General features: G+C 57.7%; 46 protein-coding genes and 2 pseudogenes (1 of these 48 cut by a window edge). 22 read left to right on the top strand and 26 right to left on the bottom strand.

From position 1 onward, the window contains the following. Both FJV47_RS05920 and FJV47_RS05915 read left to right on the top strand, forming a co-directional pair. Positions 1 to 760 (top strand): annotated as a pseudogene (locus tag FJV47_RS05920) (IS3 family transposase); the annotation flags it as partial. Next, entirely contained in the window at positions 757 to 1,398 is a 642-nt protein-coding gene (locus FJV47_RS05915; RefSeq protein ID WP_159610997.1) for an Abi family protein, read from the top strand. The pseudogene FJV47_RS05920 and the gene FJV47_RS05915, both read left to right, overlap by 4 nt. Positions 1,399 to 1,550: 152 nt before the next feature. On the opposite strand, the gene FJV47_RS05910 is transcribed toward FJV47_RS05915, so the two are convergent. The 3 genes from FJV47_RS05910 to FJV47_RS05900 all read right to left on the bottom strand — a co-directional run bounded on the left by FJV47_RS05910 (position 1,551) and on the right by FJV47_RS05900 (position 4,310). Further along, positions 1,551 to 2,477 (bottom strand): bifunctional 5,10-methylenetetrahydrofolate dehydrogenase/5,10-methenyltetrahydrofolate cyclohydrolase, encoded by a 927-nt coding sequence (locus tag FJV47_RS05910; RefSeq protein WP_159610925.1) that lies wholly within the window; start codon positions 2,475 to 2,477, stop codon positions 1,551 to 1,553. Then, positions 2,474 to 3,097 carry a cyclodeaminase/cyclohydrolase family protein gene (locus FJV47_RS05905; RefSeq protein WP_159610923.1) on the bottom strand — a complete coding sequence of 208 codons (624 nt, stop codon included), beginning with the start codon at positions 3,095 to 3,097 and terminating at the stop codon, positions 2,474 to 2,476. Before FJV47_RS05905 ends, FJV47_RS05910 begins: the two co-directional genes overlap by 4 nt. Before the next feature lie 307 nt (positions 3,098 to 3,404). Beyond that, a complete protein-coding gene (locus tag FJV47_RS05900) occupies positions 3,405 to 4,310 on the bottom strand; it encodes a LysR family transcriptional regulator (protein ID WP_200831952.1) in 906 nt (301 codons plus the stop codon). A 128-nt stretch (positions 4,311 to 4,438) separates the two neighbouring features. On the opposite strand from FJV47_RS05900, the gene FJV47_RS05895 reads away from it, so the two are divergent. Together FJV47_RS05895 and FJV47_RS05890 are read left to right on the top strand one after the other, a co-directional pair. After that, on the top strand, positions 4,439 to 4,870 hold the full coding sequence (locus tag FJV47_RS05895) for a MarR family winged helix-turn-helix transcriptional regulator (protein WP_159610919.1): 432 nt from the start codon (positions 4,439 to 4,441) through the stop codon (positions 4,868 to 4,870). Continuing rightward, positions 4,870 to 6,282, top strand: coding sequence for an MFS transporter (locus FJV47_RS05890; RefSeq protein WP_159610917.1), 1,413 nt, complete (start codon positions 4,870 to 4,872; stop codon positions 6,280 to 6,282). Before FJV47_RS05895 ends, FJV47_RS05890 begins: the two co-directional genes overlap by 1 nt. A 70-nt stretch (positions 6,283 to 6,352) precedes the next feature. Here FJV47_RS05890 and FJV47_RS05885 read toward each other — a convergent pair whose 3' ends face one another. From FJV47_RS05885 to gcl, 5 genes are all read right to left on the bottom strand, one after another. Next, positions 6,353 to 6,649 carry an antibiotic biosynthesis monooxygenase gene (locus tag FJV47_RS05885; RefSeq protein ID WP_159610915.1) on the bottom strand — a complete coding sequence of 99 codons (297 nt, stop codon included), beginning with the start codon at positions 6,647 to 6,649 and terminating at the stop codon, positions 6,353 to 6,355. Between the two features lie 37 nt (positions 6,650 to 6,686). After that, positions 6,687 to 7,220 carry an ASCH domain-containing protein gene (locus FJV47_RS05880; protein WP_159610913.1) on the bottom strand — a complete coding sequence of 178 codons (534 nt, stop codon included), beginning with the start codon at positions 7,218 to 7,220 and terminating at the stop codon, positions 6,687 to 6,689. Positions 7,221 to 7,297: 77 nt separating this feature from the next. Then, a complete protein-coding gene (locus FJV47_RS05875; protein ID WP_159610911.1) occupies positions 7,298 to 7,615 on the bottom strand; it encodes a hypothetical protein in 318 nt (105 codons plus the stop codon). A gap of 205 nt (positions 7,616 to 7,820) precedes the next feature. Next, positions 7,821 to 9,206: an allantoinase AllB gene (gene allB, locus FJV47_RS05870; protein WP_159610909.1), complete on the bottom strand. Its 1,386-nt coding sequence runs from the start codon at positions 9,204 to 9,206 to the stop codon at positions 7,821 to 7,823. A gap of 143 nt (positions 9,207 to 9,349) precedes the next feature. After that, positions 9,350 to 11,143 carry a glyoxylate carboligase gene (gene gcl / locus FJV47_RS05865; protein ID WP_159610907.1) on the bottom strand — a complete coding sequence of 598 codons (1,794 nt, stop codon included), beginning with the start codon at positions 11,141 to 11,143 and terminating at the stop codon, positions 9,350 to 9,352. On the opposite strand from gcl, the gene FJV47_RS05860 reads away from it, so the two are divergent. After that, positions 11,115 to 11,378, top strand: a complete 264-nt coding sequence (locus FJV47_RS05860; protein WP_159610906.1) for a hypothetical protein — start codon at positions 11,115 to 11,117, stop codon at positions 11,376 to 11,378. The genes gcl and FJV47_RS05860 overlap by 29 nt on opposite strands. A 14-nt stretch (positions 11,379 to 11,392) precedes the next feature. Here the strand turns inward: FJV47_RS05860 and FJV47_RS05855 are convergent, their stop codons facing one another. Next, complete coding sequence (locus tag FJV47_RS05855) at positions 11,393 to 12,292, bottom strand: 2-hydroxy-3-oxopropionate reductase (RefSeq protein WP_159610904.1); 900 nt, start codon at positions 12,290 to 12,292, stop codon at positions 11,393 to 11,395. A 30-nt stretch (positions 12,293 to 12,322) separates the two neighbouring features. Beyond that, positions 12,323 to 13,120, bottom strand: a complete 798-nt coding sequence (locus FJV47_RS05850; protein WP_159610902.1) for a hydroxypyruvate isomerase family protein — start codon at positions 13,118 to 13,120, stop codon at positions 12,323 to 12,325. 380 nt (positions 13,121 to 13,500) lie between these two features. Here FJV47_RS05850 and FJV47_RS16685 point away from each other — a divergent pair, with 380 nt between their 5' ends. From FJV47_RS16685 to FJV47_RS05840, 3 genes are all read left to right on the top strand, one after another. Further along, a complete protein-coding gene (locus FJV47_RS16685; protein ID WP_255474744.1) occupies positions 13,501 to 13,626 on the top strand; it encodes a hypothetical protein in 126 nt (41 codons plus the stop codon). 170 nt (positions 13,627 to 13,796) lie between these two features. After that, entirely contained in the window at positions 13,797 to 15,326 is a 1,530-nt protein-coding gene (locus FJV47_RS05845) for an NCS1 family nucleobase:cation symporter-1 (protein WP_159610900.1), read from the top strand. A gap of 7 nt (positions 15,327 to 15,333) precedes the next feature. Beyond that, positions 15,334 to 16,071, top strand: a complete 738-nt coding sequence (locus FJV47_RS05840; RefSeq protein WP_159610898.1) for an aspartate/glutamate racemase family protein — start codon at positions 15,334 to 15,336, stop codon at positions 16,069 to 16,071. Positions 16,072 to 16,213: 142 nt separating this feature from the next. On the opposite strand, the gene FJV47_RS05835 is transcribed toward FJV47_RS05840, so the two are convergent. Then, on the bottom strand, positions 16,214 to 16,936 hold the full coding sequence (locus FJV47_RS05835; protein ID WP_159610995.1) for a YoaK family protein: 723 nt from the start codon (positions 16,934 to 16,936) through the stop codon (positions 16,214 to 16,216). Positions 16,937 to 17,249: 313 nt separating this feature from the next. Beyond that, positions 17,250 to 17,936, bottom strand: a complete 687-nt coding sequence (locus tag FJV47_RS05830; protein WP_159610896.1) for an SDR family oxidoreductase — start codon at positions 17,934 to 17,936, stop codon at positions 17,250 to 17,252. Positions 17,937 to 18,119: 183 nt separating this feature from the next. On the opposite strand from FJV47_RS05830, the gene FJV47_RS05825 reads away from it, so the two are divergent. Next, the gene (locus tag FJV47_RS05825) at positions 18,120 to 18,329 is read left to right on the top strand and encodes a hypothetical protein (protein WP_159610894.1); all 210 of its coding nucleotides are present in this window, start codon (positions 18,120 to 18,122) and stop codon (positions 18,327 to 18,329) included. Here FJV47_RS05825 and FJV47_RS05820 read toward each other — a convergent pair. After that, entirely contained in the window at positions 18,326 to 18,919 is a 594-nt protein-coding gene (locus FJV47_RS05820; protein WP_159610892.1) for a GNAT family N-acetyltransferase, read from the bottom strand. The genes FJV47_RS05825 and FJV47_RS05820 overlap by 4 nt on opposite strands. Before the next feature lie 267 nt (positions 18,920 to 19,186). On the opposite strand from FJV47_RS05820, the gene FJV47_RS05815 reads away from it, so the two are divergent. The 5 genes from FJV47_RS05815 (at position 19,187) to FJV47_RS05795 (ending at position 23,832) form a co-directional block, all read left to right on the top strand. Beyond that, on the top strand, positions 19,187 to 20,173 hold the full coding sequence (locus FJV47_RS05815) for a siderophore ABC transporter substrate-binding protein (RefSeq protein WP_159610890.1): 987 nt from the start codon (positions 19,187 to 19,189) through the stop codon (positions 20,171 to 20,173). Between the two features lie 92 nt (positions 20,174 to 20,265). Further along, a complete protein-coding gene (locus tag FJV47_RS05810; RefSeq protein WP_159610888.1) occupies positions 20,266 to 21,246 on the top strand; it encodes an ABC transporter permease in 981 nt (326 codons plus the stop codon). 4 nt (positions 21,247 to 21,250) lie between these two features. After that, on the top strand, positions 21,251 to 22,285 hold the full coding sequence (locus FJV47_RS05805) for an iron chelate uptake ABC transporter family permease subunit (protein ID WP_159610886.1): 1,035 nt from the start codon (positions 21,251 to 21,253) through the stop codon (positions 22,283 to 22,285). Further along, positions 22,282 to 23,037 (top strand): ABC transporter ATP-binding protein, encoded by a 756-nt coding sequence (locus FJV47_RS05800; protein WP_159610884.1) that lies wholly within the window; start codon positions 22,282 to 22,284, stop codon positions 23,035 to 23,037. The genes FJV47_RS05805 and FJV47_RS05800 overlap by 4 nt, the downstream gene beginning before the upstream one ends. 45 nt (positions 23,038 to 23,082) lie before the next feature. Then, positions 23,083 to 23,832, top strand: a complete 750-nt coding sequence (locus FJV47_RS05795; RefSeq protein ID WP_200831951.1) for an ABC transporter permease — start codon at positions 23,083 to 23,085, stop codon at positions 23,830 to 23,832. 4 nt (positions 23,833 to 23,836) lie between these two features. On the opposite strand, the gene FJV47_RS05790 is transcribed toward FJV47_RS05795, so the two are convergent. Genes FJV47_RS05790 through FJV47_RS05750 form a run of 9 tightly spaced genes read right to left on the bottom strand, consistent with a single transcriptional unit; the run spans position 23,837 to position 32,650 of the window. Then, on the bottom strand, positions 23,837 to 24,517 hold the full coding sequence (locus tag FJV47_RS05790) for an SDR family NAD(P)-dependent oxidoreductase (protein WP_200831950.1): 681 nt from the start codon (positions 24,515 to 24,517) through the stop codon (positions 23,837 to 23,839). Further along, on the bottom strand, positions 24,510 to 25,742 hold the full coding sequence (locus FJV47_RS05785) for an exo-alpha-sialidase (RefSeq protein ID WP_159610882.1): 1,233 nt from the start codon (positions 25,740 to 25,742) through the stop codon (positions 24,510 to 24,512). Before FJV47_RS05785 ends, FJV47_RS05790 begins: the two co-directional genes overlap by 8 nt. A 28-nt stretch (positions 25,743 to 25,770) precedes the next feature. Beyond that, positions 25,771 to 26,541: an HpcH/HpaI aldolase/citrate lyase family protein gene (locus FJV47_RS05780; RefSeq protein WP_159610880.1), complete on the bottom strand. Its 771-nt coding sequence runs from the start codon at positions 26,539 to 26,541 to the stop codon at positions 25,771 to 25,773. 21 nt (positions 26,542 to 26,562) lie between these two features. Continuing rightward, a complete protein-coding gene (locus FJV47_RS05775) occupies positions 26,563 to 27,519 on the bottom strand; it encodes an aldo/keto reductase (protein ID WP_159610878.1) in 957 nt (318 codons plus the stop codon). 32 nt (positions 27,520 to 27,551) lie between these two features. Next, positions 27,552 to 28,376: an ATP-binding cassette domain-containing protein gene (locus tag FJV47_RS05770; RefSeq protein ID WP_159610876.1), complete on the bottom strand. Its 825-nt coding sequence runs from the start codon at positions 28,374 to 28,376 to the stop codon at positions 27,552 to 27,554. Next, positions 28,373 to 29,212 carry an ABC transporter ATP-binding protein gene (locus FJV47_RS05765; protein ID WP_159610874.1) on the bottom strand — a complete coding sequence of 280 codons (840 nt, stop codon included), beginning with the start codon at positions 29,210 to 29,212 and terminating at the stop codon, positions 28,373 to 28,375. Before FJV47_RS05765 ends, FJV47_RS05770 begins: the two co-directional genes overlap by 4 nt. Beyond that, a complete protein-coding gene (locus FJV47_RS05760) occupies positions 29,212 to 30,138 on the bottom strand; it encodes an ABC transporter permease (RefSeq protein WP_159610872.1) in 927 nt (308 codons plus the stop codon). The genes FJV47_RS05765 and FJV47_RS05760 overlap by 1 nt, the downstream gene beginning before the upstream one ends. After that, on the bottom strand, positions 30,135 to 31,070 hold the full coding sequence (locus tag FJV47_RS05755; protein ID WP_159610870.1) for an ABC transporter permease: 936 nt from the start codon (positions 31,068 to 31,070) through the stop codon (positions 30,135 to 30,137). Before FJV47_RS05755 ends, FJV47_RS05760 begins: the two co-directional genes overlap by 4 nt. A gap of 2 nt (positions 31,071 to 31,072) precedes the next feature. Next, a complete protein-coding gene (locus tag FJV47_RS05750; RefSeq protein ID WP_159610868.1) occupies positions 31,073 to 32,650 on the bottom strand; it encodes an ABC transporter substrate-binding protein in 1,578 nt (525 codons plus the stop codon). A 201-nt stretch (positions 32,651 to 32,851) separates the two neighbouring features. Between FJV47_RS05750 and FJV47_RS16565 the strand changes: the two genes are divergently transcribed. The 5 genes from FJV47_RS16565 (at position 32,852) to FJV47_RS05725 (ending at position 38,953) form a co-directional block, all read left to right on the top strand. Next, complete coding sequence (locus FJV47_RS16565) at positions 32,852 to 34,093, top strand: four-carbon acid sugar kinase family protein (RefSeq protein ID WP_159610866.1); 1,242 nt, start codon at positions 32,852 to 32,854, stop codon at positions 34,091 to 34,093. Then, positions 34,090 to 35,106 (top strand): 4-hydroxythreonine-4-phosphate dehydrogenase PdxA, encoded by a 1,017-nt coding sequence (gene pdxA / locus FJV47_RS16560; protein ID WP_159610864.1) that lies wholly within the window; start codon positions 34,090 to 34,092, stop codon positions 35,104 to 35,106. Before FJV47_RS16565 ends, pdxA begins: the two co-directional genes overlap by 4 nt. Before the next feature lie 68 nt (positions 35,107 to 35,174). Further along, positions 35,175 to 35,942 carry a DeoR/GlpR family DNA-binding transcription regulator gene (locus tag FJV47_RS05735; RefSeq protein ID WP_159610862.1) on the top strand — a complete coding sequence of 256 codons (768 nt, stop codon included), beginning with the start codon at positions 35,175 to 35,177 and terminating at the stop codon, positions 35,940 to 35,942. 423 nt (positions 35,943 to 36,365) lie between these two features. Next, complete coding sequence (locus FJV47_RS05730; RefSeq protein WP_159610989.1) at positions 36,366 to 37,490, top strand: PrpF domain-containing protein; 1,125 nt, start codon at positions 36,366 to 36,368, stop codon at positions 37,488 to 37,490. Between the two features lie 206 nt (positions 37,491 to 37,696). Beyond that, positions 37,697 to 38,953 (top strand): SLC13 family permease, encoded by a 1,257-nt coding sequence (locus FJV47_RS05725; RefSeq protein ID WP_235026366.1) that lies wholly within the window; start codon positions 37,697 to 37,699, stop codon positions 38,951 to 38,953. A gap of 160 nt (positions 38,954 to 39,113) precedes the next feature. On the opposite strand, the gene FJV47_RS05720 is transcribed toward FJV47_RS05725, so the two are convergent. Beyond that, positions 39,114 to 40,109, bottom strand: coding sequence for an iron chelate uptake ABC transporter family permease subunit (locus tag FJV47_RS05720; protein WP_235026358.1), 996 nt, complete (start codon positions 40,107 to 40,109; stop codon positions 39,114 to 39,116). Continuing rightward, the gene (locus FJV47_RS05715) at positions 40,106 to 41,188 is read right to left on the bottom strand and encodes an iron ABC transporter permease (protein ID WP_235026357.1); all 1,083 of its coding nucleotides are present in this window, start codon (positions 41,186 to 41,188) and stop codon (positions 40,106 to 40,108) included. Before FJV47_RS05715 ends, FJV47_RS05720 begins: the two co-directional genes overlap by 4 nt. Positions 41,189 to 41,273: 85 nt before the next feature. On the opposite strand from FJV47_RS05715, the gene FJV47_RS05710 reads away from it, so the two are divergent. Then, positions 41,274 to 42,305: an ABC transporter substrate-binding protein gene (locus tag FJV47_RS05710; RefSeq protein ID WP_370514945.1), complete on the top strand. Its 1,032-nt coding sequence runs from the start codon at positions 41,274 to 41,276 to the stop codon at positions 42,303 to 42,305. Between the two features lie 377 nt (positions 42,306 to 42,682). On the opposite strand, the gene FJV47_RS05705 is transcribed toward FJV47_RS05710, so the two are convergent. Both FJV47_RS05705 and FJV47_RS05700 read right to left on the bottom strand, forming a co-directional pair. Then, positions 42,683 to 42,931: a carbonic anhydrase gene (locus tag FJV47_RS05705; RefSeq protein ID WP_061955886.1), complete on the bottom strand. Its 249-nt coding sequence runs from the start codon at positions 42,929 to 42,931 to the stop codon at positions 42,683 to 42,685. 94 nt (positions 42,932 to 43,025) lie between these two features. Beyond that, a pseudogene (locus FJV47_RS05700) lies at positions 43,026 to 43,352 on the bottom strand (NADP-dependent isocitrate dehydrogenase); the annotation flags it as partial. A gap of 647 nt (positions 43,353 to 43,999) precedes the next feature. Here FJV47_RS05700 and FJV47_RS05695 point away from each other — a divergent pair. Both FJV47_RS05695 and FJV47_RS05690 read left to right on the top strand, forming a co-directional pair. Then, positions 44,000 to 46,279, top strand: coding sequence for a bifunctional SulP family inorganic anion transporter/carbonic anhydrase (locus FJV47_RS05695; protein ID WP_159610858.1), 2,280 nt, complete (start codon positions 44,000 to 44,002; stop codon positions 46,277 to 46,279). An 843-nt stretch (positions 46,280 to 47,122) separates the two neighbouring features. After that, positions 47,123 to 47,609: the 5' portion of a TetR/AcrR family transcriptional regulator gene (locus FJV47_RS05690; protein WP_159610856.1), read on the top strand. It continues 158 nt past the right edge of the window; only the first 487 of its 645 coding nucleotides appear in the window; its start codon is at positions 47,123 to 47,125; its stop codon lies beyond the right edge, outside the window.

The following is a 47,609-nucleotide window of genomic DNA, read 5'->3' as shown; positions in this document are numbered from 1 at the left end:
AAAAATCACCGATGAGCTTTGACGAAGCGCAGCTACGAGCCGACTTGAGGGCCATCGCGTCTAAGCATCCAACGTGGGGATGGCGCAAAGCCCGCTGGCACTTGCTGGCCACCGAACGGGGGAAAGACACTGTCTTGAACAGCAAGCGCATCAGACGATTATGGCGAGAAGAAGGCCTGGTCTGTAAGCCGAAGCGTCGCAAGAAACGCCGCACCGGCCCTGGAGCCGGCGAGCAAAAGCGGTTGACCGCAACGTATCCGATGCATGTACTGAGCTTTGATTTCCAGTCGGATGTCACCTTTTGTGGCCGTCATATCCGGTTCTTGAATGTCATTGATGAGTACACGCGGACCGCATTGGCGATTATTCCGCGGCGGTCTTTCAAGGCTGCTGATGTGGTTGCTGTTTTAGAGGACATCATTGCTGAAACTGGGATTCAGCCAACGTTTGTGCGGTGTGATAACGGTCCTGAGTTCACTGCTGGCGCGCTGGTGGATTGGTGCAACGCTGTGGGGGCGTCCACTGCGTTTATCGATCCGGGTTCGCCGAGGCAGAACGGTTTTATTGAGTCGTTCAATGCGCAGTTCCGACGTGAACAGCTTTCCGGGGAAATTATGGACACTATGGTGGAAGCGAAGTATTTGGCTGATGAATGGAAGGACATTTACAATCATGAGCGCCCCATGGGTCTTTGGATGGGTTGACGCCGTCCCGGTTTTGGGATGAATGGGTTAGAGAGAATCAGTTAGCTATCGCATAGCTGCTGGACTGTTTAAAGGGACCCAACCATCCTGCCGTCGAGAAATCGCTCGCAGTCGCGACAGACATATTCTGCGTTATGGAAATGCAAACGACAATGGACCACCGTTTGAGGATCTCCCCGTAAGATCCGCCGCTGAATCGTGGTCTTTCGGAACCATATCGAAAGTAATCGAGCGAGGCGGCAGAGGAGCTCTTGCCAGCTCAGTGGCCGCCAGTATCGGCGTTTCTAAAGCCGGATTCCCGTATCGGATCAGATCTTTGGTTTACCTGCGCAATCGCTGCGCTCACCACAGTCGCCTCTGGCATCATTCGGTGATCGATGCTGGCCCTACACCAAACAATGTGCGCTCAAAAGCCAAGAGACTCTATGGTCAATTCCAACCACGGTCAATACTCGATTCAATATCTTCATTGGACGACATGCCTGCAAGGGCTCACCTAGCTTCCGCCAGGTTTCCAGCATTATTCGAACAGTACCAAAACAATACCGATTTTTGGATAGGACTATCGCATCCTCAAAGCCCGCAAGATCATTACGTCGGTTCGCGATTTTGGTTCCGTCCTCCCCCGGGCATCCTCACAAACTTCCAGTTTCTCTTCTACGTATTGAGCAGCAAAAAGCCGCCGCATCTTTGACCTCCAGAATCAAAGATGAGGCGGCTTCAGGGCAGCATCCGAACAACAGATCCCACTTCACTGCGCTGTCGGACAACCCCATGTCGATTCATCGCTGCGCCTAGCATCAGCCGTTCCAACAGTCATCGCGCTACCGCGGACTGGATTGCCCGCTAATATCGTCCCGAACGCTGGCGTACAGTTACCGGCGTGTGGCCATCTGCTCTCCTCTCATCTCCTCTCCACATGATGCTCTCGCAAACTTTTGTTGCCGCCTGCACCGTATGCAGTATGAGCAACGCAGTGGTCACCGTGCCAACGCCGCCGGGGACTGGGCTCAGTGCACGAACCTTGGGCTGAACCGACGCCGCATGGACATCCCCGACCAACGCACCTTCATCGTCAACATTGGTTCCCACGTCGATCACTACCGATGAATCTGCGACCTGGTCTCCGGTGAGTAGGTTGGCTCGCCCGACGGCCATGACCGTCACCGCGGCGCTCTTGGTGAATGCGGACAGATCCGGCGTTCTGGAATGGCAGATGCTCACCGTGGCATCGCGTTGCAACAATAACTGAGACAATGGTTTGCCCACTACGGCCGAACGTCCGACCACCGCTACATGCTGGCCGGCCAGCGGGATCCGGTAGTACTCAAGAATCTCAATCACCGATCGTGCAGTAGCTGGGGCAAAAGCGGGCTGCCCGACACTCAAACGCCCCAAGCTCAGTGGATTGGCACCATCAATATCTTTGGCTGGGTCAATAAGTTGCACCAACGCTGCGGAGTCCACGCCTTGAGGTAACGGTGTCTGGAGAATAATTCCGTGAACAGACTCGTCCCCATTGAGTGCTGTAATGGTGACAGCGAGTTGATCTTGGCTGGCTCCGAGCTGTTCGATGACCTGACATTCAACACCTTGCGCACTCGCAGCTCGTTCAATTGAGCGCACATACCAAGCGGTCGCCTCGTTGTCGGTAGCCAAAATAACCGCCAATTTCGCTTCAAAACCGTCCCAGGTCAGACTTGCCACCAACTGAGCGCTCTGCGCCCGAATCTCTTCGGCTACCGCCTTACCGCTCAGGCGTCGTGCCGTCATACTGACACCGCCGAGCGCACCTGAAAGCTGAGCTCTTCAGCTTCGCCAATCATTTCGCTCGCCACGTTAGTCCATTGGGTTAGACGCTCGCGCGCTGGCTCATCTTTAATGGCAGCAATATTCATTTCGAGGGTGACCAGCGCGATCCCCAGAGCGGCGCGTGCCGACTGGGTTGCGGCTGCCACGTCGCTCGAAACCGAGCGATTACCTATGGGCAATAGTTCTTGAGCTAGTTTGATGACTTTTGATGCCACATCAACCGTAGAGACCAAGGGCACTGCGGCTTCAATGGTGGCGTTGCCAATCGCTTCGCGGCGGATGGACTTCTGCTCTTCATCGTCCTTTGGCAGACCGTAGGCATCGCTGAGTAAGCCAAAGAGTCGCTCATCTTCTTCGGCCGCATGCACCGCTTCGTTCAAGAGCTGCTTTGCAGATTCAGCGATGAGCTGAGCTTGCTCTTCGACCTGGGCATACCGTGGACCTGAGGTAAATTCTGCAACCATCGACACTAGAGCCGCACCTTGCGCAGCGTGCAGAGCCGCAGCCGCTCCCCCTCCAGGTGCGGGGGCTCTGGAGGCTAACCGCTCAAGATAACTGGAGACAGTTTCAGTAGAGATCATGGATTTTTCCTCGCTCAGAATTCACGGCAAGACTGCTTGATCCCAACTGGTTTCGACTGCATCCTGCGTCGCATTTATCCGCCGGAGCAGGGATGCCGGAACGCGCGAAACGACTTCCAATGCTTAATATCCAGTTGGTATATCAGTTTATATTGAAGCCTAGAACACCACTCAAATCTGGTCAAGACTTTTGTCCTAGCGGCATCCAGGCACAACACAGGAGTGCGGAGCATTTACTTGATAGCTCGGGACCGCCTAAATGTCGAGGCTCGGTCGTGTTGATCGATCAGCGTCCCTTGTTCGCTAATTACCCGAGCCAGGTCTTGCCCATATCAACAAGCAGAGTCTGGAACGCATTTTCAGCAGGCGCACGAACGCGGTCCCGGCGCTGCGCCAAAACGACACTTCGCGCTGCGGCACCTTCACCCAGTGAAAGGATCTTGACTCCTGGATGCGGGTTCATCACTGCCGACTGCGGCGCCAAGGCAATACCCAAGCCGACAGAGACCATCGCTTGAGCTTCTTGGTAATCATTGGCCTGGAAGGAAATTTTCGGCGAGAACCCTGCCGCGTTACATGAACGCTCCAACAGCTCGGCTACCGGATGCATATTAGCCCTGACGATCCAGTGATCCCCTGAGGTAGCCGCCATATCCACTTCATCAAATTCAGCCAGCGGATGATCGGCGCCAACAATCAGCACCGTTGGTTCGGTAAATAGTGTGGTGAGTTCAAAATCTGCCCGATTCAGTGGCATCCAGTCATACTCCCAGAGCAAACCAAGGGAAATCTCCCCACGCGAGAGTAATCCCATCAGCTCCTGCAACCTGGTACTACGCACATCCAGCTTGATCGATGGGTACATCTTGCGGAACTTGCTAATGACCTGCGGCAAGAAGGAACTGCCAAGAGTTGGGAAAGTCCCCAAACTCAGGCTGCCACTTTTTAGACCGGCCAGCTGATCCAGATCTGCAACAGCGGCATCCATTTGACGCAAAATCGAGCGAGCGTGCCCCGCCAAAACATGCCCCGCATCAGTGGGTATCATTCCACGCGCATGTCGCTGCAAGAGCGGTTGGCCGACCTCTTCTTCGAGCTTGCGCAGTTGCTGGGAAACACCGGATGGCGTGTAGAAAAGTTCGTCTGCGGCAGCTGTGACCGATCCACCCTCAACGACGGCCAGAAGAATCTGCAGTCTTTTGATGTCGAGCACGACAGCACCTTTCAGTAATACTTCCGTACATTGCAGAAGCTTACACATTGTCGAATGCCTTAAGTGTTCCGAAGCTAGGCTACATCCTTCAACAACAAACTTGTACAAGTTAATTGTATTCTGTAACTATGCAATACTCTTTGGAGGTCGACGACCTGCCTCAGCTTCTCTTTGACGCAATCTTCCCGCTACTGAGAATCGTGCACTCAGCACGAACCATCTCCCCCGGAAAAGTCGGCATCCTCCGTGCTCTCGCAGCAGAAGAACACCTCAGCGCCACACAACTGAGCCACGCCATCGGTGTCAGCCAGCAAGCCATCTCGCTGACCACCAAGGAACTCGAATCGCTCGGATTCATCGAACGCCACAAAGATGAATCCGACCGCCGCAAACTCTGGTTCCACCTCACCGAGGCCGGACGCCAGAAACTTCACGCCGAAATCGCTCTCGGACGCCAAGCACTCAAAGACGCCATCGGCAATGAACTGAGCGCCGAGGAATTGAAGCTCGTCCACGACGCCATCCCGGCTCTGGCGAAAATCGGGAAGGCGACGAATTGATGAACCCGACCAGTCAAAAAGCACTGCTTCCCACCCTGGTCTTCGCGGCCTTGGCCACAGCCATCGTTTCCTCGCTGGGAATGCTGCTGGTCCCGTCGATTTCGTCGCAGTTCAATGTCGACGTGGCCACCGCGCAATGGATGTTGACCGTCAACCTGCTCGCCGGTGCCATTGCCACGCCAATCCTGGGCCGCCTGAGCGACGGGCCGCATAAAAAGCGCTTGCTACTGATTTCCCTAAGCATCATGTTCGTTGGATCCGTCTTGGCAGCAGCGGCACCGAGCTTCCCACTATTTCTCACCGGCCGCGCCTTACAGGGCCTGTCCTACGGCATCGTACCTATCACGATTTCCATCGCCCGCAGATACATCGAGCAAGCTAAGGTCCAGCCAGCGATCTCATCGCTGTCCGTGACGGTCTCTTCCGGCATTGGCATCGGCTATCCGCTCACCGGCATTATCGCCGGGCTGTTCGACTACAGCTCCGCCTTCTGGTTTGGCGCGCTTTTTGTCCTGGCCACCATCATCGTCGTTTGGAAGGTCCTGCCCGCAGGCCCGGATACCCAGGCCGCCTCACACCCATTCGACTACGCCGGAACCCTCTTGCTAGCTACTGGTCTGGGATCCCTGCTCTTGGCCATTTCGGAAGGGCCAAAATGGGGTTGGGGTTCGCTGCCGATCTTGGTGCTTCTGGTGGTTGCGTCCGTCATCCTGACCATCTGGGTGCTGGTTGAAAACAAGCTGGATCACCCGCTGATCAACCTGCGCACGCTGAAGCAGGGCGATGTCCTACTGGCCAACATTTCCGCCATCGCCCTTGGCGCTGCACTGTACATTGGCATGTCGGTGGCTTCCTTGGTGGCCCAAGCCGGAGAATCCACGGGATATGGACTGAGCCTTCCGGTGTTCTGGGCCGGGTTTGTCATCTTCCCGCTGTCTGTCGGAAGCTTCACGGCCAACAGAATTGTGCGAATCTTGGCCAAGAAGGTTGGCATCCAGATCATGCTTCCCGTTGGCGCGATCATCATGTCCCTGGCCGGTACCCTGTTGTGGCTTTTGCACTCGCAGCTCTGGGAGATTCTTTTGAGTATGCTGGTTTTCGGCCTTGGCATGGGCGCCAGCTATGCGGCAATGCCTGCACTGATCGCCCGTAGTGTCGCAATCCAGGAATTGGGCAGCTCGGTCAGCTTTAACCAGGTCCTGCGCACCGTAGGCTCGTCCTTTGGCACCGCGATCTCGGCGGCCATCATTGCCACCCATGCAAGTTCCAATGGGGCTGCCAGCCCTGCGGGTATCAACATGACGTTCATGATCGGCGCGATCCTGTGCATCGCCCTAGGGGCAGCATTGGTGGTCCATTCGGTCTTCCACACCTCGAAGGCCACCTCTTCGGCACCGGTGCGAGTCGATTGATAACCACTCAAAAAGGTGGGGCAGAAAGACCCACTGGATCTTCCCGCTCCCCGTCGAGTTTCGGCTCGTTTTAGAGCTCGACGATCTCGAATTCCATCAAGTCCGCACCATGGGCGACAGGCTTCTTGCCTTCACTGCCGGCGTGCGCGGCGCCCGAACGCTGGTCGCGCCAGTTTTCAAAGTCTGCACGCGTTGCCCACTGCGTGTACACGAAGTAGCGGTCTTCGCCATTGACCGGACGCAGCAGCTTAAAGCCTTCAAAACCTGGGGAAGAATCGACCGACTCCTTGCGTGCAGCGAATCGCTTTTCTAGTTCTTCTCCGGCGCCTTCTGGAACCGAGAGTGCATTGATGACAACAATCGACATCGTCAACCTTTCGTTCGTGCTTCTTGTTCTGCGCTTGCTATTTGTCAGCGAATTCTGCGGGCCAGCAGATCTCAAATCTTTCTAAGATCAATTCGCCGCCGGGCGTCAACGTATCTTCCGGCGTCCACTGATTCCCGATTGATTTCTGGGTCCTGCGCCAAAACTTTTCATGTTCACGCCGCCAATAGGCCAAAGACAGATCGCCTTCACCCTCAGCAGCGGCAAACTCTGGATCTACATCAAAGAAGGTGCCCCGGTCCACGCTGATAATGCGCAGGATCGCCCTGGGCTCACCTGCACCATCACAAATAATGCAGTGATCATCTGGCTGAGGAACACGTTCGTTGTAATAGACGTATTCACTAGCCAAGGATGAGGTGGCACGCTTCGTGCCGTGCAGGATCTCGTTGAGCAGCTCATCGGCCAGAGCCGGGTTGTCACCAAAAGATTCGGCGACTTGGTGTGGTGCTTGTTCTTCACTGATGCCACGGTTGGCTAGATAGTCGGCCCACATCTTCGCGCAGGCGAATTGATTAACCGGAGGCAACGGCTCAACGGTGTTTTCGCTCATGAGTTGATCCTACGGTCTACCAGTTCAATAACTACACTTCTGTTGCTGTATGGGTGCGAAGTGAAGGAAAAAATCCGTCAGCGACCGTTTTCAAACTTACTCATGGCCGGTTCCGAGTTGCGCAATCCGAGGGGCATCGCACCACCGTCGCGGGGCGTCACGGCAGCCCGTACCGGAGCTGGGCGATTGAGGTTTTCAGCTGAGGCTTCGGGCATCTGCTCAACGTCCTTCTCAGCCGAAGACTCCACCGAGTGCCGCTGATGCAGATAGATCTTAATGCCGAAAGTGACAACCACCGCGAGTAGAAACAACGCGACAATGACCGACAGAAGGATCACTTCGTTCAAGGCCAGATCTTTTATTGCTTTGGTCAGCAGTGAAGGAGCAGAGCCCATGTTCATACCTGTCCCTGAAGTCGGAAGTAAGCGCATCGTCGTCACCATTATGGGTCCAGCCTACGAGCCACACACGCCCAACAAGGGCGTTCTCAGGTAATTGATATGTGTTCGTTACCCGACGCCCATGTCCTCAGGCTTAAATATGCCGATGCTCCATCCAAGCCCGCAACAGGGTTCAAATGGAGCACCGGTTACTGACGGTTTAGCTTTCTTTGCGAAGAAGCTGCCCGTGTGGTGTCTGGAAATCAACATCGTTGCCAGCAATCATGGAGCGCCGCACGACACCATGCAGTTCCTTGCCTTGGTACGGGGAAATAGGGTTCTTGTGGTGAAGGTTCGTCACGTCCACCGCAAAAGTTTCCTCCGGCGCAAAGACTGCAAAGTCAGCGTCCCGGCCTTCCTCAATCACTGCCTTAGTGCTTAGTCCGGCCAGCTTCGATGGGTTAACACTCATCCACGTCACAACCTGTTCAAGGTTCAGTCCACGCTTCTTTGCTTCGCTCCAAATCAGCGGTAGTCCAAGTTGCAGCGAAGCGACGCCACCCCAAGCCACACCGAAGTCACCATTCTCAACGTCCTTCAGATCAATCGTTGACGGCGAATGATCCGAGACAATACAGTCGATAATTCCTTCTTGCAGTCCCTGCCACAACAGGTCTCGGTTAGCATCCTCGCGAATTGGCGGGCAGCACTTAAAGGCGGTGGCACCATCCGGAATTTCTTCAGCCAACAGGGTCAGGTAGTGCGGGCAGGTTTCCACCGTGAGCTTGATGCCTTCGGCTTTAGCCTCACGGATCATCTCCAGGGCATCCGAACTAGACAGGTGTAGTACGTGGGCACGAACGCCGGTCTTACGCGCACGATCAATCACTTGCTCAATGGCAGTGTTTTCTGCTGCGCGGGGGCGAGAGTTCAAGAATCGTGAGTACTCAGAACCCGCGGCCTGCTCAGCGTTGTCAATGATTTCTGCGTCTTCGGCGTGCACCACCATCAGCGAATTGAAGGAGGCCAACTCGGCCATGTCTTCTTCCATCTCGTCAACGCTCAAGGATGGGAATTCGTCCACGCCCGAGTGCAGTAGGAAGCACTTAAACCCAAAGACCCCGGCTTCATGCAATTCACGCAGGTCCTGCTTGTTTCCTGGAACCGCGCCGCCCCAGAAGCCCACGTTCACATAGGCGTTCTTGCTGGCTGCTTCACGCTTGATATTCAGTGCTTCAAGGTTCACGGTGGGCGGGATGGAATTCAATGGCATATCCACGATCGTGGTCACCCCGCCGGCTGCTGCTGCCTTGGTGGCCGACTCGAATCCTTCCCATTCGGTTCGTCCGGGCTCGTTGACGTGCACGTGAGTATCCACCAGACCCGGCAGCAACACTTCATCGTCGGCCACCTCGATGACCCGTGCACCGCTCAGCGAAGCACCGAGTTCTGCAACAACAGCGATCTTGCCGTCCTTCACGCCAACTTCATGCGGGGCAATTCCTTGGGCTGTCAGCACCCGCGATCCACGCAGCACCACATCGAATTCCGTGGCGGCGGTGGATGATTCGGCGCGATTTTTCTCAACGGTTTCATTGATGCTCATGCGATGTTCCTACTCGGTAAGGGGTCTTGTGCTTGGCAGCTCAATGCCAGTTTAGGTGGTAGTGGCGCGGGGCACACCCATATTGGTGAACCGGTGCCCCGCGCCAATAATGTGTGGGTTCACTTCTTGGCGACGATTGTCTTTCATGCGCCCACGGTGGCTCCTGCGCCCATCGGCACCAACGCTGTTGGTGCGTCTTCCGGCAGCAGAGCCAGGTCTTCAAATTCGTTCACCGCATCCAGTGCGGCGCCCATGGAAATGTTGGTGACTTTCTCCAGGATTACTTCAACCACCACGGGAACTTGATGCTCGGCAGCCAACGCGTTGGCTCGGGCAAAACCGTCAGCCAGCTGGCTCGGATCTTCGATTCGCACAGCCTTACAACCAAGGCCCTCGGCGACCTTAACGTGGTCCACGCCGTACCCGTTGGTCTCAGGCGAGTTGATGTTATCGAAGCCCAACGAGACGTGATAGTCCATCTCGAAGGGGCGCTGGGACTGGCGGATCAGGCCGAGGTAGGAATTGTTCACCACCACGTGGATATACGGCAGCTTGAACTGTGCCCCCACGGCCAGCTCTTCGATCATGAACTGGAAGTCGTAGTCGCCCGAAAGCGCAACAACTTTCTGCCCCGGCTTGCCACGCACCACACCCAGTGCGGCTGGTCCGGTCCAGCCCAGGGGCCCTGCCTGTGCCGCGTTGATCCAATGACGCGGCTGGTACACATGCAGCATCTGCGCACCAGCGATCTGCGAGAGGCCGATGGTGGAGACATAGGTGGTGTCCGCACCGAAGGCCGCGTTCATCTCCTGGTACACGCGCTGCGGTTTAATCGGGATGTTCTGGAAGTTGGTCTTGCGATGCCCGGTGGACTTGCGCGTGGTGCACTCATCGGACCAGGCACTGTAATCCGGCAGGGTGCCGGCGGCCTTGCGTTCGCGGGCTACCTCAAGGATCGCTTCGATGGCAGCCTTGGCGTCGGAGACGATGCCAAGATCCGGGGAGAAGACGCGACCTATCTGGGTCGCTTCGATGTCCACGTGGATGAATTTGCGCCCGGCCCGGTAAGTGTCCAGGGCGCCGGTGTGGCGGTTGGCCCAGCGGTTGCCTAGGCCCAGCACAACGTCGGATTTCAGGAAGCTGGCGTTGCCGTATTTGGTGTGGGTCTGGATGCCCACCATGCCCGACTGCAACCGGTGATCATCCGGGATGGCACCCCAACCCATCAGGGTTGGCGAGACCGGGATGTTCAGCTCTTCGGCCAGCTGCACCAGCTGCTCGCTGGCGTTGGCGTTGATGATGCCGCCTCCAGCGATGATGATCGGCTTGGCACCTGAGGTCAGTAGGTCGACGATCTTCTCTGCTTGAGCGCGAGTGGCTTCGGGCCGCACCACAGGCAACGGCTCATAGGCGTCAATGTCAAAGTCGATTTCAGCCATCTGTACGTTGATCGGCAGGTCGATCAGCGCCGGTCCGGGACGGCCCGAGCGCATGATCTGGAAGGCCTTGGCAAAGGTGCCCGGAACCAGTCCCGGTTCAAGCACGGTGGAAGCGTATTTGGTGACTGGCTTGGCGATGGATTCGATGTCCACCGCTTGAAAGTCTTCCTTATGCAGCACGCTGGTCGGCGCTTGACCAGTGATGCAGAGCATCGGGATGGAGTCGGCAATCGCCGCATACAGGCCGGTGATCATATCGGTGCCGGCCGGGCCCGAGGTGCCCAAGCACAGCCCGATGTTACCGGTGGCTCGCGAGTAGCCGTCGGCGGCATGGCTGGCGCCTTCCACGTGACGGTGCAAGGTATGGCGGATACCGCCGTGGTCCTTCATCGCCGAATACAGCGGGTTGATAGCAGCTCCGGGAAGACCGAAAGCTTCGGTGGCGCCTTCCTTTTCCAGGATCAGAACAATGGCATCTACAGCACGCATCTTTGGCATGACAATTACATCCTTAGGGAAGAAAAATAGACCTACGGTGGGCGGCGCGGTGCTTGAGTCACCACAGCGCCTGCTCTTTGAGCACCAGAACGTGGTGATGGGCTGGAACATAGCCTTCACAATCCACCTGTGGTCGCTCGCGACTTACCGTGTACCAAAGTCGCGAGCGCCCGAAGTTATTGGTGGCTTGTGCCAAGTCCTGAAAAGCTGGCGCCGACCGCGCCACTCACCGTAGGAAATAGGTGAGGCCTAGATTGGCTGGGATGCACCAATCTTGCCGGCCAGGCGTTGTACGCCGTTGTACAGGGCCGAGTGATCCAGTGCTCCATCACCGCAGGCCACGGTGGAGGTAACCAGCTGGGCGATCAGGGCGCCCAGCGGCAATACGACCCCGGCTTCGCGAGCCGCCGAGGTGACGATGCCCATGTCCTTGTTGTGGAGGGCAAGACGGAATCCGGGTTCGAATTCGCGGTCCAAGATTTTTTGGGCTTTCTGATCCAAAACCTTTGAGCCGGCCAGTCCCCCGCCAAGCACTTCGATGGCCGCGTCGGTGTCCACCCCGTAGGCTTCGAGGAAAACGACTGCTTCACTTAGCGCTTGGATATTTGCGGCGACGATCAGCTGGTTGGCTGCCTTCACGGTTTGTCCGGAACCGGCTGGTCCCACCAGCACGATGGTCTTTCCGATGGCTTCCAGTACGGGTTTGGCCGCATCAAAATCGGCTTGTTCGCCGCCAACCATGATTGACAGGGCAGCGTTGATAGCTCCTGCTTCACCGCCGGAGACCGGAGCGTCCAGCGGGCGAAGGCCTGCCTCGCGAGCTGCCGCGGCGAGGGACACCGCGACATCCGGGCGAATCGATGAGTTATCGATCCACAGCGCCCCGGCTTTAGCGTGGGCGAAAGCGCCGTTTTCGCCCAGGACAACATCTTGCACGTCGGGAGAATCCGGAACCATGGTGATAATGACGTCAGCCTCGGCGACGGCTTCGGCGATGGAAGCGGCCTTGCTTCCGCCCGCCTCGGCCAGTGCGTTGACTGCCGCTTCGCTGCGGTTGTAGCCGGTAACGTTGAAGCCTGCGCTCATCAGGTTCTTGGCCATCGGCAGGCCCATGATGCCCAGTCCGATAAAGGCAATGTTCTGCGTCATGTGATGCTCCTAAAAATTCAGTGGCGTTCTTTAGGCGTCCGACTCTGCGTTAGCCAACCAATCAAATGCGGTGCTCAGATCTTGCTTGTATTCCAAAGCGACTTTGCCGGTGTAGCCCAGTTCGCGTGAACGGTTGATCCATTCATCAAGTGGCAACTGCCCGGTGCCAGGCGCACCGCGTCCTGGCGCGTCAGCGATTTGGATATGTCCAAAGTCTTTGGCGTGCTGTTCAATGACAGCTGCGACGTCATCACCGTTGACCGCCAGGTGGTAGAAGTCGGCTAGGAGTGCAATGTTTGTTGCTCCGCCGGCTTTGACGTTGTTGATCACGTTCAGCGCCTGGGCTGCGGTCTTCAGCGGATAAGCATCCATGCCAGACACCGGTTCAACGAGGATGGTTCCGTTAATCTTGCTGACGGCTGCGGTTGCTTCAATGAGGTTGCTGAGCGCTAGTTCATCTTGAGCTTCAGCGGCAACATCTGTGAGGCGATTTCCATACAGTGCGTTAAATGCCGTGCAGCCGGTGGCCTGCGCAATGCCGACCACGATTTCAAGGTTGTCTTTGAACTCCGCTTCGCGCCCCACCCAGGAGACAAGGCCACGGTCGCCTGCTGGCATGTCGCCGGCAAAGAGGTTCAACCCGTCGAGCTGGACCCCCGCGTCTTTCAACGACGCCACAAACTCATCGACCTGTTTGTCATTGGGTACCGCTTCGGCAAAAGGCCACCAGAATTCGACACTGCCGAACCCCGCCTGACGTGCTGCGTCCGCGCGCTGAAGTAGTGGTAATTCGCTAAGAAGTATCGAGCAGTTCAGAGTGTAAGTCACCGGTTTCCCCTTCAAGATCATACTCAACGATTTCCACTTTGCGGAATTTGCGTTTTGCTTTATGAAAACACTAAGTGGGCTCCGTCACTGCTGTCAACCCCCGCATAAACATCTTCTCGCACCAAGCTTCGAATGCGTCATTAGGCCTCAGGTCACGCCTGAATGCCAAGTAATGATTGCTTCATCTGTGAAACATGCTCGTCAGAAACCACCCCAAAAGCCCCGTTTTTCTCCGTCTTGATACCGAGAGCATTGCGCCAATATTTCCGCTGAATGAAATCAGGATTTTCTATTGCGGTAGCCAAATCCCGGGCTTACAGTTGATAACCAGTTGATGTGGCACACATCTCGGAGTGACTTTCTCTAGCTCAGGAGCAGCCATGAATGCACGACCTACCGGCGGTCCATCGCGACGCCAGCATTGGGATCTGCCCTGCGCGCAGATGCCAGTGGTCGGTACTCCAGCCGAGTTCTACCGGAACTTCGGCCAACCGATCTATCCGTAACTCGCACGCACCCTCGCGTCCGTTGATTCCAGCGCACTTCTTCGCGCACCTCCATTACGAATAGACCGGCATGCCTTGCATGCACGCTTCAGAAACAGAATTCTTCCCTGGCCCTTCGTGCCCGAAATTCCGTGCCCCCTGAAGCATCCTTCTGAGAAAAGGACCTCGCCATGAGGCAAGAACTTTCGGAGTCCAGCTCCGCCGCGCCAACCATCGAACCATCGATCGGCCAGGGCATTGACCGCTCCAATCCACACGAGCTCAGCCCTAGCCTGTACAACCAAGACCTAGCACCCACCACCCGCCAGGGGCGGTCATGGAATGCCTACAGCATCTTCACCCTGTGGGCTAACGACGTTCATTCCCTAGGAAACTACGCATTCGCCATCGGCCTTTTCGCCCTAGGCATGAGCGCAGGACAGATCCTCGGTGCGCTAGCCATTGGCGCGGCCTTGCTCTTTGCACTACTAACCCTCTCAGGCTTCATGGGCGAAAAGACCGGCGTCCCCTTCCCCGTCATGAGTCGCATTGCTTTCGGAATCAACGGCGCCCAGATCCCAGCCCTGATTCGCGGCGCGGTAGCCATTGCCTGGTTTGGCATTCAGACCTATCTGGCCTCACAGGTACTCTCGGTCATGGTCATTGCGGTAGCACCGGCAGCGGCCACATTAGAAGAATCCAGCTTCCTCGGACTCAACACCCTAGGCTGGATCTGCTTCATAGCCCTCTGGGTCATCCAGCTGGTCATCGTCAGCTACGGCATGGAAATGATCCGCAAATACGAGGCCTTCGCTGGTCCAGTCATCCTGGTCACTTTCCTCGCCCTAGCCATCTGGATGCTCGTTGAATCGGGCTTCAACATTTCACTGAGCACCGGCGAGACCAAGACCGGCGGGGCGATGTGGGCGGCGATGTTCGGCGCGGCCGCACTATGGGTCTCCATCTACGGCACGTTCGTTTTGAACTTCTGCGACTTCACCCGTGGAGCCAGCTCCAAGCAGTCCATCATCAAGGGCAACTTCTTTGGCATCCCACTGAACATGCTCTTCTTCGGAGGTATTGTCGTGGTGCTGACCGGCACCCAGTTCTCCATCGATGGCAAAATTATCACCTCACCGTCCGACGTGGTCTCTGCCATTCCCAACACCTTCTTGCTCATCCTTGCCTCGGCGGCACTGCTGGTGCTGACCGTTGCCGTGAACCTGATGGCCAACTTCGTGGCTCCGACCTACGCCCTGACCAACTTGTTCCCCAAGAATCTAAACTTCCGCAGTGCCGCCATCATTTCCGGTGTCATTGGTTTGGTGATTCTTCCGTGGAATCTCTACAACTCCCCTGAAATCATCAACTACTTCCTCGGCGGTCTGGGCGCATTGCTCGGCCCACTATTCGGCATCATCATGGCCGACTATTGGTTGATCCGTAAAGCTCGGATCAACGTCATGGATCTGTACCGCGAATCCCCCGAAGGCACCTACTACTTCACCCGGGGCGTGAACTACCGAGCAGTGGGAGCACTGGTCATCAGTTCAGTCGTCGCGCTGATCCTAGCTTTCGTACCAGCCCTACATGTTGTTGGTTCCTTCGCATGGTTCCTTGGTTCCGGCGCCGGCGCGCTGGCCTACCTTGCCTTGGCTAAGCGTCGACACGACTTCGCGGACATTGATGGTGAAGCCATCGCTGTGGCCCCAACACACTAGGAGCGGCATGCGAATCCTCATTGTGAATGTGAATACCACCGCGTCCATGACCAAAGCCATCGGCGACTCGGCCCGCTCGGTCGCTTCACCAGGCACAGAAATCATCGAGCTAACCCCCGACTTCGGGGCGGACTCTTGCGAAGGAAATTTTGAAAGCTATCTTGCCGCCATTGCCGTGATGGATAAGGTAGTCCGCTATCCGGAGCCTTTTGATGCGGTGATCCAGGCCGGTTACGGAGAGCATGGACGCGAGGGACTCCAAGAACTTCTTGATGTCCCAGTCGTAGACATTACCGAGGCGGCAGCGTCTACCGCACAGTTCCTCGGGCACAAGTACTCTGTGGTGACAACCTTGGACCGTGCGGTCCCCCTGATTGAAGATCGGCTCAAGCTTGCTGGCCTCACCGATCGACTCGCCTCGGTGCGCGCCAGCGGTCTGGGCGTCTTGGAACTGGAATCTGAGCCGCAACGTGCCGTTGCCGCCATCGTTGAACAGTCCCGGATTGCCGTGGAACAAGATAAGGCTGAGGTCATTTGTCTGGGCTGTGGGGGCATGGCCGAATTAGAAGAAGAGGTCCGCGCGGCGACCGGAGTGCCGATCGTTGATGGCGTGAGAGCCGCGGTGACCATCGCCGAATCGTTGGTCCGAATGGACTTGAGCACTTCCAAGGTGCGCGCCTATGCTCCCCCACGTCCCAAGGTGCTGACCGGATGGCCAGTTTCGGCAACGACGCTTACTGAGTGAATGCGCAGGAGCAACCCAGTTAGTGCACAGACAGCGAGTTTAGAGTTGTAAGTACCTCATGAAGGTGCGAGTGATGACAAAAGGAAACCCCGATGCTTCAGCATCGGGGTTTCCTTTTTCTCGGACCATACTTTTGCTAGGGCTAGTGTGAGGTCACGCTGTCCTCAAGTCCCTGTTGCGCCACCGCGCACTTGCGGGCCGATTCACCAACGGCCGCCACCCCAATCGCGAGCACACCGGTGACAAGAATTCCCAAGCCAATATGGACCTGCAAGAAGGCTGCACCGGCGGCCGCACCGGCAAGAATCAACACCACTGCGCTCAGGCGTCGTTGCCAGAACTTACCGCTACCACCACCTAGCGGCGAGTCAGCAGCAAGACCAGTCAACGTCGAGGTCACCACGACCGTGGTGACGTCCTTGACGCCTAAGTGACGGGCTGTTGCCGCTTGAAGTCCCATGGCTGCGGCGATAAATCCGGTGATCAACAGCGCCACGGTGTCTGAGGCTTCATGAAGATCTACAAAGAGCACCACCGAGGTCAGCACCAGGCTCACACCCACCACGGTAATAAGCCCTGAAGTTTTCCGGTTCCAGCCTGCCGATTCTTTCCTCAGCACACGACCACCAATAATGGCACCTACAACAAATCCGGCCAGCGCGATCAGCGGCCCAACCACCGGCAGGCCGTCGGCTCCCAACAGTGCCATACCCAAGATCACGACGTTACCGGTCATATTGCCGGTGAAGACCCTGTCCAGTCCTAGATAACCAACCGCGTCAATGATTCCTGTCGTGAAGGTTAGCGCGAGCATCAACCAGAGGTTGATCCGATCCGCGCCGTGAGTTTTGAAGATGTTGGTCATCATAGATTTTCTTTCGCTTCTACCGGACAGTTGTTGCAGGCTGGTGCACACCATTCGTGTTTAAGGCGCACAATCTCCTGCTTGCATGCTAGTGCGCAGCCCGATCCAGCCACTATTTCAATGACGGAAGCCCAGTGGCGAAGAGTCGTAACAAAGCCTGTGTCGAGGTAACGCAATACCCACGTCGTGAAATCAAGCGTCATATCGTTGATTTCTTCCTTGCCCGCCCGCCGATGATCACGGCGCAAAAAACGGCCACCGCTTTCTCCCACAGAATTAGGGACAAGCGGCGGCCGTTGATGCTTTGGACTACCTAGCTAATGGCTTCGGTAATCGGGGTTGAGCCGTCGTAGAAGTTAACGGTCTGGCGTACTGCCGCCTTGGTATCCACCACGTGGGTGATCACCTCGGCGACGTTCTCGCGGGAGACCTTGCCGGTGTCCGCTTCGGGAGCCTTGCCGTCAATGTTTCCGCTCTCATCTGCAATGACCAGCTTCTTGCTTGCTGGATCAAGAGTTAGCGCGCCCGGGCCAAGAATGGTGTAGTCCAAGTCAGTTTCGCGAAGCACTGCGTCGGCATCGTGCTTGGCCTTGGCGTAGGTGTAGAAGGAATTTTCTGGGTCCAGGTTATCGACATCCACTAGGGCCCGTGAGTAGGAAACCATCACGAATCGGCTGACACCGGCCTGCTTGGCAGCGTCCATCGCACGAACAGCTGCTTCAAAGTCCACGGCGACGGTGCGCTCTGGGCTACCGCCACCGGCTCCGGCGGAGAAGACAATGGCCTGGGCACCCCTGAAGGCCGCTGCCAGCTGCTCAACATCAGCGTTTTCGATATCAAGCACTACCGGGTTAGCACCAAGGGCGCTGATTTCTTCAGAATGTTCAGGGTTACGGATGAGTGAGTCGACGGCAAAACCGCGCTCGACCAGTTTGGGTGCAGCCAGCAATGCAACCTTGCCGTGGCCACCAATAAGGACTACTCGACGTTCTTCAGACATGTACTACTCCTCCTGATCGTTTTCTCATCGATACTCCCGGCATAACGGCCGGACCGTTCGCACTATTCCCAGAACCAACTAAAACGGGTCAATCTGAAAGTCCGCTCAATGCTGGTTTCCTTAGCTCTTGACCCGGCGTAACCTCGATGCAAGAACCACGACCCCAACACTGGACGAACGCTCATGAAGCAGAAAACGGTACATCTGGACCTGACCAATGATCAATTCGCCGACCTGACCAACGCACTAGAAGATCACCGCGACTACTTTAAGCGGCGTGCCGATGAAGCCGTCCTCGGCTTTGGTCTTGATACGGGCTACTGGAAATCCCGTGCTGAAGAAGTCCAAGAACTTCTCGGACTGGTCTTGCATAGCGAGCGCCAGAACCACTAGTTCGTTAGGGCGGAGAACTCACTAGCTAACATCGCATACGCATAGGAATCCATCCACTCGCCGGTGCGATGTAGACTGTTCGCCTTTTCGAATGCTTCACGTCGCATGCCAACACGTTCCATCAGTTTCACCGATGGCTCGTTGGCTGCGAAGCATCCGGCAACAACTCTGCGTAAGCCCAGTTCCTCGAAGCACAGTTGTATCACTCGGTGCACGGCTTCGATAGCGTAGCCTTGGCCGGCGAACTGCGGGTCAAAGCACCATCCCAGTTCCGCCTCGGTGCCTTTCGCTTGCTGTGCAACTTCGCGTTGCCCCCACCCGTCTTTGATGTAAACCATGACGGTGCCGATGATTCGTTGATCGCCTTGTGGTGTGCGTAGTTCGACGACAACGCCTCGCTCGAGCTTTCCTGGCTCAAGGAATTGCTCGCGGTAGGTTTCGAAGTCTTTAGGTCCGGAGGTGATCGATTGCGTAACTTCCGGCAACTGCCGGTAATGCCATGTCGCTTCTAGGTCCGCCTCCCTCAAGCGACGTAGGCTCAGCCGCTCAGTCGTAATTGGCCATTGAATCTGCTCAAGGCATGCGCTCATGCAGTCATCCTATCGACCTACCCCGCACGTTCACATATCGACAAATAGAGAAGAATACTAGCTGGTATTTATTTGTTGCCAAATTGCGACTTTTCCACTAAAACAAGCATATTCCCTTGTTTATCAGTGTTTCACGTGCAACAAAGGTCAAAATTCCACGCAGAGCACCTAACTACCGTTTCGCTTAATATAATCAGATAAGGCTAAGCTAATTAGCAGATCATTCACTCGCGCAACCGTTGAAGGTTGCCATAAGCAAAGGACGTCATGGCCTCCATGAAGCTCCGCGCTGCTGCCCTGCTCAGCATCGCCGCCCTCTCCCTGACCGCTTGCGGATCCAACACCGACACTGCTGCTGATGCCAATGCAGCTGACACCAAGACGGTCAAAATCACCGACAACGAAGGCGAGAAGTCGGTAGCGGTACCACCTAAGTCAGTCGTGGCTACTGACAACCGCACCTTCGAAACCCTCGACCAGTGGGGCATCAAGCTCTCGGCAGCAGCTGTAACTCTGATGCCAGATACCATCTCCTACACCAAGGACAAGGACATCCTGGATCTGGGCAGCCACAAGGAGCCAAACCTGGAATCCGTCGTCACCGTGAATCCAGACCTGATCATCAACGGTCAGCGCTACATTCAGCACGCCGAGAAGTTCAAGGAACTGGCACCTAAGGCCACCGTCATTTCGCTGGATCCACGCGAAGGCGAGCCATTCGACTCGGAACTGGAACGTCAGGTCACCACCTTGGGCGAAATCTTCGAAAAGCAGGACGAAGCCAAGAAACTGGTTGACGACTTCGAAGCAGCCCAGAAGCGCGTGACCGATGCCTACAACAAGGATGAAACCGTCATGGGCCTGATCGCTTCCGGTGGCGAGCTTGGCTACTCCGCACCAAGCACCGGCCGCACCGTTGGCCCGATGTTCGACTTCCTGGGCCTGACCCCGGCACTTGAATTGGACGAATCCTCCACCGACCACGAGGGTGACGACGTCTCCGTTGAAGCCATCGCCAAGTCGAACCCAGACTGGATCATCGTCATGGACCGCGACGCTGCTGTTGCCGCCGATGGCGAAGAATACAAGCCAGCCAAGGACCTGTTGGAGAACTCAGAAGCACTGCAGAACGTGACCGCTTCGAAGGAAGGCCACGTAGTAGTCATGCCGGCTGACACCTACACCAACGAGGGCATCCAGACCTACACCGAATTCCTGAACGGATTCGCTGACGCTCTGGAAGCTGCCAAGTAGCCTTAATGCATTTCCTACAGCTTTAGTGGCGAAGCCGATTTCCGGCTTCGCCACTAAAGCTGTATCCCACCACACTTTTCCACGGCGGCAACATGACAAGCACGATTGCGCCCGTGCGGACCCAATCCAAGGTCTTCACCGGCAAACTAGCATTAGGCATCCTCGGTGTCCTCCTGCTCCTGGCCCTATCACTATTCACCGGCGTCTACGACATTTTCGGCAAGGACGATGGCGTCCAGATGTTCGCCATCACCCGTATCCCACGCACCATTGCATTGGTCTTGGCCGGGGCGGCCATGGCCATGAGCGGGTTGGTCATGCAGCTACTGACCCAGAACCGCTTCGTGGAACCCACTACCACGGGCACCACCGAATGGGCCGGTCTGGGCCTTCTAGTGATGCTAGTGCTCTTCCCCACGGCAAGCCTGCTGGCCAAAATGGGCGTGGCCATCATCTTCGCCTTCGCCGGCACTATGGTCTTCTTCCTGTTCCTGCAGCGCGTTTCACTCAAGGCCTCGCTCACCGTCCCGATTGTGGGCATCATGCTCGGCTCAGTGGTCGGTGCGTTCTCCACCTTTTTCGCTATGAGCACCGACAAGCTACAGTCCCTGGGCATCTGGATGGCCGGCTCATTTACTTCGGTGATTCGCGGCCAATACGAGGTGCTGTGGATCGTCGCGCTGGTGGCCGTGGCCATCTACATCGTGGCTGACCGCTTCACCGTCGCCGGACTGGGCGAAGAAATCGCCACCAACGTGGGTCTAAATTATCGACAGGTGATGCTGCTGGGCACCACACTGATCGCCATCGCGACCGGCGTGGTCACCGTGGTGATTGGTAACCTGCCGTTCCTGGGACTGATCGTTCCCAATATTGTCTCCATGGTGCGCGGTGATGACCTACGCAGCAATCTGCCATGGGTGTGCCTGTTGGGCATCGCCATCACCACGGTATGCGATTTGATTGGCCGCACCATCATCATGCCTTTCGAAGTCCCGGTCTCCCTGATCCTGGGCGTGCTCGGCGCGATCGTCTTCATTTTCCTCTTGCTAAGGCAGCGCAAAGTTGGCTAATCTCATGACCTCCCCCGTCCGTTCGGCCCACCGTCCCGGCCGCTCTTCAGGGTCTTTGCCCACTGCAAAGGTTCGCAAACGCTATTGGATAACCTTAGGCATTCTCAGCGTCTTGGCACTGCTCTTTGCCTTCGGACTGCTGGCCTGGGATAACCCCATGCCGGTGGGCTCCACAGGATTCTGGGTGATCGCCAAACTGCGTGCCAGCAATATCCTGACCATGGTCATCGTGGCTGCCTGCCAGTCCATCGCCACCGTCGCTTTCCAAACGGTCGCCAATAACCGCATCATCACCCCGTCCATCATGGGCTTCGAAGCCCTGTACCGGGTGGTGCAAACCGGGGCGGTCTTCTTCCTTGGCGTTGCCGGGATTACCTTCTTCACCGGGGTCAGCCAGTTCATCTTGCAAGTAGCCATCATGGTGGGCCTGTCGGTGGCGCTCTACGGGTGGTTGCTGTCGGGAAAGCTCGGCAATATCCAGATTATGCTACTGGTGGGCATCGTCATCGGCACCGGGCTGGGTTCGATTTCCACCTTCATGCAGCGCATGCTGACCCCGAGCGAATTCGATGTGCTCACCGCCCGACTCTTCGGCTCCATGGCCAATGCGGATATGAGCTATATGCCCGTGGCCATTCCGCTGGTTGTCATTGCTGGCGGCTACCTGGTGCTGGCCTCCAAGAAGATGAACATCCTGGCTTTGGGCAAGGAAACCACCATCAACTTGGGGATCAACCACCGCCGCGAGGTCATGAAGACGCTGTTCTTCGTCTCCATCCTGATGGCCGTGACCACCGCGCTGGTTGGCCCGCTGACCTTCCTGGGCTTCCTGGTGGCGACTTTGGCCTACCAATTAGCCGACACCTACGACCACCGCTACATCTATCCGATGTCATTCTTGATCGGCTTTGTCGTTCTGGCCGGCGCCTACTTCATTATGAAAAACCTGTTCTACGCCCAGGGCGTGGTGGGCATCATCATTGAAGCCGTCGGCGGCATCACCTTCTTGATCTTCATCCTGCGAAAGGGCCGACTGTGATTACCCTCAACGCCGTCAGCAAAAAGTACAGCTCCACCGTGGCCATCGGCCCGGTCACCCTTCAAATCCCGACCGGCGGGCTGACCGCACTGGTCGGTCCCAACGGTGCGGGCAAGTCCACCATGCTCACCATGGTCGGCCGCCTACTAGGCATCGATGAGGGAACCATCGAGGTCGCCGGCTACGACGTGTCCAAAACCAACTCCAAGGATCTGGCCAAGATCGTCTCGATCTTGCGCCAGGAAAACCACTTTGTCACCCGACTGACTGTGCGCCAGCTGGTGGGTTTCGGACGTTTCCCACATTCCAAGGGACGACTGAACCAAGAGGACGAGGCGATCATTTCGCGCTCCATCGACTTCCTGGACCTAGGCGAGCTGGAAGGCCGCTACCTTGACGAGCTCTCCGGCGGTCAGCGTCAGCGTGCCTATGTGGCCATGGTTTTGGCGCAGGATACCGACACTGTACTGCTCGACGAGCCGTTGAATAACTTGGATATGAAGCACTCGGTAGTCATGATGCAGCACCTGAAACGTGCCGCAGCGGAACTGAACCGAACCATCGTGATCGTGCTGCACGACATCAATTTCGCCGGGCACTACGCTGACTATATTTGCGCGATGAAGCACGGCAAGGTCGTGCAGTTCGGCACTCCTGAGCAGATCATGCAGGACGAGATCCTCACCGAGGTTTTCGAGACTCCGGTAAATGTGGTCCCAGGTCCCAATGGTCCGCTGGCGGTGTACTACTAAGATGGGAGTGCGCGTCTAGCGTTGGCTTCTAAATAAAGGACCCGTGTGAATAGCACCCTGTTGAACACCGGTTGGTCAATGTGGATCATGCTTACTCTGGTGGTCCTGGCAACGGCGGTCATCACCCAAAGGTTCCTCGCCTTGCCTGCCCGCAGGATCTTATCTGCCAGCGCCCGGGCGCTGGTTCAACTGGTCCTCATCGCCTTATTGATCAGTCACGTTTCCACTTCGTGGATTCTGACCGGCTCGTTGCTGGTACTCATGTTTGGCGTCGCCGTCATTACCTCAACCCAACGGGTCGACTCGGTTCGTTGGTGGGTTCCGGCATGTGTCATGTTTGGCGGCGTGCTACCGGTAGTAGCCCTCATGTTTGGCTTTGGCGTACTGTCCACCACCCCACTAGCCGTCATTGCCGTCGTAGGACAACTCATTGGCGGGGCCATGAGCGCCACCAACTTAGCCGGTAGGCGCATAGAGCAAGAGTTGCAGCAGCGCGCCGGTGAAGTTGAAGCGGCCATGGCGCTTGGCTTCCCCGACGCAACCGCACGCAACCTGATCGCCCGCCCGGTGGCCTCCGAGGCACTACTCCCGGGACTCGATCAGACACGCACCGTGGGCACCGTGACCCTGCCCGGAGCGTTTGTCGGTCTGGTGCTCGGTGGTGCGAGCCCCGTGGATGCGGGGCTGGTCCAACTGGTGGTACTGATTAATCTCATGGCGGTGCAAGCCATATCGGTCAGCATGCTGGCCACATTCATGGAGCATCAGCGCGGGATTCGACGCTTGGTGCGTTAGATTTCTACCCCTTCAGCGAAGCCCCACCACAAATGGTCATCACCTGACCGGTGATGGATTTTCCATGCTCGCCTCCAAGGAACAGCACCAGGGCGGCAACATCGGGAGGATCCACCAGCGCACCCAACGGCGGGGTCACCGGCGGAACACCGGCACGACGCGGATCAACCATCATCGGAGTATTCGTCGGACCCGGCGCCACCACATTGCAGGTGATCGCCCGCGGCGCCAGCTCCATCGCCCAACTGCGCGAAAGCCCAACCAAGGCCGACTTGGTGGCAGCATACTGACTCTTGCCGGCAACGCCACTCATGGTTCGGCTGCCAATGAGGATAATCCGCGAACCGTCCACCATCTTCGGCGCCAACGCATTAACCAACACCATCGGGGCCTGCACATGCACCGCATGCATACCCGCCAAATCCTCGGCCTTCAACTCTCCCAAGGATCCGGTGGTCATGAATCCCGCAGCGTGCACCAACAGGTCCGGGGCCGCAAGTTCTTGGGCAATGTCCTGCACCTGGGCCAGATCCCCAAGATCAGCGGATCGCCAGTTGAAGCGCTCATCACTGATCTGGGGAGCCCGGCGGCTCAAACCGGTGACCTCATAACCGGCGGCCAGCAACGCCACCGCGATCGCCTCGCCAATACCCGAGCTGACCCCGGTCACCAGTGCGCTAGGCATCAGCGCCACCTTCAGCACTCACCCACGACGGATCGATGCGCACGTACTTGATGGCTTGACGGAAGTAGGTGTAGGCCAAGTGCAGTGCCCCGTCCTGCCCCTCATGGATCGAGGGGTAGGAGAATTCTCGGTTCAGTCCTTCCCGCGAATTATTCGACAGGCAGTACCCGTCGCCCACTTCGAGGTTTCGACGCTCGGGCCAGCTACGGCCCTGATCGGCTGAGATGGCCACGGTCAACGGTGCCCGCGGGGTACCCCAGAAGGCCTTACGCACACCGTCATCCTGGGTGGGAACCGGTTCAAAGGTCACCGGGCCATCTACCGAGGAATCCAAGCCTTCATCATCAATCTCATCGTAAAGAGACAGTCGACGTTCGGTCTGCTCATCGGCTTGGGAGTGGTTGTAGATCAGTGCCAAGCGCCCATCGTTCATGGAAACGAACTGAATCGACGAATTGTTATTCGGCAGTTCGGTGGCTTCAGGAACACTCCAGGTCACCCCGCCGTCCTCAGAGCGTGAAGCATAAATCCAGTCAGCCCAACGGCTGCGGTACAAGGCCAGCAGGCTACCGTCGGCGAGCGCAGCCACATTCATGTGCACGCAGCCGGTGGAGCCATCAATGATCTGCTCGCTCCAGGTGGCGCCACCATCGGTGGAAACCATCAGTGCTGAGTCATCAAAGTCCCCCACCCATTTTTGTCCGGGAACCGTGGCGCAGCGGAAGATCGGAATGAACAGTCGCTCCCCCACCTGCACCGGCGGCTGGCGCACGAACACCCCGCCGTGTTCTGTGGCCGCAAACAAAGTCTTAGGTTCACTCCAGGTCTGGCCGTGATCGGTGGAAATCCGGCGTCGTACCTCGGAGGTGTCCTGGTTGCCGGCATGCTGGGCGGTGTAAATCAGCCAGAGTTCTTCACCGTGACGGTAAAGAATCGGGTTCTGTTCGGAGCGGGTCGAGTCGAAGGACAATTGCTGTGCCGGTGACCAGGTTTTATCCCAGCTACCATCGGGCAGACGCTTAAGGGTGGAGAGGTAGATGCTGATATCTGCCACGCCCTCCTGCGTTCCGCCAAACCACACGCAGCCCAGATCCCCATTGCCCAGGGTCATGAGGTTGGCCGCGTGGGATTGCACGGTGGCCGAGGGCAGGTAGGCGTAGGCTAGCTCATTGTCCGCGTGGACGTGCCCGTCGGGAGTAATGGTGGAAAATTCGGTCAACGACATTCTCAAAAGTCCTTGCTATCGATGCTTATTAGGAGCGAGCCTGCTGCAGATGTGCAGCTGCCGTTGCTTCCAGATGGGTCAAATCCGAGGCCACGGTAGCGAAGGTGTAACCCTCACCCAAGCGCTGATTGGCCAGTTCACCGTTGGCGTTGTGGATGCCCGCGGCAATGCCTGCTTGCGCCGCGGCAGCGCTGACGCGTTTGAGCGCGGCTTCAAATTCATCCTTGATCGCTGGATCCCCGGGGAAAGCCGCGCCGATGGCCAAGGCAAGATCGCTCGGGCCAACGTAGAGTCCATCGAGACCTTCGACGGCTGCGATTTCTTCCACGTTTTCCAGACCGCCTGGGGTTTCGATCATGGCGAAAACCATGGTGGTGGCATCGGATTCTGCCGGGACCGGCCCCACCCGCAAGGCCGAACGCATCGGACCATAGGAGCGGATGCCGTGTGGTGGGTACTTGGCCGCCTTCACCGCATCGGCAGCATCCTGTGCGTTATTCACCAGTGGGACGATCACCGCTACCGCGCCAGCATCCAGTGCCTTACCGATGGCGGTGGCATTATTGGCTTCCACTCGCACCACGCCGGCGGCTCGGGCGGATGCGTCAATGGCCATCAGGCCGGTGAGCATTCCGTTATATCCGAGCAGACCGTGCTGCGCGTCCAGGGCAACATAGTCATAGCCCAAGCGGGCGATGCGTTCGGTGGAGACTGGAGAATCAAGCACCACCCAGTATCCGACGGCGGGTTCACGGTCGCGGATTTTGCGGGTAAATTCGGTAGCTACTGCTGAACTCATGGTGTTGGGATCTCTTTCTTTTTAGCGGTTGTAGGCAGGCATTGGGCCGTGCAGTGTGGTGGTGGCTGCGGCAGCTGCCTCGGCGAGGCTGGCTTCCAGTGGGCCCTGGTTGATGGCTGCAATATTGGATTCGAGCTGGCTTGCCTTGGAGCCGCCCAACAACAGCGAGTCCACTCCCTGGTGGTAAGCCAACCAGCGCAGGGACAGTTCAATCAGCGTGATGCCGGCGTCCTTGGCCAGTGCAGTCAGCGCTTCGATGCCCTTGAACAGGTCTTCGTCCCAGTAGCGGTCGGTGTACATGCTAGCCAGGCGCGAGCTGCCAAAGCGACCTTCTTCTGGCCGCTGCTCAAAACTGTGACGTCCGGTGAGTAGACCGCCACCGAGCGGGTTGTAGACCATGGTCTTCACACCGCTGGCCTGCGCGAAGGGCAGGTATTCGGTTTCGATCCGCCGTGCCACCAAATTGTAGAGCTGCTGGGCCACTACTGGCTTCGGGGCACCGACCGCTTCGGCAACGTGGCTGGTCTGCGCAATCTGCCAAGCAGCAAAGTTGGAGACACCCAAAGAGAGGATCTTGCCCTCGGCATGCAGCTTGGCCACTTCGCCCAAGGTCTCTTCCAGTGGGGTGGAATAGTCCGGCTGGTGCAGGTAGAACAGGTCCAGACGGTCCGTATTTAGCCGACGCAAGGACGCTTCAACACTGCGACGCAGCGCAGCTGGTGAGAGCAAGGCGTCATCGCCGGCATCAGCGTGTGGCATGCCCGCCTTGGAGGCGAGGAATACCGAGTCACGCTTGCCGTCCAATAGGGTGGCCAGTAGTTCTTCGGTCGCCCCGGCAACATACGCGTTGGCGGTATCGATGTGGGTGATGCCTGCATTCAGTGCTACATCCAGCATGGCTTTACTGGCTGCGGCATCGGCGGTATCACCAAAGGTCATGGTGCCTAGGACTAATTCGGCAGGCTTGCGCTGATTCATTCTCGTCGTTCCCTTACTCGTCGTTTCTCGTCTTAGCTTGTTAGTCCAGCCAGTAGCTGCCGTGGTTTAACGCCTTCCATCACGCTTGGATCCAAGGCCGCGCGACGGAGTTTGCGTGTGTATTCTTCATTCGGTGAGCTCAGTACCTGATCGGTGGCGCCAAATTCAACGAGCTTTCCGCGTTGCATCACCATCACCTGCTGGCTGATTTCCTGAACCACCCCAAGGTTGTGGGTGATGAAGACGTAGGAGATCCCGGTGTCTTCCTGAATTTCAGCGAGCAACCGCAGCACCTGAGCCTGCACGGAAACATCCAAGGCGCTGGTGGCTTCATCGCAGACCAGTAGTTCTGGCTTGGAGGCTAGAGCCCGAGCAATGCCGATGCGTTGGCGCTGACCTCCGGAGAACTCATTGGCCCGCTTGTGCAACGCGGTTTCAGGTAGACCCACCCGATCCAGAAGCCGCTTGGCTTCCCGAGTACGATCCTTGGCGGTCCCTACTTTGTGGATGCGCAAGGGTTCGGTAATGATCTGCTCGGCACTATGGCTAGGGTCCAAGGAACCGTAGGGGTCCTGGAAGACCATCTGGAACTTGCGACGCAGTGGACGCAGTTGCCTTTCACTTAGTGCCATCAGGTCGGTGCCATCAAGCAGGATCTGCCCCGAGGCCGGCTTGATCAGGCGCATGATGGACTTGGCGATGGTGGACTTACCGCAGCCCGATTCACCCACCACCGCTAGGGTCTGCCCGCGCTGCACGTCGAAGGAGACATCATCAACCGCACGGAAGAGTCCCTCGCGGGTGGAGTACTCCACGGTCAGATTCTTGACCGATAGGAACGGTGCTTGCTGATTCATGATGCTCCCTTGGATACCATCGAGGATTCGTCCCATTCACCCAGCCGTGGCACGGCCGAAAGCAGTGTGCGGGTGTACTCTTGCGCCGGTGCGTCAACAATTTGTGCCGCCGGACCGGACTCAACAAACTTGCCGGACTTCATCACATGAATAGTGTCGGAAACTAGTCGTGCAACGCCAATATCGTGCGTAATCATCAGTACCGAAATGCCTCGGGTTTCCTGCAGTTCCAGCAAGAGGTCCAAGATGCCGGCCTGCACGGTAACATCCAGTGCGCTGGTTGGTTCATCGGCCACCAGCAGTTCTGGTTCACTGGCCAACGCGATGGCGATCAGTACACGCTGCAACATACCGCCGGAGAGTTGGTGTGGGAATTTGCTCAGTTGCTCTTCAACCCGTGGGATGCGTACCTGGCCGAGTAGTTCGATGGCTTTGGCCTGCAACTGTTGTTTGCCGGTAATGCGTCCAGCCACCTTGATCGCTTCGCGTAGCTGTGAGCCGATGGTGGCCACCGGATTCAGCGCGGTCATCGGATCCTGTGGGATCAACGCTAGGCCTCGTCCGCGGAACTTGTTGATGGCCTTGGGATTGGACACCACATCCTCACCCTTTATGCGCACTTGCCCCGAGAGTACCGCCAGACCCTTGGGCAAAAGCTGGAGTAGGCCCATGGCGGTGGTGGACTTGCCGGAACCAGATTCGCCAATGATGGTCACGGTTTCGCCGTGGCCGATACGCAGGTTCACGTTATCCACCGCTTTAAAAACACCGTTTTCGGTCATGAGTTCAACGCTGAAGTTCTGCACTTCCAGCACTGCAGTGTTCTGCTGGCTCATCACTTACCTTCCTTCTTTGACGAGCGACGCAGGTTGCCGTCGCGTAGTGCGTCACCGAGCAGGTTGACCCCAACCACGAGCACCACAATGAACAGACCTGGCAGGGTCACCATCCACCATGAGGTGGTGATGTAGTCCTGGCCATCGGAGATCAGTCGACCCCAGGTGGAGAACGGACGTTGCGGTCCAGCTCCGAGGAAGGACAGCGCACTTTCCAACAGCACCGCTTGGGCCAGCAGGAGCAGGATCACCAAGCTGGCCTGCTTGAAGATGTTCGGGATCACGTGCTGGGCCAGAATCTGTACCTTCGGCAGACCCAGAGTTTTGGCCGCATCCACATAGGGCTTTTCGCGTTCCACCAACACAAGCGATCGTGTCAGTCGAGCCACTTCGGGCCACTGGGCGATGGCGATGACACCGGTGATGACCGGGATGGACGGACCAAAGAGGGCCACCACCAACAGAAGCATCATCAGCAGTGGCAAGGACAGCTGAGCTTCAAGTACGCGGGAAATGATCACGTCCGCCCACTTACCGTAGAACCCGGCGATGGATCCGAGGATCACGCCCACCGCGCCGGAGACCACCACGGCCAGCACACCGATCATCAGCGAGGTTTGACCACCGAAGAGTACGCGGGCGAGAAGGTCTCGTCCCAGCTGGTCGGTGCCGAACAGGTGCCCATCCACCAAAGGCGCCAAGCGCCTGGCGCCCAGATCCTGCATATTCGGGTCGGCAATAGGTAAGAGGTTGGCCATCGCGATCGGTACAACCACGATCAGGGTCAGGATGGTGCCCAGCCACAGTTTAATGCGGGTGGAACGGGCGCGTCGAGCCGCCGAAGACCCTTTGATCTGCGCTTTGGTGACGGCCGAACGGCGTACCGGTTCAGCGGCGTGGGTGGGGTTATTAACGGTGGTGCTCATGCCGAAGCTGCCTTTCCGAGGCGGACCCGTGGGTCCAGCAGTGGGTAGGCCAGGTCGATCAGCAGCTGGACGGCGACGGCCAGCAGCGCGGTGATCAGTACGGTGGCCTGAATCAGGGGGTAATCGCGTGTTTCCAAGGCGCGGACGATCAACGAGCCAACACCGGGCCAGCCAAAGACCACTTCAACTACGACCACGCCGTTGAGCATGGCGGCAAATCGGGTGCCCAGTGCTGTGAAGACCGGGATCCCGGCATTACCCAGTGCGTAGCGCCAGGTCAATACGCGTTCGCTGACCCCGCGTGAACGGGCAATGTTCAGGTACGGTGCGTTGAAGTTGTTGACCATTTCCCGCTTGACCATGCGCGAGATCAGGGCGACCTGCAAGATGGCCACGGTGATCGTCGGCAAGACCAGACCACCCCAGGTGGTGAAGCCGGAGGCTGGGAACAGTGGGATGATCACCGAGAAGCCGGTGAGCAGCATGATGCCGGTCCAAAAATCTGGCATGGACTGTCCGGCGATGGTCAGTACGTTCACGCCCAGTTCTGCATCGGTATCCGAGCGGCGAGCCATCCACATGCCCAGCGGAATCGCGACCACAGCGGCCAGCAGAATGGAGCTGGTGGCTAGGGTCAGGGTGTAAGGCAGGCGATCCATCACGACCTGCACCGCAGGAGCCTGGAAGGAGTAGGACTGGCCAAGGTGGCCGGTAAACAGTTGGCCGATGAAGATGATGTACTGCTCAAATAGTGGCTTATCCAGACCGAATTGTTCGCGCACCGCGGCGAGCTGTTCGCTGGTGGCCAGTGGTCCGGCAAAGGAAGCGGCCGGGTCACCCGGTGCCATGCGGATCAGCAAGAAGACTACCGATACGGTCAGGAATACCGTTAATAGTCCCTGGCCGATGCGCTTGGGTAGATAGGTCAACACGTTTAGCTCTCCAATCCAACACGGGCCAGCGGGTAGGCGTTGGCGGCGGATAGTTCTAGATTTTGCACGCGATCACGGCGGGCAAGAATTGATTTGGGGGTGAACGCCCAGGCGCAGGGCCAGGTATCCCAGACTGCTTGTTGCGCGTCCTTCAAGTACGCGGTGCGTTTTGCTTGATCGACTTCTGAGGCCGCGCGCACGATCTTTCGTTCAACGCTCGGGATCACGTAACCCTGGTAGGTGTCGCGGGTCTTTTCCTTTTCCGAGGTCCCTGCATACATTCCCTGCAGCATCGTGATGGCTAGACCGGTGGGGCTAGAGAAGCCGTTACCCAACAGGTCCCAGTCCCCTTCCTTACCTTGACGCCACTGCAGAATATTTCCGCCGGGTTCAAACTGCTGCAGTTCGGTTTTAACCCCGATATCTCCAAACATCTGCACCAGCGCTTCCATGATCGCGGTGTCAGAGGGGAATTCGCCAGTCTCCCAAATGATCTTGAGCTTCAAATCATCCACCCCAAGATCCGCGAGCATCGACTTGGCCTTGCCCGGGTCATACACGTAGTCGCCGGTCTTGGCGAAACCGGTCAAGCTCGTGGGGGTCACGCCCTGAGCTTGTTCCACGGTGTCGATTAGTACGTCATGCACCAGTGCTTGACCGTCCACCGCGTAGGACAGGGCCTGACGGACCTTGGCGTCGGAGAGCGGGTGCGACTTTGGCTTGCGGAAGTTGTAGAAGATCTGGTTCAAACGCAGCGAGGAGGCGGTCTCGATAGTAACTCCGGGAAGTCCTTGGAGCTGCTCCATAGAGTTTGGGGAAATGGAGTCGATAACATCCACTTCGCCACTGCGCAGGGCAATCACGCGGGAGGATTCTTCAGGCAGGAAGCGCACGTTGACCTGGCGGACCGGTGCCGGTTCGCCCCAGTACTTTTCGTTTTTCACCAGCGTGTAGGTTCCCGCGCCACGGTCGAAGGACTGCACAACATACGGCCCGGTACCCACACCGGTCTGCAACTCTTCTGCCTTATTATCTTCGGCAGGTGAGATCAGGATCAGTGCCATCAGTGCGTCGAGGATCGGAATCGGACCCTTGGAATCCAGATGGAAGTTTCGCTCATCTACTTCGGTGACCGTGGGGAATTCGGGGAAGAAGCTGGCAACGAAGGAACCTTGCACCTTGGAGTACATTTCCAAAGCTGTGGCCACGTCCTTGGGCTTGACCTTTCGGCCGTCCGAGTAGGTGATGCCTTCGCGCAGTTTTACGGTCCAACGCGTTGGTGCGGTCATCTTCATGGACTCGGCCAGCATCGGGATCGGGGCGATATCTGGTCCGATGGCTGTCAGTCCTTCGCGGACCGAACGCTGAACGGTAACCGCCGCATCAAACTGGTTGAGCTTGTTATCCAGCGATACCAGCGAACGGTTCAGGGCCAGGGTCAGAGTATCTTTACCGGGCAACCCGGTGGGGCCGGCGCACGCGGTGGCGCTCACTCCCACTGCCGCAAAGAGCCCGGCGGCTGATGCCAGCTTTAATAGCTGACGTCGGGACATCTGCGGAGTTGAGAATTCTGCGGTCATCTTCGACCTCCCAATCGACTTTCTGGAGCGTTTCGCCCCATGTGCTTCAAGGGCCATTCACTCACCGTGATTTGTAACTCATGTCACTTTGTCACGATTGCGCGAAATGCGCAATAGGCATAGCGCATTTCGCGCAACTGTGTCATGATGACTGCAGAAGCACACCGACCCCCGGACGCATTCCCACCCATCCTCAAGGAGGTGACAAGCACCAAAATGACCAAGAAACTCGCGGAATTCCTGATCCTCGCCGACGATTTTTCCGGCGCCTGCGAAGTATCTCTACCGTGGAGCGATCACGGATTCTCAACTCGGATTTCTTTGGATTACAACCGAAGCACTTCGCAGAACACGCAGCAGGTGGTTGTTGCTGATACCGATAGCCGCTATCTCGAACCGGCCGCCGCCTACCAACGCATTGGGACGCTGAGCCAGGCAGACGCAACGCACACCAGCATCTTCAAGAAGATCGATTCTTTGTGGCGCGGCAACATCAATGCAGAACTTAAGGCCCTAGTTGCTCAGGGCTACACACTGATCATTGCCGGGGCCTTACCACACCTGAACCGCAGCGTTGTTAATGGTCGACCTTTGGTTGATGGCCAGCCTCTCTGGGACACCGATGCTTGGCACGTTGAAGCCAACCAGGCTCCGGACTCGATCGCGCAATTGCTCTCTGGCATGGAAAGCACCAACCTCCAGGACCCGGCAACGCTGGACTCAGATGCGGGATTCACCCACCAACTGGCCACCGCGGCAGCCACCCATCAAGCAGTGATCGTCGACTGCGCCACCGATGCTGACCTGAGACTCATCGCAAGGACATGGCTGGCTTTACGGGCCGACACCCAGCAGCGCACCCAACGCAGCATCCTCGTGGGCACCGGCGCGCTCAACGCTGCCTTAGCTCGCGAGTTGGCGGCGGCAGCAGTGCCCGGCAGCGTAGCCAATGAGCAGAACCGACCACCGATCAGCACTGGAATTCGACCGCTTCTGAGCGTCGTAGGTTCAGCTTCTGGCCCCTCTGGAAAGCAGCTGGATCTCGCGGCCCAAGCAGGAATTCCTTGCGCCGAAACAGCTGAAGAACTGCCAACACCACAGGACGGAACGCCGGTCATTCTGCGCGCAACGCGCACCAAGTCGACGCCCACACAGGTACTTGAACAGCTTCGCTCGCAGGTGACTTCGTGGCTACGCACTCGCCCAGAAGCCGACCTGTTCCTCACCGGCGGCGAAACCGCCCGAGCAGTTCTCGATGACCTTGAGCTGACGTCACTGACCCCGATCAAAGAACTCGAACCCGGGGTGGTTATCTGTCAGGCATCCGATGGACGCCTGATCGGCACCAAACCGGGTTCCTTCGGTAGCCCCAATATTCTCACCCAAGCACTATCCACCTTGCGCCAACTACGCGCCCCTCTTTCACAGGAGACAAAGCAATGAGCACCGCCACCCTAGATACCCGCCCATTTATCGCCGTCACCATGGGAGATGGTGCCGGAGTTGGCCCCGAGGTCACCGTTGGCGCTTTAGTCGACGAAAATGCCTACAAGATCAGTCGCCCCATTGTTATTGGCGACGGCTACCGCCTGACCCTCGGCGCCAAAGCTTTGGGCCTGGACGTAGACATCGTAGAAATCACCGAGGTCTCCCAAGCAGAATTCACTCAGGGACGCATCAACGTGATTGACCCTCACCTACTGTCCGAAGACCTTGAATGGGGCAAAGTTTCCGCAGAAGCTGGCAACGCCGCGTACCACTACATTCGCATTGCCTGCGAACTGGGCATGCGCGGTGAAGTCCAAGGTATCTGCACCGCACCCCTGAACAAGGCAGCCTTGCACGAGGCTGGCCACATCTACCCGGGACACACTGAATTGCTGGCCCACTTCATGGGCATCGATGAAGTCTCGATGATGCTCTCAACCCCCAAGGTCAAGGTCATCCACGTGACAACCCACATCGGCCTGATTGATGCCATCAAGAAGATCGAGCCGGGTCTGGTTGAGCGTACGGTTCGCCGTGGCCACGAAGCTTTGGTCCGCGCAGGGAACCCAGCTCCAAAGATTGGCGTCTGCGCCATCAACCCCCACGCCGGTGAGAATGGTCTGTTTGGTTATGGCGAAGAAGAAGAGAAGATCATCCCTGCCCTAGAGAAGCTCCAGGCCGATGGGGTTAACGCCATTGGTCCACTGCCGGCAGACACTGCATTCTTCCTTGCCGGACGTGGTGACTACGACCTGATCGTGGCCATGTATCACGACCAGGGCCACGGCCCGGTCAAGGTTCTTGGCATTGAAGCTGGCGTGAACATCACCGTTGGCCTGCCGGTGATTCGCACGTCGGTTGATCACGGTACCGCTTTTGATATCGCAGGTAAGGGCATTGTTGAAGTGGGCAGCATGATCGAGGCCTTGACGCAGTCGGTCAATCTGGCATCGGTACCGGTTAAGTAAACGAACCGCACCAATGCCGATACACTCGGCGTAGTAGATTCACCGAATCGTCATCAGGAAGGGGTCCAATGTCAACCAGCGCCAAGGTACGCCAAGGACAAATCCTTGAGCTGGCCAACACCAGTGGGCTGGCTAGCGTCGAGGAACTCTCCGAACGATTCGGTGTCACTGCTTCCACGATTCGTCGCGATCTGTCCCGGCTGACCACCGAGGGCAAGATTGCGCGCACCTACGGTGGAGCGATGCCCCTGACCTCACCGGTCATTGAATCCACTTTCCGCCAGCGGAACATGGAGAACGCCGCGGGCAAGAGCGCCATTGGGCGCAAAGCTCGTTCCTTGGTGACTGAGGGACAAACGATCCTGCTTGATTCTGGTTCCACCGTGGCCGCCTTGGCTCATGAATTGCGTGACGCCACGGAATTAACCGTGGCGACAACCTCACTGGTGGTAGTTGAAGAGCTGATCGAAGTGGAGCAGGTACACGTGGAATGCATCGGCGGCACGTTGCGCCATCGCAGCGCAGCGTTTGTGGGCCCCCTGGCCGAATACGGCCTGGAGCGCATGAGCTTTGATGCTGTTTTCCTTGGGGCCGACGCGGTGACCCCAGAAGCGATTTGCGAAGCGGATCTGGTGCAGACCCGTCTCAAGGAAAAGATGTCCTCACGCGCGGCCCGCGTATTTGTCTTGGCTGATCACTCAAAACTCAATCAGCACCCGTTCCATGCCTGGGCCAAATTGCCAGACGGCTGGACACTAATCACTGACGCACAGGCGACCTGCGATCAGCTAAAGCCATTCCAGGACGCCAAGGTCAACATCATGGTTGCTGACTAACCGCGACCTCGCTCTTCGACAATTTTTGTGCCGATGGCACCACGTATTTCGTGGTGCCATCGGTATTTTTGATAGCAGCAGAGGTACCGGGACAAACGAAGGTCCAGACGCGGTGTTAAATTCTTTTCACAGAAATCGCGGCACACCTGTAAGTAATGCTTCAAACAATTTCATCAATGGTTCAACCGCTGAAATCACTGAACTCTCCGTGGGAATTCTTGGGTATCACTCACCGCCAAGCGGCAGAACTTCAAGCGCATAGACCCATGAATTAGGCAAATTAAGTATCACTACAATATATTGAAGTTTCAGTACGTAGACTTCAAATGTGATCCACATTATGTTCGTTGTGTAGCCGGATGACACTGAATCCGGACCGAGTGACCGGGAGACGAGCGGGCACAACGAACTGTAGGAATGATGATGAACATACAAGCCGAATGGATGCGTGGAGGTACCAGCAAGTGCTGGATCTTCGAATCCGATCACGTGGAGCAAACAGGGATCAGCCTTGATCTGTTGCTCCCGAGAATCTTCGGAAGCCCTGACTCGCGACAGATCGATGGCGTCGGCGGTGCAACTTCCACCACGAGCAAAGCGATTATTCTCACGCCCTCCACCGAAGCAGGTGTTGATGTTGAATACACCTTCGCTCAGGTTGGCATCGAGGAGGCCGTCGTGGACTGGGGTAGCAACTGCGGAAACTGTTCAGCAGTAGTTGGCTTGTATGCCATTAAGCAGCGGTGGGTCGCTCCAACAGATGAAATCACCCGCGTTGTTACCCGCAATACGAATACCGGTCAGATCATCGTCCAGCGGGTAGACACTCCAAATGGCGCCCTGCCCATCGTCCCGCAGGCACAGATGCCGGGCGTGGCAACTCCCGGATACAAGGTAGGCCTAGGCTTCTTGGATCCGGCAGGCAAAACCACCGGAACATTGCTTCCAACCGGCAATGCCAGCGACGAACTGAAGGTTGCCGGTCGCAGTTGGAAGGTATCCATGGTGGATGCCGGGGCACCGGTCGTGGTTATCCGCGCCGAAGACCTCAGCCTTAACACCAACGACTACGATTCATGGATGTCCGCGGTAGAACTTCAGCTTCCACTTCTTGACCAAGTTCGACGCGAAGCTGCCGTCCGTATGGGGCTAGCTGCCACACCGGAGCAGGCCGCCAGGGCCATCCCTAAGCTAGCCATCGCGGCAGCCCCCGGGGTAGAATCCGCCAATGATATCAACGTCATGATGCTCTCCATGGGTAAGCCGCATCCGGCGCTGGCGATCACCGGCAGCATCGCTTTGAGTCTCGGAGCGAGGACCGCAGGCACGGTATTGCATGCCATCGTTGGCGATGCACCGCGTGCCACGTTGCGCCTGCGGACCCCCGCAGGTGTCATTGAGACCTTCAGCGAGGAACGCGACGGGTCACTATTGATCGGTGCGGATCGAACCGCCCGCTCGATCGCCAGTTCCATAATCCACCTCCCAGAGTCACTCGGCAGTGATGCCGGGGTAAAACTACACAGCGCTAGCCGCGCAGGAGCATGACAATGAGTAAAACTGAGCTCGACGTTGCGCCAGTGACCGAAGATGAGAACGTTGATTTCCACACCGTCGATCCTCGACGTCAGAAGCGCCGCACCCGCCGCAATATCCTGATCGTTGGGATTGTCGCCGCCGCTGCCCTACTGATTGCACTGCTAGTCGCACCGAACCTCGGTGATTCCACGACAGCAACAGCGCCCGGGGCCAGCCTGACTTTTGAACAAATCGTCCCATTGGTCGTTCTGCTCTTGATGTTCATCATTGCCACCAAGTGGCCAGTGAATATTGGCGTCATGGGCCTGGTCGCGTCCTTCGGCATCGGCTACTTCATGCTGGGCATGGACGATAAGGAAATCCTCGAAGACTTCCCGGCCAGCATTGTGCTGACCATCATCGGTGTCACGTACTTCTTCTCGATGGCTCAGCACAATGGAACCATCAACGTCATCGTGCAAAACTGTGTCCGGCTGGTTCGAGGCAAGACGATGCTGTTGCCATGGGTATTCTTCCTCGTTGCTGCAGCGCTGACCTCTCTGGGAACCTTCTCCCCTGCGGCGGTGGCACTGCTTGCTCCTGCGGCGATTGGTTTCGCCTACGAGTCACGGATCCACCCGTTGCTGATGGGCGTATTTATCATCAACGGCGCACATGCCGGCGGGTTCTCTCCCTTGTCTGTGGCCGGCGTTTTGGTTCACGACATTGCCATGGAGAACGGCTTCCCCATCTCCCCCAACGCATTGTTCCTCGCCAGCTTCGCGATCAATCTGATCCTCTCGATCCTCACCGTGATCGTTTTTGCGGCCATGGGCAAATTACGTACCGGCAAAGGAACTTCGCACAGCGAGGTAGAGAAATCACGTAGCACTCGTCCACAGGGGCAACAGATCTACACGCTGATCCTGATCGGCGCAATGCTCTTCTGCGCTTTGGTACTGCGCCTTCCTATCGGATTTGTCGCACTGAGTGCAGGACTGTTGCTGGCATTGTTGAATATCAAAGATCAGCACAAGTTTGTTGCAGGCATTTCTTGGTCCACGGTTCTACTGGTGGCCGGCATGATCACCTACGTATCCTTGCTGACTCACATTGGTGTCATTGATACCTTGGCTCACATGGCTTTGGCTTTGGGAGCACCAATCCTGATTGCCTTGGTGCTGTGCTACGTGATTGGAATTGGCTCGGCCTTCGCTTCCTCGACCGCATTGCTCGCAGCATTCATCCCGCTGGCTGGCCCGCTACTGTCCGTCAGCTCACTGAGCGCCTCCGGCACGGTGGCAGCCATTGCCATCTCCGCCACCGTGGTCGATGTGTCTCCGTTCTCGACCGCCGGTGCATTGGTCGTCGCCAACGTGAAGGAAGCCGAGCGTCAGCGAACCTACAAGCAGCTGATGATGTATGCAGGTGCCATCGTTCTCCTGGCCCCAGCACTATCATGGGCGCTACTGGTACCAACCGGAATCATGTAAAACTACATACACCCAAAGTTGAGGGCGAGAACCGCTATCGGTTCTCGCCCTCAACTTCAACTGTTCAGCTTTTTGCCGTGTTCAATAATAATGAAAAGCTCTTTAGACTGAACGCCGCATGCCTTGTCTCCCGCGAAGTGTTCGCCTCGACTGGATCGCCTTAGACCTTGGCCGTTCTGCGGTTCAACAAGTAGATCAGGTACACACCACCGAAGCACACGGTCACCACACCAACAGGCAACTGCACCGGGGCGAAAAGACGCTGCGCTAGCGAGTCACTGCCCGCCAACAATAATGCGCCCACCAGCGCAGTTGGAAGCAACTGCAACCGAGAACTACCCATGACGCGACGAGCAATTTGTGGGGCCACTAGGGCGACAAAAGCGATCGGCCCGGCAACGCTGGTAACCGCTGCGACTAAAAAGACTGCGAGCACCACAAAGAGCAATTTGGTTCGTTCAACCCGCATGCCCAATGCCCGGCAGAGGTCATCGCCTAGCTGTAGCATTTGCAATCGGGAGCTACCAGCTAGCAAGGCTAGGGCGCAAAGCACGACCAGCACCATCGGTGGAATCACCGTCGCCCAACTCAGACCGTTTAACGTCCCGGCACCCCACACGGCTGCCGCCATCGCCACATCCAGCTCGGCGCGCAGCACCATGAAGTGGTTAAACGAGGCCAGCACCGAGGAGATGCCGATGCCCACGAGGATCAGTCGGAATCCCGCGGTGCCATTGCGCCACGCTAAGAGGTAAACCAGGAACGCGGTAAGCAAACCGCCAATCAACGCACCCACGCTCGTGGCAACATAGCCGCCGCCAACAACGGTCAGGGCCACCAACGCACCGGTATAGGCACCGGTGGAAAAGCCGATGATATCTGGGGAACCCAAGGGGTTTCGGGTCAAGGATTGGAAGACCGAACCTGAGAGCGCCAGCGCCGCACCGAAGACCAGCGCAGCCAGGGCCCTAGGCATGCGCCATTGCCAAATGACCATATTCTCGATGCCTTCACCGCCACCAAAAAGTACCCGCACGACTTGCCACGGGCTCATCTGATACTCGCCACCAGAGATGGCCAGGACACTCACCCCAAGGCATAAGAGCAGGAGAATGACCAGGGTGCTCGGCGCAGCCAGTGCCTTACGTAGGTTCACAGGGCCACCGCCTTTTTCCCGCGGGCAATCATGATTAGCAAGGGAGCACCAAGGAAGGCCGCCACCACACCAGCCTGCAATTCACCAGGCAAGAGCACGCGCCCGAGCATGTCGGCACACAGCAATAACATCGGAGCAATCAGCGCGGTAAAGGCGATGATCCATCCGGTATGTGCACCGGCCAGCCGCCGAGCTGCATGTGGTGCCATCAAACCGATAAATCCGATCGCACCCACCGCGGCCGTTGAAGCTCCAGCGAGGATTGTAATCGCCAGCAATACCAACACTCGTGTTCGCCCGATATTGGTTCCCAATGACCGGGCGCTATCTTCGCCCAACGCCAAAGAATCCAATGACCTCGCACTGCTCGCGGCCAACACCAGGCCAACGAGCAAACACCCTGCAAGCGTGAGCACTATCGAGGAGTCACGGCCCTGCAAAGAACCGATGGTCCAGGCACGCAACTGATCAAAAGCTTGCGGCTTGATCAGGGACAGGGCTGTTCCCACTCCGGTCAATACCGCCCCGATGGCCACACCGGAAAGTACCAGGCGTACCGGATCACTGGATCCAGGCCGAGGCATGCCCACCAAATACACCACCGCCGTAGTCAGCAGCGCACCGAGGAAAGCAAACACGACGTAGCCATTAAAGCCCTGCACGCCAAGGAAACCGACCGAAATCACGATGGCCAAGGAAGCCCCGGCGTTCACACCTAAGATTCCAGGTTCCGCCAACGGGTTACGGGTCAGACTTTGGGCCAACACTCCTGCGACGCCAAGTCCCAAACCAGCAAGTACGGCAAGTAGTGCGCGTGGCAATCGCGATTCAACCACGATGCTGCGTTCCACCGTTGGTGCGGGATCCGTCAGTGCGGTAATAACATCGCCCAGTGGAAGCTGACGGGATCCAATGGCCAGTGATAGAAGGACGAGCGCCAGCAGAACCGCCGCAAGCACAAGTAGCAGGATGAGCTTTCGCCCTGTGCTCACACCTCGCGGCGCAGGTGCGCGCATCGCCTTGGCCGGGCTGGATGGATTAGCGCTAATGATCGGCGCCCTTCGTGGGAGGTACTGCAAGGAACATAGTTACTCTACCGCGCAACGAGGAATTCTTACGCAATAACCTTTGGATACCCTTAGTGAAATAGGGTATATTCACTGTGTGAATTTTTCTAAGTTGGGCGCTTCATGGCGCCGCACCCTGATTGCCACCACCGCCCTTGCGCTGGTCGGCCTTACCGCCGGTTGCGGCGCGTCCACCACAAGCGATTCCGGTTCAGGAAACAAGGACGTTGCGATCGGAGGCGAGCACTTCACCACCGCAGATGAAGAGACCGCAAAGTTCGGCTCCGACGCCGAAGCCGGCCAGTTCCCCCGCACCATCACCCACGCCAACGGAACCACCACCCTGGAATCCAAGCCACAGCGTGTCGTGGTTCTGGATACCGGTGAATTGGATGCCGTGATTTCCCTGGGCATCACCCCGGTAGGCATCCCTTCCACCGAGGGTTCCAGCCCCATTCCTAGCTACCTTGCCGATAAGGTCAAGGACGCCAAGACCGTTGGCACCATCCAGGAACTGAACCTGGAATCCATCGCGGCCCTGAAGCCGGATCTGATCATCGGCTCGCAGCTGCGTGCTGACAAGCTGTACTCCCAGCTCAACGACATCGCGCCAACGGTCTTTTCGATCCGCCCTGGCTTCCCTTGGAAGGAAAACTTCCTGCTCGCCGGTGAAGCCCTCGGCGAGGAAACCAAAGCCGTGGAAACCTTGAACGCCTACCAGGACAAGGCCACCGCTCTGGGCAATGACGTGAAGGGCGACCCGGAGATCTCCCTGCTGCGCTTCATGCCAGAAAAGATCCGCCTCTACGCCAACAAGTCGCTGATCGGCGTGATCCTGAAGGACGCTGGCCTGAAGCGTCCCGATAACCAGAACATCGATGATCTGGCCGCCGAGATTTCTGCAGAGAACCTCACCGAAGCTGATTCGGACTGGATCTTCTACTCCTCCTACGGCACCCCCGAAGCTACCGGCGAAAAGGCTGCCATCGAAGGTCCACTATGGAAGAAGCTGAAGGCCGTTCAGAACAATCAGGCTGTCCGCGTCAACGATGACGTTTGGTTCCTGGGCTTGGGCCCAACCGGCGCCTCGCAGATCCTCGATGACCTGCGCGGCTACCTCGTCAAATAGGCAGTCCCATTCCCGCACCGGATGTACTGCAACCCTGAAGCTTGTGCTCAGCCCGAGCATAGAAAGCGTGGGTAACGTAGTAACTACCTCATTGAAGGTGCGAGTGATGATCGTAGAAATCCCCGCCGGCCCAGCCGGCGGGGATTTCGCTTTAACTTCGAGTTCGGCGCGGGCCTAGCTCTCCAGCCAGCTCACTTCCCCGGTCTCCAAATCATAAACACCTGGCACCACTCGGGTCCGCTTTTCTTGAACGGTTTTGCGGATTATGACTGAGCACTCTAGAAGTTGCTCAGCGACGGCGAGCGCGTTGGCCTTCGCCACCTTATTCACCGCGTCACTGCCCGATCCCTCTACTTTAGCCTTGCGGTCCACTGAAGCTATTTGTTCAGCAAAGTCATCCATTTCTCAGGGGAACTGCGGGTCCTTTGGATCTTTTCCATGGCTTTCAGCGTTCCGGTTACTGCACCGCAGGCAGTATGTCCGAGGATCACCAGGAGTGGACCCGAGTACGGGCTAGAGACTGCAAATTCCATGCTACCCACCAAGGTGTCATCAAGCACCGCCCCAACCGTACGGGTGACAAAGAGGTCTCCGATCCCCTGGTCAAAAAGCAGTTCAGGGGTCACCCGGGAGTCCACGCAACCATGGACAAGGCGAAGGGGCTCTGGTGTTCGACTTGCTCGTCACGTCGATGTGAGCCCTGGATGGGATGCTGCACTTCGGGTTGTCCGGGCAGTCAGGCTGTGCGTAAGCGGCAGCCTGCAACTCAGCGATAACAGTCTTGAGCTGTGGGATGGATGCCGAGATGCTTGGCAGTTTGATGATGTTGGCTTCTGGGGACTTGGCTAGATCGCCAAGTTCTGCCAGAGCATCGCCGATGCACTGTTCTTCGGTGACATAGTCAGGGAAGGTAGCAGTAATGCGGCCTGCCAGCGAGATATCGCGGGCCGCAAGTTCCACGCCTGCGGTCGACGCGAAGGCCTCAACGATTCGCAAGAACGAGTGGGTTGCCAGCATCAGGGCTTCATCGGTGTGGGTGTAAATAATTTGGCCATTGGTAAGGCATCTCCCTCAATGTCGTGCGGAAAGTTCTGTGCACGGCCCCTGACTCAACGTCCTTAGATTTACCCGATTTACGCACGGGGCACACTTCAGCACGTCACAGGACCGCAGCATGACCGCCAGCTTTAGGGCTTTAACAAGGGGAATCAATGGCAAACAGAGGCGCAACATTCAGTTAGTAGCCAGTAACTGAATTGCCAAAGAACGCCCCGACGACAACCACGGACGGCCCATGCATTCAATGAGGCAGCCGCGCCACGCCTTGCCCAGGCGACCCCGGGACCAGTGACTTTCAGTGCCCCGGCGCGAGGTCGCGATACCCCCACCAAGCGACATTCATGATAACTATTCTCATTATCATACAAGACGTGTAATCGAAAATTTATTTCAACTCCAATCGCCGAAGAAAAACTTACCTTAACATTTTCGCTGAATTATGCTCGGCCAGGAATGAATATCAAAGAATCTGCACAAGATACTCATGGCTCTTCGTAACTTCCCCGCAATTTATATGACAAGAAACTGAAAATATCTAATGCTGTAGTTGTAGTTGACGAGGATCCAGATTGCCGCATCACCGCGTCTGCCCTTCCGTCGCATCGACTGAATCAACGACGAAACAGGAGTACACAGTGTCCTTGCCCGGAACCGCAAAACATCCTACGACCGGCAGTCCGCCGCCCCGCACCGCAGGCCACTGGCGACCTGACATCGCCGCCTCTCTGGTTGTCTTCCTAGTAGCCCTGCCGCTGTCTCTCGGAATCGCCACCGCATCCGGAGCGCCGATTATGGCCGGCTTGATCGCCGCAGTCATCGGCGGCATCGTCGCCGGTTCCCTCGGCGGCTCCCCCCTGCAGGTCAGCGGTCCCGCGGCCGGGCTCACCGTGATTGTCGCCGGGCTCATCAATCAATTCGGATGGCAGGTCACCTGCGCCATCACAGTCTGCGCGGGAGTATTGCAGATCCTCTTCGGGCTCAGCCGACTGGGTCGGCTCGCCCTGGCGATTTCGCCCGTGGTGGTTCAGGCGATGCTCGCGGGCATCGGTGCCACCATCGTGCTGCAACAGGTGCACACTCTGCTTGGCGCCCAGTCGCGCAGTCACGCCTGGGAAAACATCGCCGCACTGCCGGAAAGCCTGATCGGAATGCACTGGCAGGCGGCACTCCTGGGCCTGTCCGTCATCGCCGTCATCCTGATCTGGAAGCGCCTGCCCGAGAAATTCCGCAAGGTGCCGGCCCAGCTGGTGGCGGTAGCCGTAGTGACCCTCTGCTCCCTGCCCCTGGGCGGCGCCGTCGAGCGAATCAACCTCACGGGCAATCTGCTCGAAGTGATCGCACTGCCGTCGCTGCCCACCGGAGGGTGGGGGCTCTTCGCCATCGGTGTCGTCACCATGGCCCTGATCGCCAGCGTCGAATCGCTGCTGTCTGCAGTCGCAGTGGACCGCATGCAGCATGGACCGCGCACCAACTTCAACCGCGAACTCATGGGACAGGGCGCAGCCAACATCAGCAGCGGCCTGCTCGGCGGTCTTCCGGTGACCGGTGTGATCGTGCGCAGCGCCACCAACGTTGCTTCCGGCGCACAAACCCGCGCTTCTGCCGTGATGCACGGCGTCTGGGTGCTGTTGTTCTCGCTGTTATTCGCACCGCTGATCATGCAGATCCCGATCTCGGTGCTTGCCGGGCTGCTGATCGTTGTGGGCATCCAGCTGATCAAGGTCGCCGACCTGCTCAATGCACGCCGCTCCGGCGAAACCATCGTGTACCTTGCAACCTTTGCAACGGTAGTCTTCGAAAACCTGCTGGAAGGGGTCATGCTGGGGCTGGCACTGTCCTTCCTGATGGTGCTCTGGCGCGTTGTGCGAAGCAATATCCACGCCGAACAAATCGACGACACGCCCGAAGGCGCCCAGCGCTGGCATGTCATGGTCGAGGGCTCGTGCAGTTTCCTCTCCATGCCTAGGCTCAGCTCTGTGCTCACGGGAATTCCCGAAGGCAGTGAGGTGATCGTGGACATCGAAGCCGACTTCATCGACCGCTCCGTCGCCGAAACCCTGTCCGCGTGGAAGATCCGCCACGAGGCCACGGACGGCCGCGTGAGCATCGAGGAGCATGGCACCGCAGCCCTGCAGAAAGCCCAGGACGGCCCGCCGCAACGCGGCCGCCTGCGTTCGGCGATCAGCAGTGGAATGGCCCCGTGGAACAGCTGGCAGCGCACCCATGCGGGCAACGCTGCTGAGCGAGGAGAAAGGGCCTTGGTTCGCGGCATCGAGCAGTACCACCGCCGTCACGCCCGCATGGTGCAGCCGGACATGGAGGAACTCGCTGCAGAGCAGAACCCGCGGACATTCTTCCTGACCTGTGCGGACTCGCGCGTCATCCCGAACCTCATCACCTCCAGCGGCGCCGGAGACTTGTTCACCGTGCGAAATGTCGGAAATGTAGTCGGAAGCGTGGGTTCCGACCCTGCGGTCGAAGCGGCACTGGAATTCGCCATCAATGAGCTGGGCGTACGCCACCTCGTGATCTGCGGCCACTCCAACTGCGGTGCCATGGATGCCCTGCTGAAGCAGCCGGAGAAAGCGTCATCCGCCACCCCAAGTCCTGTGGAAGGCTGGCTGCGACGACTCCGCGAGGTTCGCGGCATTCACAAGGCCGGACACCAGGTCGGCACTGCAGCACAGCGCGCCGGCTACGGGGAGACCGATCAGCTGGCCATGGTGAACGTCATCCAGCAGATCGAACAGCTGGCCGCGCATCCGATGCTCGCGCAACAGGTCAAGGACGGGTCACTGATTCTGACCGGCCTCTTCTACGACATCGGCGCCGCGCGGATGGTTCGAGTCACCGGCGAGGGGCTCGAAGAGATGGGGCACATGCCCGGTGAGCTGACCGCAACAACCGCCGGATAATCGAAGGGAAATCGAGGCTCAACCCATAAGTGCGCTGGCCAGGCCCTCGCAGCGCACACAGAAGGTTTCCGCCCTGGCCGGTTCCCGGCCAGGGCGGATTTCCTTGTGCAGGCCACTGCCGGGCCGCGATTCACGGAGATCGGCGCCGCGAAGCTTGACTACCGCCGGTTCTGGGATGTGATGAACCAGCTCACCGCGGATCACCTGGAAGAAATCAGCACCCGGGTGGCGGCAAAGACCGTGGCAGAGTACGGCCTGGATACCTCGTCGGCGGCCCTGGACATGACGAACTGGGCAGCATCGAAGAGACCGTGCTGCTCTACCACGACGGTGTCAAGGGCCGACCCCGCGCCCAACGCCCGCTCACCGACCACTCCACGACCGCGGAGAAACTCGCCAAACTCTTCAACCTCGAGACCTACGCCCCCACGCGATAACCGACCGGAAGGCCCCGCCTAGGTAATACGCCTCGAAAACGCCTTGACCAGCACAAACACCACAAAAACAGGTCGCCTTTCGGAAACTCCCCCTAGAAGTCCTGCGCTTGCGGCGAGTAGCCGTCGTCGGCTGGTAGTGGCAACGGCGGTGTCGATGGGTCGTGGCATGGTACTTTCCGGTCGCAATTCATGGGCGCCTGAATATCATCAACTCAGATTTGGTAGTAAATACCATCATGAGTTATCGTCTTCTGCATTTGATTCATAAATGAAATACCAAATATTTCGCACGCCCCGTGGAGCCTGAACATCACCCCGAACGAATCAAAAGTGATTGACACCACAGTTGTTCTCGGCTTGGATAGACACTGTCAATCGATTGATTGGGAACACAAGGTGGTGTCCATTGGAACTGGGTAAAGTCCAGCAAGCAGCGGTGTCCTGCTTTGCGCAACGCGGATTTGCCGCAACCGGCATCCGCGAGCTGGGCACCGCGGTGGGACTGAATTCGGCAACGCTCTACCACTACGTCGGCGGCAAGGAAGAACTGCTGGTGGGCATCATCAAAAACTGCCTCACCTCAATGATCGATGGAGCCACCCAAACACTGTCGGGCACCCACGACCCAGTACGTCAGGTAGCCCTGCTGGTTGCATTCCACGTGGGCTTCACCGCCACTAATCCGCAGACTTCTCGCGTCGCCGAACATGAAATGCGCGCGCTATCCGCCGAGCACCGCCAGCACATGCAAGCCCTCCGCGATGACTACGAGCAACTCTTCGCCAGCGCTTTGCGCGAGGGAAAAAACCAAGGGGTCTTTAATACCGTGGATCTGGGCATCGCCCGGCTGGCCATCATGGAAATGGGCACCGGAGTCTCCCACTGGTACCGAC

The sequence above is a fragment of the Glutamicibacter sp. JC586 genome (genome assembly GCF_009805585.1).
Taxonomy (GTDB): Bacteria; Actinomycetota; Actinomycetes; order Actinomycetales; family Micrococcaceae; genus Glutamicibacter.
This window is presented reverse-complemented; position numbering and strand designations above follow the sequence as displayed.

Bases quoted from the DNA above. Each gene is read 5' to 3' on its own strand.
- FJV47_RS05790 (WP_200831950.1), bottom strand. From the start codon at position 24,517: ATGCCTAGCGCACTGGTGACCGGGGTCAGCTCGGGTATTGGCGAGGCG.
- FJV47_RS05785 (WP_159610882.1), bottom strand. From the start codon at position 25,742: ATGTCGTTGACCGAATTTTCCACCATTACTCCCGACGGGCACGTCCAC.
- gcl (WP_159610907.1), bottom strand. From the start codon at position 11,143: ATGCCAAAGATGCGTGCTGTAGATGCCATTGTTCTGATCCTGGAAAAG.
- FJV47_RS05735 (WP_159610862.1), top strand. From the start codon at position 35,175: ATGTCAACCAGCGCCAAGGTACGCCAAGGACAAATCCTTGAGCTGGCC.
- FJV47_RS05820 (WP_159610892.1), bottom strand. From the start codon at position 18,919: ATGAGCGCATGCCTTGAGCAGATTCAATGGCCAATTACGACTGAGCGG.
- allB (WP_159610909.1), bottom strand. From the start codon at position 9,206: ATGAGCATCAATGAAACCGTTGAGAAAAATCGCGCCGAATCATCCACC.
- FJV47_RS05750 (WP_159610868.1), bottom strand. From the start codon at position 32,650: ATGACCGCAGAATTCTCAACTCCGCAGATGTCCCGACGTCAGCTATTA.
- FJV47_RS05780 (WP_159610880.1), bottom strand. From the start codon at position 26,541: ATGAGTTCAGCAGTAGCTACCGAATTTACCCGCAAAATCCGCGACCGT.
- FJV47_RS05830 (WP_159610896.1), bottom strand. From the start codon at position 17,936: ATGTCTGAAGAACGTCGAGTAGTCCTTATTGGTGGCCACGGCAAGGTT.
- FJV47_RS05835 (WP_159610995.1), bottom strand. From the start codon at position 16,936: ATGACCAACATCTTCAAAACTCACGGCGCGGATCGGATCAACCTCTGG.
- FJV47_RS05855 (WP_159610904.1), bottom strand. From the start codon at position 12,292: ATGACGCAGAACATTGCCTTTATCGGACTGGGCATCATGGGCCTGCCG.
- FJV47_RS05890 (WP_159610917.1), top strand. From the start codon at position 4,870: ATGAACCCGACCAGTCAAAAAGCACTGCTTCCCACCCTGGTCTTCGCG.
- FJV47_RS05810 (WP_159610888.1), top strand. From the start codon at position 20,266: ATGACAAGCACGATTGCGCCCGTGCGGACCCAATCCAAGGTCTTCACC.
- FJV47_RS05765 (WP_159610874.1), bottom strand. From the start codon at position 29,212: ATGAGCCAGCAGAACACTGCAGTGCTGGAAGTGCAGAACTTCAGCGTT.
- FJV47_RS05840 (WP_159610898.1), top strand. From the start codon at position 15,334: ATGCGAATCCTCATTGTGAATGTGAATACCACCGCGTCCATGACCAAA.
- FJV47_RS05845 (WP_159610900.1), top strand. From the start codon at position 13,797: ATGAGGCAAGAACTTTCGGAGTCCAGCTCCGCCGCGCCAACCATCGAA.
- pdxA (WP_159610864.1), top strand. From the start codon at position 34,090: ATGAGCACCGCCACCCTAGATACCCGCCCATTTATCGCCGTCACCATG.
- FJV47_RS05880 (WP_159610913.1), bottom strand. From the start codon at position 7,220: ATGAGCGAAAACACCGTTGAGCCGTTGCCTCCGGTTAATCAATTCGCC.
- FJV47_RS05885 (WP_159610915.1), bottom strand. From the start codon at position 6,649: ATGTCGATTGTTGTCATCAATGCACTCTCGGTTCCAGAAGGCGCCGGA.
- FJV47_RS16685 (WP_255474744.1), top strand. From the start codon at position 13,501: ATGAATGCACGACCTACCGGCGGTCCATCGCGACGCCAGCATTGGGAT.
- FJV47_RS05775 (WP_159610878.1), bottom strand. From the start codon at position 27,519: ATGAATCAGCGCAAGCCTGCCGAATTAGTCCTAGGCACCATGACCTTT.
- FJV47_RS05910 (WP_159610925.1), bottom strand. From the start codon at position 2,477: ATGACGGCACGACGCCTGAGCGGTAAGGCGGTAGCCGAAGAGATTCGG.
- FJV47_RS05825 (WP_159610894.1), top strand. From the start codon at position 18,120: ATGAAGCAGAAAACGGTACATCTGGACCTGACCAATGATCAATTCGCC.
- FJV47_RS05805 (WP_159610886.1), top strand. From the start codon at position 21,251: ATGACCTCCCCCGTCCGTTCGGCCCACCGTCCCGGCCGCTCTTCAGGG.
- FJV47_RS05815 (WP_159610890.1), top strand. From the start codon at position 19,187: ATGGCCTCCATGAAGCTCCGCGCTGCTGCCCTGCTCAGCATCGCCGCC.
- FJV47_RS05860 (WP_159610906.1), top strand. From the start codon at position 11,115: ATGGCATCTACAGCACGCATCTTTGGCATGACAATTACATCCTTAGGG.
- FJV47_RS05905 (WP_159610923.1), bottom strand. From the start codon at position 3,097: ATGATCTCTACTGAAACTGTCTCCAGTTATCTTGAGCGGTTAGCCTCC.
- FJV47_RS05770 (WP_159610876.1), bottom strand. From the start codon at position 28,376: ATGAATCAGCAAGCACCGTTCCTATCGGTCAAGAATCTGACCGTGGAG.
- FJV47_RS05895 (WP_159610919.1), top strand. From the start codon at position 4,439: ATGCAATACTCTTTGGAGGTCGACGACCTGCCTCAGCTTCTCTTTGAC.
- FJV47_RS05760 (WP_159610872.1), bottom strand. From the start codon at position 30,138: ATGAGCACCACCGTTAATAACCCCACCCACGCCGCTGAACCGGTACGC.
- FJV47_RS05875 (WP_159610911.1), bottom strand. From the start codon at position 7,615: ATGGGCTCTGCTCCTTCACTGCTGACCAAAGCAATAAAAGATCTGGCC.
- FJV47_RS05730 (WP_159610989.1), top strand. From the start codon at position 36,366: ATGAACATACAAGCCGAATGGATGCGTGGAGGTACCAGCAAGTGCTGG.